Origin of the sequence: Methylocystis sp. SB2, assembly GCF_049817085.1 — a bacterium.
Classification (GTDB): Bacteria; Pseudomonadota; Alphaproteobacteria; order Rhizobiales; family Beijerinckiaceae; genus Methylocystis; species Methylocystis rosea.
Genome location: NZ_CP187401.1, coordinates 2,520,071 through 2,577,057, shown reverse-complemented (window position 1 = coordinate 2,577,057; position 56,987 = coordinate 2,520,071). Strand labels below are relative to the sequence as shown.

The 56,987-nt window shown below is 61.8% G+C and carries 51 protein-coding genes and 3 tRNA genes (2 of these 54 running past the window's edge); 18 read left to right on the top strand and 36 right to left on the bottom strand.

Annotated elements, in window-relative coordinates; translation table 11 throughout:
* Together ACPS74_RS12700 and ACPS74_RS12695 are read right to left on the bottom strand one after the other, a co-directional pair.
* Positions 1 to 212 carry the 5' end (the start) of a L,D-transpeptidase gene (locus ACPS74_RS12700; protein ID WP_029648941.1) on the bottom strand. 499 nt of this gene lie to the left of the window's left edge, so the window shows 212 of its 711 coding nt (coding positions 1–212); the start codon lies at positions 210 to 212; the stop codon falls past the left edge of the window.
* Between the two features lie 385 nt (positions 213 to 597).
* Positions 598 to 2,229 carry a restriction endonuclease gene (locus ACPS74_RS12695; protein ID WP_083481310.1) on the bottom strand — a complete coding sequence of 544 codons (1,632 nt, stop codon included), beginning with the start codon at positions 2,227 to 2,229 and terminating at the stop codon, positions 598 to 600.
* Between the two features lie 208 nt (positions 2,230 to 2,437).
* On the opposite strand from ACPS74_RS12695, the gene ACPS74_RS12690 reads away from it, so the two are divergent.
* Positions 2,438 to 2,941, top strand: coding sequence for a TerB family tellurite resistance protein (locus tag ACPS74_RS12690; protein ID WP_029648939.1), 504 nt, complete (start codon positions 2,438 to 2,440; stop codon positions 2,939 to 2,941).
* Entirely contained in the window at positions 2,938 to 3,723 is a 786-nt protein-coding gene (locus ACPS74_RS12685; protein WP_029648938.1) for an SDR family NAD(P)-dependent oxidoreductase, read from the top strand. Before ACPS74_RS12690 ends, ACPS74_RS12685 begins: the two co-directional genes overlap by 4 nt.
* 439 nt (positions 3,724 to 4,162) lie before the next feature.
* Here ACPS74_RS12685 and rpmF read toward each other — a convergent pair whose 3' ends face one another.
* From rpmF to mgtE, 3 genes are all read right to left on the bottom strand, one after another.
* Positions 4,163 to 4,351, bottom strand: coding sequence for a 50S ribosomal protein L32 (gene rpmF, locus ACPS74_RS12680; protein WP_014891260.1), 189 nt, complete (start codon positions 4,349 to 4,351; stop codon positions 4,163 to 4,165).
* Positions 4,352 to 4,490: 139 nt separating this feature from the next.
* Entirely contained in the window at positions 4,491 to 5,498 is a 1,008-nt protein-coding gene (locus ACPS74_RS12675) for a glycoside hydrolase family 25 protein (RefSeq protein WP_029648937.1), read from the bottom strand.
* Positions 5,499 to 5,549: 51 nt separating this feature from the next.
* Complete coding sequence (gene mgtE, locus ACPS74_RS12670; RefSeq protein ID WP_029648936.1) at positions 5,550 to 6,962, bottom strand: magnesium transporter; 1,413 nt, start codon at positions 6,960 to 6,962, stop codon at positions 5,550 to 5,552.
* A gap of 71 nt (positions 6,963 to 7,033) precedes the next feature.
* Here mgtE and ACPS74_RS12665 point away from each other — a divergent pair, with 71 nt between their 5' ends.
* Positions 7,034 to 7,993, top strand: a complete 960-nt coding sequence (locus tag ACPS74_RS12665) for a polysaccharide deacetylase family protein (RefSeq protein WP_239755120.1) — start codon at positions 7,034 to 7,036, stop codon at positions 7,991 to 7,993.
* Between the two features lie 46 nt (positions 7,994 to 8,039).
* Here the strand turns inward: ACPS74_RS12665 and ACPS74_RS12660 are convergent, their stop codons facing one another.
* The 5 genes from ACPS74_RS12660 to ACPS74_RS12640 form a co-directional block, all read right to left on the bottom strand.
* Positions 8,040 to 8,912, bottom strand: coding sequence for a hypothetical protein (locus tag ACPS74_RS12660; protein WP_029648933.1), 873 nt, complete (start codon positions 8,910 to 8,912; stop codon positions 8,040 to 8,042).
* A 266-nt stretch (positions 8,913 to 9,178) separates the two neighbouring features.
* Positions 9,179 to 9,556 carry a hypothetical protein gene (locus tag ACPS74_RS12655; protein WP_029648930.1) on the bottom strand — a complete coding sequence of 126 codons (378 nt, stop codon included), beginning with the start codon at positions 9,554 to 9,556 and terminating at the stop codon, positions 9,179 to 9,181.
* Positions 9,557 to 9,710: 154 nt separating this feature from the next.
* The gene (locus ACPS74_RS12650) at positions 9,711 to 10,073 is read right to left on the bottom strand and encodes a hypothetical protein (RefSeq protein WP_425622379.1); all 363 of its coding nucleotides are present in this window, start codon (positions 10,071 to 10,073) and stop codon (positions 9,711 to 9,713) included.
* A gap of 568 nt (positions 10,074 to 10,641) precedes the next feature.
* A tRNA-Leu gene (locus ACPS74_RS12645) sits at positions 10,642 to 10,726 on the bottom strand.
* Positions 10,727 to 10,883: 157 nt separating this feature from the next.
* Positions 10,884 to 11,096: a hypothetical protein gene (locus tag ACPS74_RS12640; RefSeq protein WP_036241476.1), complete on the bottom strand. Its 213-nt coding sequence runs from the start codon at positions 11,094 to 11,096 to the stop codon at positions 10,884 to 10,886.
* Positions 11,097 to 11,345: 249 nt separating this feature from the next.
* Here ACPS74_RS12640 and lipB point away from each other — a divergent pair, with 249 nt between their 5' ends.
* Positions 11,346 to 12,083: a lipoyl(octanoyl) transferase LipB gene (lipB, locus tag ACPS74_RS12635; protein ID WP_370646326.1), complete on the top strand. Its 738-nt coding sequence runs from the start codon at positions 11,346 to 11,348 to the stop codon at positions 12,081 to 12,083.
* On the opposite strand, the gene bioB is transcribed toward lipB, so the two are convergent.
* Both bioB and ACPS74_RS12625 read right to left on the bottom strand, forming a co-directional pair.
* Positions 12,080 to 13,063, bottom strand: coding sequence for a biotin synthase BioB (gene bioB, locus ACPS74_RS12630; RefSeq protein ID WP_124737223.1), 984 nt, complete (start codon positions 13,061 to 13,063; stop codon positions 12,080 to 12,082). The genes lipB and bioB overlap by 4 nt on opposite strands.
* Positions 13,060 to 13,596 (bottom strand): hypothetical protein, encoded by a 537-nt coding sequence (locus tag ACPS74_RS12625; protein ID WP_029651563.1) that lies wholly within the window; start codon positions 13,594 to 13,596, stop codon positions 13,060 to 13,062. Before ACPS74_RS12625 ends, bioB begins: the two co-directional genes overlap by 4 nt.
* Before the next feature lie 185 nt (positions 13,597 to 13,781).
* Here ACPS74_RS12625 and ACPS74_RS12620 point away from each other — a divergent pair, with 185 nt between their 5' ends.
* The 7 genes from ACPS74_RS12620 (at position 13,782) to ACPS74_RS12590 (ending at position 21,335) form a co-directional block, all read left to right on the top strand.
* A complete protein-coding gene (locus ACPS74_RS12620) occupies positions 13,782 to 14,069 on the top strand; it encodes a hypothetical protein (RefSeq protein ID WP_029651562.1) in 288 nt (95 codons plus the stop codon).
* 120 nt (positions 14,070 to 14,189) lie between these two features.
* Positions 14,190 to 17,000, top strand: coding sequence for a phosphoenolpyruvate carboxylase (gene ppc / locus ACPS74_RS12615; protein WP_425622378.1), 2,811 nt, complete (start codon positions 14,190 to 14,192; stop codon positions 16,998 to 17,000).
* A 56-nt stretch (positions 17,001 to 17,056) separates the two neighbouring features.
* The gene (locus ACPS74_RS12610) at positions 17,057 to 17,395 is read left to right on the top strand and encodes a rhodanese-like domain-containing protein (protein WP_029648367.1); all 339 of its coding nucleotides are present in this window, start codon (positions 17,057 to 17,059) and stop codon (positions 17,393 to 17,395) included.
* Between the two features lie 588 nt (positions 17,396 to 17,983).
* Entirely contained in the window at positions 17,984 to 18,529 is a 546-nt protein-coding gene (locus ACPS74_RS12605) for a class I SAM-dependent methyltransferase (protein ID WP_425622377.1), read from the top strand.
* A 32-nt stretch (positions 18,530 to 18,561) separates the two neighbouring features.
* Entirely contained in the window at positions 18,562 to 19,239 is a 678-nt protein-coding gene (locus tag ACPS74_RS12600; protein ID WP_029648365.1) for a transaldolase family protein, read from the top strand.
* A gap of 36 nt (positions 19,240 to 19,275) precedes the next feature.
* Positions 19,276 to 19,713: a hypothetical protein gene (locus ACPS74_RS12595; RefSeq protein WP_029648364.1), complete on the top strand. Its 438-nt coding sequence runs from the start codon at positions 19,276 to 19,278 to the stop codon at positions 19,711 to 19,713.
* Positions 19,714 to 19,721: 8 nt separating this feature from the next.
* Positions 19,722 to 21,335: a GMC family oxidoreductase gene (locus tag ACPS74_RS12590; RefSeq protein WP_029648363.1), complete on the top strand. Its 1,614-nt coding sequence runs from the start codon at positions 19,722 to 19,724 to the stop codon at positions 21,333 to 21,335.
* A gap of 21 nt (positions 21,336 to 21,356) precedes the next feature.
* Here the strand turns inward: ACPS74_RS12590 and ACPS74_RS12585 are convergent, their stop codons facing one another.
* On the bottom strand, positions 21,357 to 22,466 hold the full coding sequence (locus ACPS74_RS12585) for a glycerol dehydrogenase (protein WP_029648362.1): 1,110 nt from the start codon (positions 22,464 to 22,466) through the stop codon (positions 21,357 to 21,359).
* 445 nt (positions 22,467 to 22,911) lie between these two features.
* Here ACPS74_RS12585 and ACPS74_RS12580 point away from each other — a divergent pair, with 445 nt between their 5' ends.
* The 3 genes from ACPS74_RS12580 (at position 22,912) to ACPS74_RS12570 (ending at position 25,943) form a co-directional block, all read left to right on the top strand.
* A complete protein-coding gene (locus tag ACPS74_RS12580; protein WP_029648361.1) occupies positions 22,912 to 23,562 on the top strand; it encodes an FABP family protein in 651 nt (216 codons plus the stop codon).
* Between the two features lie 427 nt (positions 23,563 to 23,989).
* The gene (locus ACPS74_RS12575; RefSeq protein ID WP_083481290.1) at positions 23,990 to 24,724 is read left to right on the top strand and encodes a 2Fe-2S iron-sulfur cluster-binding protein; all 735 of its coding nucleotides are present in this window, start codon (positions 23,990 to 23,992) and stop codon (positions 24,722 to 24,724) included.
* A complete protein-coding gene (locus tag ACPS74_RS12570) occupies positions 24,702 to 25,943 on the top strand; it encodes a DUF2252 family protein (protein ID WP_083481289.1) in 1,242 nt (413 codons plus the stop codon). Before ACPS74_RS12575 ends, ACPS74_RS12570 begins: the two co-directional genes overlap by 23 nt.
* Positions 25,944 to 26,112: 169 nt before the next feature.
* Here ACPS74_RS12570 and ACPS74_RS12565 read toward each other — a convergent pair whose 3' ends face one another.
* The 8 genes from ACPS74_RS12565 to ACPS74_RS12530 form a co-directional block, all read right to left on the bottom strand.
* Complete coding sequence (locus tag ACPS74_RS12565) at positions 26,113 to 26,508, bottom strand: cupin domain-containing protein (protein ID WP_029648358.1); 396 nt, start codon at positions 26,506 to 26,508, stop codon at positions 26,113 to 26,115.
* A 150-nt stretch (positions 26,509 to 26,658) separates the two neighbouring features.
* The gene (locus ACPS74_RS12560; protein WP_036241234.1) at positions 26,659 to 26,877 is read right to left on the bottom strand and encodes a hypothetical protein; all 219 of its coding nucleotides are present in this window, start codon (positions 26,875 to 26,877) and stop codon (positions 26,659 to 26,661) included.
* Between the two features lie 705 nt (positions 26,878 to 27,582).
* Entirely contained in the window at positions 27,583 to 27,834 is a 252-nt protein-coding gene (locus ACPS74_RS12555) for a hypothetical protein (RefSeq protein WP_083481291.1), read from the bottom strand.
* A gap of 657 nt (positions 27,835 to 28,491) precedes the next feature.
* A tRNA-Gln gene (locus ACPS74_RS12550) sits at positions 28,492 to 28,566 on the bottom strand.
* Positions 28,567 to 28,797: 231 nt separating this feature from the next.
* Positions 28,798 to 29,478, bottom strand: a complete 681-nt coding sequence (rpe, locus tag ACPS74_RS12545) for a ribulose-phosphate 3-epimerase (RefSeq protein WP_029648379.1) — start codon at positions 29,476 to 29,478, stop codon at positions 28,798 to 28,800.
* Between the two features lie 4 nt (positions 29,479 to 29,482).
* Entirely contained in the window at positions 29,483 to 30,565 is a 1,083-nt protein-coding gene (fba, locus tag ACPS74_RS12540) for a class II fructose-bisphosphate aldolase (protein ID WP_029648380.1), read from the bottom strand.
* A gap of 18 nt (positions 30,566 to 30,583) precedes the next feature.
* A complete protein-coding gene (tkt, locus tag ACPS74_RS12535) occupies positions 30,584 to 32,602 on the bottom strand; it encodes a transketolase (RefSeq protein WP_029648382.1) in 2,019 nt (672 codons plus the stop codon).
* The gene (locus tag ACPS74_RS12530; protein ID WP_029648383.1) at positions 32,599 to 33,474 is read right to left on the bottom strand and encodes a phosphoribulokinase; all 876 of its coding nucleotides are present in this window, start codon (positions 33,472 to 33,474) and stop codon (positions 32,599 to 32,601) included. The genes tkt and ACPS74_RS12530 overlap by 4 nt, the downstream gene beginning before the upstream one ends.
* Before the next feature lie 262 nt (positions 33,475 to 33,736).
* Here ACPS74_RS12530 and ACPS74_RS12525 point away from each other — a divergent pair.
* Both ACPS74_RS12525 and ACPS74_RS12520 read left to right on the top strand, forming a co-directional pair.
* Positions 33,737 to 33,813 (top strand) — tRNA-Met (locus ACPS74_RS12525).
* Positions 33,814 to 34,047: 234 nt separating this feature from the next.
* The gene (locus tag ACPS74_RS12520) at positions 34,048 to 34,785 is read left to right on the top strand and encodes a YkgJ family cysteine cluster protein (RefSeq protein WP_029648384.1); all 738 of its coding nucleotides are present in this window, start codon (positions 34,048 to 34,050) and stop codon (positions 34,783 to 34,785) included.
* A 67-nt stretch (positions 34,786 to 34,852) separates the two neighbouring features.
* Here ACPS74_RS12520 and ACPS74_RS12515 read toward each other — a convergent pair whose 3' ends face one another.
* The 5 genes from ACPS74_RS12515 to ACPS74_RS12495 all read right to left on the bottom strand — a co-directional run bounded on the left by ACPS74_RS12515 (position 34,853) and on the right by ACPS74_RS12495 (position 41,688).
* On the bottom strand, positions 34,853 to 36,253 hold the full coding sequence (locus ACPS74_RS12515; protein ID WP_029648385.1) for an ABC transporter ATP-binding protein: 1,401 nt from the start codon (positions 36,251 to 36,253) through the stop codon (positions 34,853 to 34,855).
* On the bottom strand, positions 36,250 to 37,557 hold the full coding sequence (locus ACPS74_RS12510) for an ABC transporter permease (RefSeq protein WP_029648386.1): 1,308 nt from the start codon (positions 37,555 to 37,557) through the stop codon (positions 36,250 to 36,252). The genes ACPS74_RS12515 and ACPS74_RS12510 overlap by 4 nt, the downstream gene beginning before the upstream one ends.
* Positions 37,558 to 37,689: 132 nt before the next feature.
* A complete protein-coding gene (locus ACPS74_RS12505; RefSeq protein WP_029648387.1) occupies positions 37,690 to 39,342 on the bottom strand; it encodes a hypothetical protein in 1,653 nt (550 codons plus the stop codon).
* 154 nt (positions 39,343 to 39,496) lie between these two features.
* On the bottom strand, positions 39,497 to 40,660 hold the full coding sequence (nagA, locus tag ACPS74_RS12500; RefSeq protein ID WP_029648388.1) for an N-acetylglucosamine-6-phosphate deacetylase: 1,164 nt from the start codon (positions 40,658 to 40,660) through the stop codon (positions 39,497 to 39,499).
* Positions 40,657 to 41,688 (bottom strand): SIS domain-containing protein, encoded by a 1,032-nt coding sequence (locus ACPS74_RS12495; RefSeq protein ID WP_029648390.1) that lies wholly within the window; start codon positions 41,686 to 41,688, stop codon positions 40,657 to 40,659. The genes nagA and ACPS74_RS12495 overlap by 4 nt, the downstream gene beginning before the upstream one ends.
* Positions 41,689 to 41,864: 176 nt before the next feature.
* Between ACPS74_RS12495 and ACPS74_RS12490 the strand changes: the two genes are divergently transcribed.
* Positions 41,865 to 42,821, top strand: a complete 957-nt coding sequence (locus ACPS74_RS12490; RefSeq protein ID WP_036241263.1) for an N-acetylmuramic acid 6-phosphate etherase — start codon at positions 41,865 to 41,867, stop codon at positions 42,819 to 42,821.
* A gap of 42 nt (positions 42,822 to 42,863) precedes the next feature.
* Here ACPS74_RS12490 and ACPS74_RS12485 read toward each other — a convergent pair whose 3' ends face one another.
* Positions 42,864 to 43,859 carry a glycoside hydrolase family 3 N-terminal domain-containing protein gene (locus ACPS74_RS12485; protein ID WP_029648392.1) on the bottom strand — a complete coding sequence of 332 codons (996 nt, stop codon included), beginning with the start codon at positions 43,857 to 43,859 and terminating at the stop codon, positions 42,864 to 42,866.
* 128 nt (positions 43,860 to 43,987) lie between these two features.
* Between ACPS74_RS12485 and ACPS74_RS12480 the strand changes: the two genes are divergently transcribed.
* Complete coding sequence (locus ACPS74_RS12480; RefSeq protein WP_239755148.1) at positions 43,988 to 44,590, top strand: ParB-like protein; 603 nt, start codon at positions 43,988 to 43,990, stop codon at positions 44,588 to 44,590.
* A 93-nt stretch (positions 44,591 to 44,683) separates the two neighbouring features.
* On the opposite strand, the gene ACPS74_RS12475 is transcribed toward ACPS74_RS12480, so the two are convergent.
* From ACPS74_RS12475 to ACPS74_RS12435, 9 genes are all read right to left on the bottom strand, one after another.
* A complete protein-coding gene (locus ACPS74_RS12475) occupies positions 44,684 to 45,142 on the bottom strand; it encodes a MucR family transcriptional regulator (protein WP_029648394.1) in 459 nt (152 codons plus the stop codon).
* A 411-nt stretch (positions 45,143 to 45,553) separates the two neighbouring features.
* Positions 45,554 to 45,691 carry a GCG_CRPN prefix-to-repeats domain-containing protein gene (locus ACPS74_RS12470; RefSeq protein ID WP_425338973.1) on the bottom strand — a complete coding sequence of 46 codons (138 nt, stop codon included), beginning with the start codon at positions 45,689 to 45,691 and terminating at the stop codon, positions 45,554 to 45,556.
* A gap of 148 nt (positions 45,692 to 45,839) precedes the next feature.
* On the bottom strand, positions 45,840 to 46,952 hold the full coding sequence (locus ACPS74_RS12465) for a transporter substrate-binding domain-containing protein (protein ID WP_029648395.1): 1,113 nt from the start codon (positions 46,950 to 46,952) through the stop codon (positions 45,840 to 45,842).
* Between the two features lie 208 nt (positions 46,953 to 47,160).
* Entirely contained in the window at positions 47,161 to 47,907 is a 747-nt protein-coding gene (dhbA, locus tag ACPS74_RS12460; RefSeq protein ID WP_029648396.1) for a 2,3-dihydro-2,3-dihydroxybenzoate dehydrogenase, read from the bottom strand.
* A 17-nt stretch (positions 47,908 to 47,924) separates the two neighbouring features.
* Positions 47,925 to 48,812 carry an isochorismatase family protein gene (locus ACPS74_RS12455; protein WP_029648397.1) on the bottom strand — a complete coding sequence of 296 codons (888 nt, stop codon included), beginning with the start codon at positions 48,810 to 48,812 and terminating at the stop codon, positions 47,925 to 47,927.
* Between the two features lie 19 nt (positions 48,813 to 48,831).
* Complete coding sequence (locus ACPS74_RS12450; RefSeq protein WP_029648398.1) at positions 48,832 to 50,454, bottom strand: (2,3-dihydroxybenzoyl)adenylate synthase; 1,623 nt, start codon at positions 50,452 to 50,454, stop codon at positions 48,832 to 48,834.
* Complete coding sequence (locus tag ACPS74_RS12445; RefSeq protein ID WP_029648399.1) at positions 50,445 to 51,635, bottom strand: isochorismate synthase; 1,191 nt, start codon at positions 51,633 to 51,635, stop codon at positions 50,445 to 50,447. Before ACPS74_RS12445 ends, ACPS74_RS12450 begins: the two co-directional genes overlap by 10 nt.
* 68 nt (positions 51,636 to 51,703) lie before the next feature.
* Positions 51,704 to 53,107 carry an enterobactin transporter EntS gene (entS, locus tag ACPS74_RS12440; protein WP_029648400.1) on the bottom strand — a complete coding sequence of 468 codons (1,404 nt, stop codon included), beginning with the start codon at positions 53,105 to 53,107 and terminating at the stop codon, positions 51,704 to 51,706.
* A gap of 1 nt (position 53,108) precedes the next feature.
* Positions 53,109 to 56,987, bottom strand: the 3' portion of a protein-coding gene (locus tag ACPS74_RS12435) for a non-ribosomal peptide synthetase (protein ID WP_029648401.1). The gene runs 3,324 nt beyond the window's last position; only the last 3,879 of its 7,203 coding nucleotides appear in the window; its start codon lies beyond the right edge, outside the window — the gene reads right to left on this strand; the stop codon is at positions 53,109 to 53,111.

Sequence of the window (56,987 nt, the reverse complement as noted above, 5' to 3'; positions counted from 1 at the left end):
GCGAATTTGTCGTTGGGAACCGGCCCGTAAAGCTTCGCCGCTTCGGCGCGCATCATGTCGTCGGAAGACACGCAACCGGCGAGTCCCGCCGCGCCGAGACCGGCGGCGGAGCCGACCAGAAACGACCGGCGGTTGAGACGCCCCGACCGAAGCCCAAGCGGAGCTTCCTCGTTTCTTTCGCCGGCGTCGGCGATCCCATCGTCCATGATCATAATTTTGGAGTTCCCATGTCCCGTTGCCGACCAGAGAATGCTCCGGCCTAAACCCGCCGAACGTCTTTGCTGAGCCGAGACCTTGCCATCACTTGCTTTTCGGAATGTAAAGAATGTCGCCTTTGCCCGGCAATTTCGGTCATTTCGTGGCGCCGATCGCCAATGGCGACAGGCGGTCCTGTGAGCGCTCAGCAATACAGTTGCATTGTCACTGGGTTAGTCTGTTCAGGCTGATCGAGCGACGGCGCTCGCCCTTTTCGAGCAATCCGACTTGTGATCGAAGGCGGGCGGCATTGTGCTGTCGCCGGCGCTCCCGCGCCGTGAATCGACACAAGCCTGCGACGAGCCGCTCCATGTCGAAACTCCTCAACAATCAGTTCTGCTCTTAATGACCACGACGAGGGGGGGTGGGCCAGGCGCGCAATTCTTCGCACACTGCAGTCATTTCCATGACCCTGCCCACGTTGGCGTCGATCAGCTCTTCTTTGTAAATGCGAGTTCCATTTGGACTTCGATGGCTCAAGCTAGCGACCATCTTTAAATCGCGATTCCGACGATGCACGCCTTGCCAAGAGAGTTCGCGCTCTCTGCTTGTATCCAAGATGTCATATTGTGCGCGGCGCTCAATGGCGGCGCCCTTTTTTTGGCGGTGTCGCACCGTCCATTTGTCACCTGTGATCGAAATATCAATCGATGTCGTATCTCCGGCGGGCGCCGGCAAACAACGCAGGGCTAGAGCGGAATTAGATAGAGGATTGTCTGCCGCGCTTGTCTGAGTACGACTCACCTTGTGCCCGTCTTCAACGGCAGTCTCGACATTACCCCGAGGCGTTGCAGATGGCGCCGCCTTTGGATCTTGGCTAGACCTTGAAAGCGTTTGGGCGGTTACTTCGGAAGGCGACGACGGATCCTTTGCGGTCACGTCGGAGATCGATGACGTCCCGCGACTTGATGCGCTCGGCGTCGACGTTCCGGATGATGCTTGAGTTTTTTGCGCCGTATGTTTTGGGTCCTGGACGGACCGGGAACTCATCTTATTCTGAGGAGCGCGGGTAAGAAAGATTGAAATGATCATGACAGATACCAGCGCCGCCATCGTATAAAATAGAATAGTAAGGCTCTGCAGCGGACGAGTGGCTTCTAAGGCCGCTTCCCGAGGAACCTCCTCGGACGAGCTTTCCGGATGCACAAAAACCCGTTCAGAGGCTTTTTTGGGAAAGCTTAGTATTTTATCGATTTTTGCGAGGTCACGATGGTGTAGCAAAATAACATTGTTCGTTCGTGCGAGTTCCTGGGCAGAGGGAGTATAACTGTTATTGCTTACGACAATTCCATAAGCGGCCGCTTCATGAGCTCGGGCTGCAACGACCTCTTGTACTGCTTTGTTTCCGACGGGAGATCGGTAAAGTTTGCATTGAACCGCAAGCCGAATTCCCGATTTTTGAGCGATCACGTCGACGCCTTGATCGCGGCTGGCCGTCGTCACCCGCGCATCCCAACCACTGCGCTTAAGTTCTTCGGCACAGTAATGCTCGTATTCTATGGGCGTCATCTCATCTCGAAACGCCTGATGACGTGGTTCGAGCTCTGTTTTCGCAGCAACCGTGCTCTCAACATAATCAGTTAGCTCGGGCGCTCGCCCAGCCGCAACAAAGCGGTCGTAATCGCTGTTCAGAGCCGAGAACAGGTTCTTCGAAATAAAGTAGCCTATCTCCTTTAACCATTTTTCCGGCTTCAAATTGCCGTATGGATCGAGCTGCAATAATTGAGACCTCCTTCGCGCTAGCGCCTCAATGTTGCTTTCAACAACTTCTTCGAGCTTACTATCCACACGCCTTACGGCGCGCGAATACTTCACGTGCTCCGTAATCCAAACAGCGATAATCCCCAGTCCGGCTATCGCTAGAAGACCCGCTATGATTTTACTGAGGTCGCTCGGCCAACCCGCCCAAGCCAGAAGTCCTGCGAATGGTAGGAGAACCAAACCAGAGCCATCGTTTTTCTTTTTTTTCGCCATCGCCGATAAATTTGTTCGTAGGCGGACGTAACCGCAGCATCGCGAGATATCTTAATCGTCTCCGCGCAAAAATACATGGCGAAGCCTCAGCGTGACGTTTGGATCCTAGTTCTAGAAGGCGACGGCGTGTGCCGCTTCAAGCTACCTTTCCCGTCCCCGCTCTCGACGGATTTGCAACCCAGCTCCCGTCCCGCTAGCTTCGCCGCCCATGTTCTCAGCGCTCAAAAACTTCATCAATGAACTCACCGGCGAGGCCGAGCGTCCGAAGGCTTTTGAGGCCGCGGACTATCAGCTCGCCGCCGCCGCGCTTCTCGTCCATATCGCCTCGGTCGACGGGCAATTCGACGACAAGGAGAAGGCCCGCATCCGGCAGCTCGTCGAGGCGCGCTTCAACCTCCAGGGGGAAGAGGCGGCCGAATTGATCGACGCCGCGCAGGCGAGCGAGCGCGACGCCGTCGACCTCTATCGCTTTACCAGCGTTCTGAAGCGCCGGCTCGATGAGGACGGGCGCCGCCAGATCATCGGCATGCTTTGGGACATGGCGCATGCCGATGGCGCGGTGCATGAATTCGAGGAGAACGTCGTCTGGCGCGTCGCCGAATTGCTCGGCGTCTCGACCCGCGAACGCGTCGAGCTGCGCCGTGAGTTCCGCGACGCCGCCACGCCGGCGCTGAGCGGCCCCTGGTCGTTGGGCAAGGATGGCGGCCAGTGACGCGCCCCGTCGCAGTCATCACCGGCGCGTCCGACGGCATTGGCGCGGCGCTTGCCCGCATCTTCGCAGCCAACGGCCATGAACTTGCGCTCGTCGCCCGTCGCGGCGACCGGCTGGAAGCTCTGGCCGACGAAATCGCCGCCAATGGAGCCGTCCGGCCGCTCCCCATCGAACTCGATCTCACGACTGAGGGCGCAATAGATTTGCTCTCGGAACGTTTGGGCGCTGCGGGCCTCACGCCGCGCTTCCTGGTCAACAACGCCGGATTTGGCCTCATGGGGCGCGCCATCGAGCTCGACGCCGCCGAGCAGCTCGCGATCGTCGATCTCAACATGCGCGCGCTCACCGCGCTGACCTTGCGCTTTCTGCCGGCGATCGTCGCGGCGAAGGGCGGCGTGCTCAACGTCGCCTCGGTGGCGGCCTTCATGCCGGGACCGGGCTTTGCGGTCTATTACGCCACCAAGGCCTATGTGCGCTCCTTCAGCGAAGCGCTGTCGCAGGAATTGAAGCCGCTGGGGGTGAAGGTCGCGTGCCTGTGTCCCGGCCCGGTGCAGACCGGATTCCAGGCGCGCGCCGGGATGGATCTCTCCGGCTTCATGACGGCGATCAAGCCGGCGATGCTGCCGGCGGCGGAAGTCGCGCGCCAGGGCTATGAGGGCCTCATGGCCGGCAAGCGCGTCATCGTGCCGGGCCTCGTCAATCGGCTGTTCGTCTGGGGGTCGGCGGTGACGCCGCGGGCGCTCCTGCTGCCGCTGCTCGCGTCCGCTCAGCAGCGGCGCTGATTAACGCTGGCGAAATCTGTCAGACAAAGATAAAAGAAAATATTTATATGTATTACCTACCCAATCTTAATGATATCGACTGCCGACTTCAGCGGGTCTGAGGGAACGGTGAAATATCCCTGGAATGGCCGATCAAGCTCTACCCGTAGAAAGATCGCCCCCGAGACGCATAGGGACGCAGCGACAAGCCCGAGCGCCGCGTAACAGAAAATCCAAATATACCCGCAAGCAACGTTGCAAAAAAAGTGACTATAGCTATATCGACGCTATTCACGAGCATTTCCTCCGCAGGATCCTACCCGGCAAGGACGCCCTTGCAAACCTTCGCGTAGCCTGAGCGTTCCCCGCCCGCCTGGAATGAATAAGGCCCGCATGACTGTTCGAAAACAAAAAAAGCGAGCCTCACGGCCCGCTTTCACTTCCTCACCCGTTGGCGCGACTATTCCTCGACGGATTTCGGCTTCAGCACCTGACGGCCACGATACATGCCGGACTTGAGGTCGACGTGATGCGGCCGGCGGAGCTCCCCGGAATCCTTGTCTTCGATATAGGTCGGCGCTTTGAGGGCGTCGGCGGAGCGACGGAATCCCCGCTTCATGGGCGAGGTTTTTCTCTTCGGAACGGCCATTTATTCTCTCTCTAAATGGAAGGCCGCGGACGGGAGCGCCGCGCGGCGGAAACTGGCGTTGGGCCTATACGCGAAATCTCGCCCGATGGCTACCCCGGCGAGGGCTTTTACCAGGGCGATCAGGCGCTGCGGCTTTCTCCTATTGGACGGCGGCCGGCGGGACGGGGCCGCTCGCCGCCTTGTCATAGGCGTTCTTTTCGCCGCCCGACAGCATCGCCGGATCTTCCTCGATGAGCTGCTTGCCGCCGCGATCGTCGGCGGGCCGCGCGGCGACCGGCGCCGCCGCCAGGCCGGTCTCATGCGCGAGCCAGCTTCGCCAGTGATCGGCAGAGCCGTTGAAGGTGTTCTGATCCACCGCGCCGGTGATGCCCGGCACGCGCCCGTCCGAGCGATACTGCCAAAAAGTCCATTTGCGGTCGCCGTAACGCACCTGTGGGTGATATTTCGTCGAGCGGACCCAGATCGGATATTCGGACAGCGCGTCGGAGTGCAGGATCGCCTGATAGAAGTCGACCGAGGAATAGATGATCGGCTTCTTGCCGTAATGGCGCTCCATCTGCGTGAGCATGTCCTTCATGTCGCGCAGCACTTCCTCGCGATAGAGCGTGCGTTTGCAGGTTCCCGACGTCGGCGTCGCCTCGACATCGAGCACCGGCGGCAGCGCGTCAGGCTCATTCGGCACGACGCTGGCGAAATTGCCAATCTCTTCATGCGGCCGGCGACACCAGTAAACGAAGTGATAGGCGCCGCGCGGCACGCCGGCGGCCTTCGCCGCCGCCCAATTGTAGGCGAATTTCGAGTCGACCCGGTCGCCGCCCTCCGTGGCCTTGATGAAGGCGAAGGAGACGCCCGAGTCCTTGACCTGCTCCCAGTCGATATTGCCCTGATATTTCGACACGTCGATGCCGTGGACGGCGAATTCGGCGCTGCGCGTCGCCGGGAATTTATGGAGATCGTTCTCCGGCACGGCGTAGGCGAGAAAGCTTGGGTCGCGCTTGGGATTGATAAGCGGCGCGCTGGTCTGGAACCGCGGCCGGCGCGAAAAGCTCGGATCATAGGAGCTGCCGCAGCCGGCGAGGGTCGCCGCGGCCGATACGGCGCACACGAGGGCGGAGGAAAGCAGGGGAAAATATTTGAACGGGCGCATTTCTCCAAATTATCTCCGCAGGCGGTAACGGAGCGTAAACGCCCCAGCGCCTCAGCCCAAATGGAACCACATACTGGCGATTGTAAGGAACGCCCCGTAGCCGACCACGTCGGTGATGGTCGTCACGAAAGGCCCCGAAGCGACGGCAGGATCGAACTTGAGCTTGTCGAAAGCGAGCGGCACGACGATGCCCCCCAAGGCGCCCGCGACGAGATTCGTGAACATCGCCATGGCGATAACAGGCCCAAGCCCAACATTATTGAACCAGTTGGCGGCGACGATGCCGGTCACCAGGCCAAAGGCCGCGCCATTGACCGCGCCAATGGCGAGCTCCCGGAAAATAATCCGCATGGCGTTGGCGCGGGTCAGCTCGCGGGTAGCGAGCGCCCGAACGGCGACGGTCATGGTCTGGGTCGCGGAATTGCCGCCCTGGCCCGCGACGATCGGTCCCAGCACCGCCAGCGCCACCATTTGCTCCAGCTGCAACTGAAAATGCTTGAGCACGCTGGAGGTGATGAAGGCGGTCAACATATTGACCGAGAGCCAGGTGAAGCGGCTCCGCGCGATCCACCAGAAATTGTCGGTCAGCTCTTCTTCGGGGTTCACGCCGCCCAGCGCCAGGATTTCGTCCGAGGCCTGCTCCTGGATGACGTCGACGATGTCGTCGATGGTGAGAACGCCCACGAGCCGTTCGGATTCATCGACAACCGGCACGGAGACAAGATTGTAGCGCTCGAAGAGCCGCGCCGCCTCGGCGCCGTCCTCGGTCGCATTCACCCGCCGCCGATCCTCCTGCATGATTTCGTCAAGCCGCGCGCTCGGCTTGGCCCGCACCAGAGCGTCGAGGAAAACGGTCCCGAGCAAACGGTAGCCGGGATCGACGACGAAAACTTCGAAGAAGCTCTCCGGCAGATTCTCTTCACCGCATTCTCGAAAAAAATCGAGCACGCGCCCCGCCGTCCAGAAGGGGGGCGCCGCGACAAACGTCGTCTGCATCAGGCGCCCGGCGGAATCCTCCGGATAGTCCAGCGAGCGACGCAGGACGATCCGCTCTTGCGCCGGGAGCGCGTCGAGGACCTCCGCCTGTTCTTTCGGCTCCAGACCTTCGAGAATGGCGACGGCGTCGTCGCTTTCGAGGTCGCGCACGCCTTCGACGAGGGTCTCGACCGGGAGTTCGTCGAGGATTTCCTCGCGGGTCGCTTCGCCGACCTCCATCAGGGCCGTAAAGTCGAAGTCCGCGCCCATCAGTTCGACAAGTCGCGGTCGCGCTTCGTGGCTTAAGCGCTCAAGCAGGGCGCCAAGGTCCGCCTCATGGAGGTCGCCGACGAGTTCGTGAACGCGCTCCGAGTCGCCCAGCGCAATCGCGCCTTCGACATCGAGAACGAATTCCCGGCTGAGAGACGCCTCTCCGCCGTCGCGGAAGTCCTCGGCGGCGGTCGCCGTATCTTCATGATCGAGCGGCATTGGCGGTCCCGCGCTATATTATGGTCGCGCTCTTAACCCGGGGGCGCGAGAAATCAAACCGGGAAGCCGTCATGACCGCCATTTTTCCATTGCTGAAAAGAGCTAAAGCGACAGTCGACGCTCCCCTCCCGCGGTTCGCGCTCTTGCTGCTGGTGGGTTTATCCGCCGCCAGCGTTTCTAGCGCCCCACGCGACGCCGCCGCCGTGGAACGGACCTGCGGACCCGACGCGCTTGGCGTGTCGCGAATCATCGAAGTCGACCGCTCCAAGGGAACGGCGGTCGGCCTGCAAAGCTATCCGCGCACGCTCGATTTGCGCGACCATGAGGTTGTGCTGACGTTCGATGACGGACCGGCGTCGCCCACGCCGCAAGTGCTCGACGCGCTCGCCAAGGAATGCGCGCGCGTGACCTTCTTTCTGATCGGCCGGAATGCGGAAAGCCTGCCCGCTCTGGTGAAGCGCGCCGCCGCGGACGGCCACACCATCGCTCACCATTCCTACAGCCACCCCGACAAGACCCTGAGGCTGATGAGCGAGGACGCCGCCAAGGCCGACATCGACAAGGGCATCGCCGCCGTGAACAAGGCGCTCGGCGCGACGGCCGCGCCCTTCTTCCGCTTTCCCGGCTTCGCCGATACGCCCGCGCTCGTCGCCGACCTCACGGCGCGCGGCTACACAATCTTCGGCTCCGACCTGTGGGCCTCGGACTGGTCGCATATGACGCCCAAGGCCGAACTCGATCTCGTGCTGTCGCGGCTTGAAAAGAACCGCAAAGGCATCGTGCTCTTCCACGATTCGCAGGGGATCACTGCGCAGATGCTGCCGGAATTTCTGCGCGAACTGAAAAAGCGCGGCTATTCGCTTGTCCACATGGTTCCGGGCGACGCGCCGACCCCGATCGTCGCCGCCGGTCCGGATTGGACCTCGACGACAGAGCCGATCATCGCCAAAACGCTTGGGCCAAAGGCCAGGCAGGCGCCGCAGGCGCATGAGCATGGTGCGCAAGAGCCGCCGAAATCCGGCGAGCCTTAGCGCAATGTGATCGGGAAGCGCGTTCTAAAGCTGCGCGAGGCGCCGCTTAGCCGCGATCGCAGATATACGTGCTCTTGGAACCCCAGCAGGATCCGCTCTTGTAAACATTTCCGAGATTTTTGCCGCCGAGCGCCGCAGACCAGCTTTTTCCCCTGGCCGGAGAAAGCGTCAGCGTCTGACCGGAATATTGGAAGATCACCGCGCCGCCTTTTCGCGAGATCTGACAGACGCCGCTGTTGAGCACGCGTCCCGAAATTCTGACGTAGCATTTGCCGGTTCGCGCTTCGGACGCGGGCGGCTCCTGTTCACCCGCGACGTTCGCCGCCGCTGACGCCTCATCTTCCGCCCCGCGGCGCGCCGCTCTGCGCTTTCCCGCGATGCCGTCGCTGAGAAATTCCGGCTCGAGTTCGAGGTTGGCGATGGATGACGCGAGCGGGTTCGACGCTTGGGCGCCCGGCGCCGATTCCGCCCCGTCCTGCGGGGGCGCCGCGCGTTCTGGCGTCGCTGTCGGCTCCACCGGTCCGGCGATGATCGAGGGCGGCTGTTCATGCGATCGCAAATTGGCGGCCGGCGCCCCCGGATGCGCCTGGCTTTGCGCGCCGCGCGGCGCGGGAGGCGCTATTTTTTGAGGCGTCATCGAATCTGCGGGATCGCCATTTTGCGGAAGCTCGCCCCAGAACGCGGAGCCGACGACGATCGCGGTGCCGACGACGACAAGCGCCGCGGCGCCAATATAGAAGAAGCGCTCGACCCTTTCGAAGTTGCGCTCGGACGCCGTTGCGTAGGACTGGCGCGAACCCGCCGGCCGCGGCGACGCCATGCGCCTGTCGGCTTCAATATCGCGCCAGGCATAGCGGGCGCGCGTCTCGATAGTGTCGGCCTTTGGCGGCGGCCTGCGGTCTCTTAACGACACAGCCATGCTTCCCTCTCCGGGCGCCGTCGAACCAAAAGAGCGGCGTCGAACGCCTCGCGTCTGCGAAAAAGGCGCGCGGCGCGCTCATTTGCGAAGATCGAGCAGGCGGCTTGCACTGACCAAGCGCCAGCGCAACGATATTGCAATGGGGAATGTGGCTGATGTTTGCCCGCTGCGGCGCCGCAATCGGCCGCGCGAACTCGGGGCGCTTTTATGGCGCTAACCTTGGTGCGGCCGAGAACGAAGAAGCGCGCTTGGCTCTCAGGTTGTCGTCAAAAAGGTATCTTGTCATCTAGGTCCGAGAGGATTTCGTTTAAGACTTTGTCTGCGCCCAAGGCAATCCTACGCGCGGATTCATATAGGTCTGACATCAATGAATACCACTTATCCCGCATCTCCTCTGGGCTTTCATTATCTGCTCGAAGATTAGAATCTGTGAAACTCTCGACCAATTGGCCATCGCCATTGATCAGATCTATTTCGACATCCGGTATGTCAAAATCATCATGATTTAGCTTTATCATTATAGTATTGTCGCGAAGGGATAGCTGAAACACATCATTTTTTACGGATTGTTTCCACTCAAGCTCCCCTGCATTGGTCAATTCGACCAACTTGTTGACCAGCTTCATTTGCTTTGCGTATGCCATCTTCACACTCCGGTATCTGCGAACTTTAGCTCTGCGAGCACGCCGGCCAATTCGTCAATGTTCTGAGACAGAAGGGCATTAAATCGAGTGCGTGCGTCATTCGGCACACTTGGAAGAGCTTTCTCAACGGCCCTCTCCATCTCGCTGAGGTTAGCTATCGCGCCCTGTAGCACCGCTGCATGAGTGTCAGAAAGGTCACGTGATTTTTAACGTTGATGAGCGTCTTTCGCAGAGCGGCATAGCGATCTGGCAGCAGTGCCCATTCATTATTTCGGTGAGAGCGCTTTACTTCCTCTAACAACCCAATCACCCTGCTAAGGTCAAATACCGTCTCGAATGTCTGGATGCTGTTTTTTACGCTTTGCGCGGCGTCACGAGCATGTTCTGCAGCTTTTCTCGACCGACGGACGTTGTAAACCGTAAGCACAAAGCCGACGACAGAAATAAGCACACCTGCTATGCTGGCAAGATCACCGACGTGGTTCTCCGCAATCCAATTAAGAAATGCCGCTCCCAAGCTCGTCGCCTTTCCGCTTTCAACAGTGAAAAATCCTTCGCATACGGCGAAAAAAACAAATTGGCTTATCATTGGCCAATACACAAGACGACGAGCAAACTTGTTACACTCTCAGGTATCGAGACCGATCCTGGGCTGAACATCAAATCGACCACATGCTGAAGTTGCCGGGGATGAGCGGACTGTCCTCCTTCCACTCTGTCGGCTGGTATTACATCAATGAGAGCCTGAGCAGCCTTGGTCTCCACGGGAGGCCTCAGGTGAACGTCGCCGCGCATGGCCTTCCACAGTGCGTCATCCTGTGCGGCCATCTTGGAATCTTCGCGAGCGGCTACTTCCTTGTCGGAGGCGCGAAGGGAAACACGCCGCGTGACTTGCCGCCAAGTCGAGGGCGAAGCTCCTCAGGAACCTCACGGACGTAATAATACGTTCGACCACGAAGGAAGATGTAGCTGGCCATCAGGAAGACCGGGAGCGACTTAGCGGATGAGCACCAATGGACTTACCCAAGAAGCAAGGGCAGGCTTGGGCTAACTTGCTGAATGCCTATGGAAAAGCCGATGGCTTTTGGTGCGGCCGAGAGGACTCGAACCTCCACTGGTTGCCCAACTAGCACCTCAAGCTAGCGCGTCTACCAATTCCGCCACGGCCGCAAGGACGCTCCGCTTAACGCGAAGCGCCGGCGCGCTGCGTCTAACAAATCGGCTCCCAGATGACAAGCGGGCGCGGCCGCGTCATCCGCCGGCTCTTCGCCCTATTAAAATTTGCGCCGCGCCGATCGTCGGAGAACGAACTTCCCTTTTGAGACTTTTAGGCGTCCGCAAGCACTTCACGAAGCGTATGCCCGACTTGATCCTTAATGACGCAGATGGTGGCCTTTTGGTCGTCATAGAAGACATCGCGCATCATCGTTTGCCCATAGGCGTCCGCGAGAGCCGCCGTCTTTACACGACGTTTCGTCGCATTTAGAGAAAGGCGGTGGCCGGCGGCGTCGATTGCGAAAAACTCGAACAAGTAAACCATTGCGTTCTCCTGCTTTGCGCTAATCATTACACGCTGTTGCGACCGGCGCGTGAATGAACAAGGAGATAGAATTGAAGCTGAGCCGCGACCAGGCATCCAATTCAACGCGCTTGTTACGGTCGCTATTCGAGAAATTCTTGTCCTTATACAGAGGCTGCTGGCGAAAAGCTCTAGGCGTGAAGCAATCGCCGAGATTCAGTTTCGCCGGAATGCGCGTCTCGGCGCGCTTGATGGGCTTAGTTCGGCCGAATGACTGAAACGCCTTGTCCGCCTTCTCGCCGCTCCCTAGACGCCGTCATGCGTCTGCGCCCTGGCGCGCCGCCGGTCGAATGGCGCGTCAGCGGCGATCTCGTGCCCTATGAAGAGGCGGTAGCCTTTATGGAGGCGCGCGCCGCGGCGATCGCTTCCGGCGAGGCGCGCGAATGCGTCTGGCTGCTGGAACATCCGCCGATCTACACCGGCGGCTCCTCGGCGAAGGAGCAGGATCTGCTCGAGGCGCGCTTTCCCGTCTATCGCACCGGACGCGGCGGACAATTCACCTATCACGGGCCCAAGCAGCGCGTCGCTTACGTCATGCTCGATCTTTCGCGACGCCAACGCGACGTGCGCGCCTTCGTCTGCGCGCTTGAATCATGGATCATCGCGACGCTCGCCGATTTCGGCGTCACGGGCGAGCGGCGCGCCGGGCGCATCGGCGTCTGGGTCGAGCGGCCGGATAAGGCCAGGGGAACGGGCGGCGAAATGGCGGAAGATAAAATCGCCGCCATCGGCGTGCGCCTGCGGCAATGGGTGAGCTTCCACGGGATCGCGCTCAATGTCGCGCCGGATCTGACGCATTTTTCCGGCATCGCGCCCTGCGGCGTACGCGATGCCCATCTTGGCGTCACGAGCCTCGCGGACCTCGGCGTGGCGGCGGACATGCCTGCCGTCGACGCCGCGCTGCGCAGGAATTTCGAGGCGATCTTCGGCCCAGCCGAGGACTCTTAAGGCGCGGCGGGCGCCCGCCCCTCGCGCGCAGCAAGCGCGGCGAACAGCGCATCGTCTTCATTGACGCCGGCGTTGCCCGTCGTCAGCAGCTTCTCGCCATAGAAGATCGAATTGGCGCCGGCGACGAGGCAGAGAATTTGCGCTTCGCGCGACAGCGACGAGCGGCCGGCCGAGAGCCGCACCCGCGCCTTCGGCATGACGATGCGCGTCGTCGCGATCATGCGCACGAGATCGAGCGGGTCGATCTGCGCACGCCCGGCGAGCGGCGTGCCTTCGACGGCGACCAGCGCGTTGATCGGCACGCTTTCCGGATGCGGATCGAACGACGCCAGCGTCTGCAACATGCCGGCGCGGTCTTTCACGCTTTCGCCCATGCCGATGATGCCGCCGCAGCACATCTCCAGCCCCGCGCCCCGCACGGCCTTGAGCGTGTCGAGACGGTCTTGATAGGTGCGGGTGGTGATGATCTCGTTGTAGAATTCCGGGCCGGTGTCGAGATTATGGTTGTAGGCGGTGAGTCCGGCGTCGACGAGGCGCTTCGCTTGCGACTCGTTGATCATGCCGAGCGTGACGCAGGCCTCCATGCCGAGCGCGCGCACGCCGCGCACCATGTCGAGCACGGCGTCAAAACGCTTGCCCTCGGGCGCCGAGCGCCAGGCGGCGCCCATGCAGAAGCGATCGGCGCCGGCCTCTCGGGCGGTCTTTGCGGCGCCCAGGACCTCCGCCGTCTCCAAGAGATCGACGCGGTCGAGCTTCACTTCGCGGTGATGCGCCGATTGCGGGCAATAGGAGCAGTCTTCCGGACAGCCGCCGGTCTTGATCGACAGCAGCGCCGCCTTCTGCACGTCATTGACGTCGTGAAAGCGGCGATGAACGGCGTTCGCCTGCGCGACGAGATCGAGCAGCGGCTGATCATGGATGGCGACGATCTCTTCGACGCCCCAGTCATAGCGTAAGGAGAAGTCCGCGGAAGCGTTCACGCCGGACCTCCGGCGTCGCGGCTTTGCGAACGATGCTGCGAGCGCGCGGCGAGTCTGCGCTGCGGCGCCTCCTTCTTAGACGTGTCTTCGGCGCGCGTCACGCTCTTGCGCCCGCCGCGCAGAGCGGTATAAGCGACGAAAAGCGCCATCGCGACGTCGAAGGCCGCATTGGCGACGACGAAGGGCGCGGGGGCGAATTGCGAGGCCGCGCCGATATAGTGAAAGTAAATCGCATAGAGCGGATGCAGCGCGAAGCCCGCGACGACCCACCACGGCGAGCCGATGATCGACATGCCGGCGAGCGTGCCGAAAACGGCGACGCCGGTCATTTCGACGCCGACCCAGGGGCCGGACTCTTCAGCGCGAAAGGCGAAGCCGACGTAAAGGAAGCACAGCGCGATCAGCGCATAGGCGGCGATCCGCTGGACGGCCGCGCCCGACCATTTGCAGAATGCCAGGAGGCCCAAGGCAAAGACCAGGCCGACCCCGGCAAAGATAAGAATTTCGGTTGTATCGAGCATGGCTTTGACCATTAGCGCCGCAAATTGCGGAGATTAGGCGGATCGCATCGTCGCCGACGTCTATAAGCGGCAGAGCCGCCTCGAACAAGTGCCGCGGTCTCGGGCGCTACGGCAAGAGCGTCCGCTCTTGTCAAACGGTCCCGCTTGACGCAGTTTCGGCGCTGGAAGTTGCGGTCACCGTTGGCGGCGAGGCTCCCGTGCAAAAAACCATATTAATTGCGCTGCTATGCGCGATCAGCGGCGCTACGCCTGCGCTCGCCGTGAACACCTGGGCAGGTAGCACGGCCGACGATATGGCGGTCGAGCAGGACGCCTGCGCCCCCGACGCTTACCGCTTCTGCGGCGGCAACACCGTCTTCATTTTCGAGATGGAAAATTGTCTCAAGCGGTATATGCCGTACCTGTCTCGATCGTGCCGAAAGCAGCTAACTCCCACCGATTTTCGTAAGTATCACGGCGAAGAGCCGGATTTCTTCGGCTTTTAGAAGCCGCGCGCGACGTCGGAAAACGCGCCGGACGCCAGACGCGTCGAAAAGACGTGCGAAGCCTGCTATAGCTGCCCTGGACGCGCCCCGAGGCGTGGAGAGTTCAAAGGTCGCGATAGTATGCAGCTTGAAGCGCAGGCGCAGGAAAAGCTCGTTACGACCGCTCCGCCGGCGGGCGCCGATCCGGAAGCCTTGAAGGGCGACGAATCCCTCATTGACGACATTCGCCTTCTCGGGCGGCTGCTCGGCGACGCGGTTCGCGAACATGAGGGCGCCACGGCGTTCGAGCGCATCGAGACGATCCGGCGGCTCTCCGTCGCCGCCAGCCGCAACGGGGACGCCGAAGCCGACAGGAATCTCGACGCGTTGCTGCGCGCGCTGACGGCGGAAGAGGCGCGCACCGTGATCCGCGCCTTCAGCTATTTCTCGCATCTTGCGAATATCGCCGAAGATCTGCATCCGCTGCAGCAGCGCGCGCGCGCCCAGGCGAGCGGCGCCTTCACCGGCGCGCCGAGCCTCGCCACGACCTTCGCGCGGCTGCGCAAGGCCGCCGTCGGCGCCGGCAAGATCGCCCAGGCGCTGGCGCGCGGCTGGATTTCGCCGGTGCTGACCGCGCATCCGACGGAAGTGCGCCGCAAGAGCCTGCTCGACGCCGAACACGCGATCTTCAAGCTGCTCGCCGCGCGCGAACATATGCGCGGCAAGGCCGAGCGCGCGCAAAACGAGATGCAGCTTCGCGCCCGCGTCTCGCAGCTCTGGCAGACCGAGCTGTTGCGTCATTCGCGTTTGACCGTGCGCGACGAAATCGAGAATACGCTGAGCTATTATCGCAGCACCTTTTTGCGCGAGATCCCGCGCCTTTACGCCGACATCGAACAGCGTCTCGAAGGACTGCGGGTGCCGCCCTTCCTGCGCATGGGCGCCTGGGTCGGCGGCGACCGCGACGGCAATCCGAACGTCACGGCGGACTCGCTCTCTACCGCCATGCGCATGCAGTGCGAAACGGCGCTGCGCTTCTATCTCGTCGAAGTGCATGAGCTTGGCGCCGAGCTGTCAATTTCGCGGCGTTACGCCGGCTGCAGCAAGGCGCTCGAAGCGCTGGCGGCCCGCTCTGGCGACGACAATCCGCATCGTGACGACGAGCCCTATCGCCGCGCCCTCATCGGCGTCTATTCGCGCCTCGCCGGCACGCTGGAGAAGCTGACCGGCGGCCAGGCGGCGCGCCACGCCGTGGCGCCGGGCGAGCCCTACGCCAATTCATGGGCGCTGCTCGCCGATCTCGTCACCATCGATGAATCGCTGCGCGTGCATCACAGCGAGGTCATCGCCACGCAGCGGCTCGAGCCGCTGATCCGCGCCGTCGAAGTCTTCGGCTTTCACCTTGCGACGCTCGATTTGCGGCAAAGCTCCGACCGGCACGAAGAGACCATCGCCGAACTTCTCGGCGTCGCCCGCGTCGTCGATGATTACGCCACGCTCCCGGAAGCCGAAAAGCAGCAGTTGCTGCTGAAGCTGCTCAACGATCCGCGGCCGGTGCGCCTGCCCGGCGCGACATACAGCGACCGCGCCACGAGCGAATTGACGATCATGGAACGCGCGCGGGAGATGCGCCGGCTCTACGGCGACGAGGCGATCCGCCATTACATCATCAGCCACACCGAAACAGTCAGCGACCTCCTTGAAGTTCTGCTGCTGCAAAAAGAATGCGGCCTGATGCGGGGCACGCTCGATCCGCGCGACACACAGGCCGTCGTCGCCGATCTCATCATCGTGCCGCTCTTCGAAACCATTGAGGATCTGCGCAACGCCGCGCCGATCATGCAGGATTTTTACGCTCTGCCCGGCATCCTCAAGCTCGTCGTCAATTCCGGCGGGCAGCAGGACGTCATGCTCGGCTACTCCGACTCCAACAAGGACGGCGGCATCCTAACGAGCATCTGGGAGCTGTACCGCGCCTCGACCGCGCTAGCGGAATTTTTCGGCCCACTGCCGAACGTCGCCCTTCGGCTTTTCCACGGACGCGGCGGAACCGTCGGACGCGGCGGCGGGCCGAGCTACGACGCCATTCTGGCGCAGCCGCCCGGCACGGTGAACGGGCAGATCCGCCTCACCGAGCAGGGCGAAGTCATCGCGGCGAAATACGCCAATCCGCAGATCGGCCACGTCAATCTCGAACTGCTCGTCGCGGCGACGCTGGAAGCGACGCTGCTCTCCGCGCACAAGACTCCGGCGCCGGAGTTCCTGGAAGCCGCCGAAGAATTGTCGCAGGCCGGCATGGCCGCCTATCGCGGCCTTGTCTACGGGACCGAAGGCTTCGTCGATTTCTTCTTTTCCTCGACGCCGATTTCGGAAATCGCCTCGCTCAACATCGGCTCGCGTCCGGCCTCGCGCAAACCTTCGCGCCGCATCGAGGATCTGCGCGCGATTCCGTGGAGCTTTTCCTGGGCGCAGGCGCGCGTCGCGCTGCCGGGCTGGTACGGCTTCGGTTCGGCGATCGCGCATTTCATCGAAGAGGACGAGAAAGCGCGGCTCGCGCTCTTGCGCCGGATGAGCGAAGAATGGCCGTTCTTTCGCGCGCTGCTCTCGAACATCGACATGATCCTCTCCAAGACCGACATGTCGATCGCGCATCATTACGCTGGACTTGTCGAGGACAAGGCGCTTGCCGCGCGCATTTTCGGCATGATCGAGGCCGAGCATGCGCGCGCGAATGACGCGCTCGAAAAACTTCTCGGCTCCAAGGAGCGGCTCGCCGACAATCCGACGCTCGCGCGCTCGCTGAGGCACCGCTTCCCCTATATCGCGCCGCTGAACTATCTGCAGGTCGAATTGATCCGCCGCCATCGCGCAGGCGAGCGCGGCGACGACATTCGCGAAGGGATCTTGATGTCGATCAACGGCATTGCGGCGGGCTTGCGGAACACGGGTTAGGCGACGCCTTGACAGCGAAGCCATCATGCGAAGGATCGATCGGAGGAATAAGCGTCATGAACGCAGGCAATCAGTTTAATGACATCAGCCTCGAAGAGCTTAAAGCAGGCCTCGCGACGGGCGCGGTCTTGCTTGTCGACGTGCGAGAGGCTGACGAATATGCGGCGGGCCACATCGCCGGCGCGATCTTCAATCCGCTGTCGAAATTCGATCCGAGCCAACTGCCGGTGGCAGGCGAGGGCCAGAAAGTGATCATCTATTGCCGCTCCGGCAAGCGCTCGGTGTCGGCGATGGAGCAGGCGCGGCTCCTGGGCCGTCGCGACGCCAACACGCATTTTGGCGGCGGCATCCTCGCCTGGCTCAGCGCCGGCGAACCTGTCGTCCAGGGCATGTAAAGCGCTCAGATGGCGACGCAGCTTCAACGCAGGCTCGCGAGATAGCGCGACAAGGCAAGCAGTTCGCTTTCGCTGAAAATGCCAAAAGGCGGATCTCATCTTGCTTTGCGAGCTGCTGCGCAGGCGGAAATTTCCGTCAACGCCATTCGTCATACTCATGACGCGGCATCGCCGCGACGCTGAGCGCCATCAGCGCATGGCGCCGCCGCGACATGGCGTGGCCGAATGGCGCGGGGTAACCAGCAAGTGTGTATCGCCACGGAACCTGCATAGAAAAAATCCAGCCTTTGAGGCCACGCCGCTTTTCATCGAAGCCGCGGATCGCCACTTTTTGGGGCGGAGAGAATAGTTTCCGCCAGACTTAATATGTCATCGTAATTTCCGGAGTACGCTTATGCGGAACCAGTATCAAACAATCAGCAGGCAATATTCGGCAGCGCGGAAGGATGACCATACGAATTTCCTTGAAACGCCAACCGTCCAATCGGTTCTCGGCGATGTTTCAGGCGTGAACGCCATCGACTACGCATGCGGGACTGCCATTATTCCCGGCTTCTCAAAAGACTTGGCGCAAAGAATGTGCTCGGCGTGGATCTGTCGCCCGCGATGATTGAAGCCGCGCGGCATGAAGAAAGCCAAAACGCGCTGGGGATCGTTTACGAAGTCGGCGACGCCGCGACGATGGCCGTTTTTGGTTCATTCGACGTCGCGACCGCCGCCTTTCTGTTCAACTACGCCGAGGACGAGCAGACGCTTGCGCAAATGTTCAGGTCTGTAGCGGCGAATGTGATTCCCGACGGCAGATTGGTCGCCGTCGTGCCCAATCCGGACTTCATCAACGGCCGCGGGGACACGCTTCCTTATGGGTTTTTTCTCGAGAAAATCGGCGAAGGCCCCATGCGCCTGCGCGTGCGGATGACGTTTGTCGGCGAAGAAAAATTTCGGATCGAATTCACCCAGTGGAGCCGTCACGCTTACGAGGACGCGCTGGCGCAGGCGGGGTTTGCTGACGCGCAATGGACGCCCTTCGCCGTGTCTAAGGAAGGAATTGAGCGTTACGGGCAAAACTTCTGGGACGCAATTCTCGCCAATCCGAAAAGCGTCGTGTTGAGCGCAAGGAAAAAGCCTGCGTGACCACGGCCTCGACCAGAATAAAGTAAGACGCGATGCTTCTCGTCGATACGGCGGATCACAACGCTATCCTGAACGCGCTGAAATTTCCAGGCGTGCAGGGTTTCACGACCAATCCGGCGCTGATGGCCCGCGCCGCCGGCGCGGAAGCTTTGTCGTTGGATGAATACGTCGCCGCCGCGCGCAAGCTCTGCGCAATGTCCGCCGACATTGGCGCGATTCGGCAGCTGATGATTCAGGCGGTTGGAAGCGCAGACGACGCGCTGAGGCAAGCGGCATGCTATGTCGACGACCTGAAAGCCGCGCGCGAGAAAAAGCTCTGGATCAAACTTGCGCCGACGGCGCCGAGCCTCGCGTGCTGCCGGGCGCTGAATGACATAGGCTGCGCATCTCTGGCGACGGCGGTGTTCACGGCGGCGCAGGCCTATGTCGCAATGGAGGCTGGCGCGGATGGCGTCGCGGTATATCTCGGCAGGCTCATGCGGCTTGAAAGAGATTGGGAGAAGCAGATCGAAGGCGTCGCCGCGATCGTCAACAGCGCCGAACGGACCTTGCTGCTTGCGAGTTTCCCTGATCGACAGACCGTCGAAATTGGACTTCGATATAGTCGCGACATCACGGCGCCACCGTCCGTGCTCGAAGACTTGCTGACGTCTTCTCTGTCGCAGGATGCAATCAAGGCGTTCGACGAGACGGTCGCATCGAAGCGCTGAAGAGCGGGCCAGGCCCGGTTTTTTTAGGAAGCAAGAATGCAAATGCGCGCAAAGGATCGTGACGTCTCGCGCCGGAAGCTTCTGATCGGCTGCGCACTCGGCGCGCTCACGCCCTGCATTGCGGATCGGAGGGGACTTGCGGAGACTTCCGATCTCGCCGATTTTCTTCGCCTCAGCGCCGAGCTCACTGGACGCACGCGTCTTCCAGTCGATTCGGCTCGGATTTATCTGCAGAGTCTTGGACTCGATCGCGGCGCATTGCGCAGTATGGACCCTCTGCAAGATAAAGACTCGGATGGCCTTGCGCGAAGAATCGTGGCGGACTGGTATTCCGGTCAAACCGTCGACTCGGGACGCATGATTTGCGTCGATTACACAGGCGCACTCATGTGGGATGCGATTGGCTTTGCCGGGCCAAGAGGCATTCCCAGAGGTGACGGCGCCGGCTGGGCGCTCGCGCCAGTCGTGAAGTGACCCCGCACATGGATGTTCATGCCGACGTAGTGGTCATAGGCTCCGGCGTCGCCGGGGCGTTGGTCGCCTCCCGGGTCGCGCGCAAAGGCGCGACAGTCATTATTATGGAGGCCGGCCCTCGCGTCGACCGCGCCGCCTCGGTGAGACGATTCCAGAACGCTTCTGCAAAGACGCCCGAGTCGGCCTATGAGCAGGCCGCGTTCACGCCGCACCCCGAGTCAGACAAGCCCTATGCGTTCTACGCGCAGAAAGGGCCTCGCCCGTTCAACTCGACCTATTTACGCCAGGTCGGCGGCACGACATGGCACTGGCTGGGCACCGCCGTTCGACTGGTTCCCGACGATTTCGAGATGAAATCGCGCTTCGGCCTCGCCGTTGACTGGCCGATCTCATACGCCGATCTCGAACCATGGTATTGCGCGGCGGAACAGCAGCTCGAAGTCGCCGGAGACGATGACGACGATCTTGGCTCGCCACGCTCCGCCCCCTACCCCTTTCCGCCGATCGCCCAGAGCTTCCTCGATCGCGCATGGCGCAACGCTTTGCAGGAGTCCGACTATAAGGTCCGCCCAACGCCGCAGGCGCGCCTCTCGAAGCCGTCCGGCGACCGACCGGCCTGTCACGGCAGCGCCAGCTGCATTCCCATCTGTCCGATCCAAGCAAAATATGACGCGACCATTCACGTCGCGCGCGCAGAGTCTTTCGGCGCACGGCTGCTGACGGAGACCTGCGCCAATTTCGTCGAATGCCGCCCGGACGGGCGCGTCGAAGCGGTCAGGTTCATACGATCCGATGGCTCGACCGGACGCGTGTTCGCGCGCGTCGTCTGCGTCGCCGGCAACGGCGTCGAGACGCCGCGACTCCTGCTGGCCTCGGCCTCCGAATCCTTGCCTGGCGGCGTCGCCAATCGCTCGGATCAGCTCGGCCGAAATCTGATGGATCATCCGATCCAGCTCAGCTGGGCCCTCACGCGCCAGCCCGTCTGGCCCTATCGCGGACCTGGGGCGACATCGGGGATCGAGAATTTTCGAGATCTGAAAGACCGCGGCGCAAATTCGGCTTTGCGATTCGAATTCGGCAATGAAGGGTGGAGCTGGCCGACCGGAGCGCCTGAATCGACCGCGCGCGAACTGGCGCTCAGCGGCCTGCGCGGAAAGGCGCTCGACACGGCGCTCAGGGAGCAGACGTCGCGGCACATTCGCGTGGCCGCATTGACGGAGCAGCTCCCTCTGGCGAGCAACAGGGTGACGCTGGATCGGTCACAAATTGAAAAGACCGGTCTGCCGCGCCCAGCGATCTACTTTCAACTCGACCGCTACACCGACCGCGCGCTCGCCAACGCCAAACATCTGCATGAAGACATGTTTGCGAAGATCGGCGTGGAAGCTTTTTGGCACAAGGACGACGCCCAAGGCGCCGGCCATATCATGGGCACGGCGCGCATGGGCGAAGACGCGGCGACGTCGGTCGTCGACAAGGACCTGCGCGCCCATGCGCACCGCAATCTTTTTCTGGTTGGCGCCGCTGTGTTCCCGACGGGCGGAACCGCCAACCCGACGCTCACCATCGCCGCGCTCGCCCTGCGCGCCGCCGACGCCGTTCTTTCTTCCTTGAAGGAATAGTCGCGCGCGGGAGCCTGCCTCCTATGAAGCGCGCGCCTTGAAGGCGGCGCCCATGGCGTCGGCGGCATAAATCGCGTCCATGAGAGTCGCGGCGGTCACCTCGAAAGGTTCATTATGCGCGCTCTCGCCGACGGCGACGGCGCGCTCGGCGATCGCCCGCGCCGTCTCGCGCGAAAGATTTTCGAGCCCAAGTTCGGCAAGCGTCACAGGCAAGCCGACAGAGAGGCAAAATCCCATCGCTTCATCGACCGTCGAACGCGGCCGTCCTTCCAGAGCGAGCTGCACCAGCGTGCCGAAGGCGACCTTTTCGCCATGCAGCCGATCATGCGTTTCCGGCGCGGCCGTCAGCCCATTGTGGACCGAATGCGCCACCGCAAGGCCGCCGGACTCGAACCCGAGCCCGGAGAGAAGCGTGTTGGCTTCGATGATGCGTTCCAGCGCCGGCGTGATCGCCCCTGCCCGCGCCGCAGCGACGGCGGCTATCCCGTCATTGAGGAGCGTTTTGTAACAGAGCTCGGCGATGGCCGCCGCGGCGATCGTGCTCAGACCCCCGGCGACGTTGTTGCGATGCGCGCGGATCGTGGCGTCCGCTTCGAAAAAAGTGGCGAGCGCATCGCCCATGCCCGAGATCAGCAGGCGCACCGGCGCGCGCGCGATGACCGTGCTGTCGACAAGAACAAGATCGGGGTTGCGGCGGTAAAAGAGGCATTGCTCGAACACCCCGTCTTCGGTGTAGACGACCGAAAGCGCGCTGCAGGGCGCGTCGCTCGACGCCGTCGTTGGACAACAGGCGACGGGAAGCTCCAGTTCCGCGGCGACGGCGCGGGCGGCGTCCAACGCCTTGCCGCCGCCGGCGCCGACGATTGACGAGGCCGAGACCCGGCGCGCCTCTTCGCTCCCGCGGGAAATCTCCGCAAAGGAGCATTCCCCGCCGAAATCGAGAATCGCATAGTCGAGTCCGGCGGCTGGGAACGTCTCGCGCCAAACCGGCTCTAGCGCCTTGCGGGCGGTCGGACTCGCGATGATCAGCGCCTTTCCCGCAATGCCGAGCCGCGAAAGCTCCGACGCGAGCGACATGGTCGCATCGCGACCCTGAACATATCTCGCGGGAGCGCAGAAAACCTTCAACATACGGGAGATCCGATCTGATGCGTGAGGGTGGCGATTTGAGAGCAAATACGACCGCAACGCAACGCATCGGCTTGAGATCAGCCATCTTCGGGTGATCGCGGCAGCTTACCCGAGCGCTGCACTCAAGAGGCCGAGCAGGCGGCGCAAAAAAGGGCCGGCCCCACCGGCCGGCCCCGATCACTTCGAAAAGCTAAGCGTTTTTTGCAACATTCGGATCATTGCGCGTCTCACTGAAACGCGCAGTGCGCCGGCGCACGGTGCGTGCGGCGCGATTCATGTCCGAAGCGTTCGCCAAGCCGGCGTCTCGTCGCCTCGATGGTCGCTGTCGCGGTCAAAAGCCGCTGCGACGAATGTCGGCAGCAGATTGAGTAAATTTGCCGCTTGAAATCAGGCCGCACACGTTCCTCAATCACAAGCGCTCAGATGAGCAAGAAGGGACATAAACGTGTGCAGCATTCCGGAAGATATTTTTACCGAGCCTGAGTTCTCCCCTGATACGCTGGCTAATCTGGGTCCGTTGCGCCGCTTGGCGGGCGTGTGGCAGTCCGATCAAGGCGTGGACGTCAATCCCAAGGCCGAAGGGCCGGAAAGACGCGCGTATCGCGAGCATATAAGGATGGATCCGATCGATCCGCAGACGAACGGGCCGCAGCTCCTCTATGGATTGCGCTATCACATCCATATCAACACCCCGGAGGAGGCGATCACCTTTCACGACCAGGTCGGGTACTGGCTCTGGGAGCCGGCCACGGGCCTGATCATGCAGACCATCGCGATCCCGCGCGGACAAGTCGTGCTGGCGGGTGGAACGGCGAAGCCCGACGACGCGCGCATTTCCGTCGAGGCGCGGCGCGGCGATACCCGCTTCGGCATTTGCTCGACGACCTTCCTGGAAGAGGCGTTTCGCACCGACTATTACCGCATCGACATCGCCTTCAACGACGATGGCAGTTGGACCTATGTGACGCGAACGGATCTCGCCCTGCGCGGCAAGACGCCAGCGTTCAACCACCACGACACAAATACGCTGCGGCGGGTCGCGCGCCCGGCGCCAAATCCGCTCGTCGGCCTGCTGAAGGACAGCAAAGTGAGTTAGCTCTGAATTCTCGAAACGTCATGTCGCCCCCGATGTTAGTCCACCCCGAGTCGCCAGAACTTTCGGTGCAATCGGGAGGTCGCTGGCGTTTTGCCATAAAAGAACGAACTATTCGATAAATTGAAATTGAGAGATAATCGCATTCGATTGAATATAGTGCCGTTGGCATATTGTGGAAGTTGCAGTCTTGTCTTCCCGACCCCGGTCGCGACGTCGAACGGCCCCGGACCATAACGCCATGCTCCTGGCGCCGCTGGAAGCGCAAAACAGCCTGCGCTCCGAGACCATGCCATTTATTGAGCCATGTTGCGACGTTGAGGTCGTCGCAGATCGAGCAACTGTGGGAGGGAATGAAAGCCACTCTTGAAGTGGGTTGTGACCTCTTGAAGGAACAAGAAAAGGCAGCTTTGGATTGGCGAGGCAGCGAATGTGGTCTGAACTGCGCGAACTGAAAGACGAGATCGATTTTGGCACCCCGCCACGAGATGGATCGCCCGTAACGCTTGATATTGACGACGTGACCGTCACGGTTCCGGCCGGCAGTTCAATCATGCTTGCCGCCGCGAAAGCGGGCCGCGCAATCCCGAAACTCTGCGCCACCGATATGCTCGAGCCCTTTGGCAGCTGTCGCGTCTGTCTCGTAGAGATCGAAGGCCGCGGCGGGTTCCCGGCTAGCTGCACCACGCCGGTGGTCGAGGGCATGAAGGTCAAGACCCAGACCGAAACGCTGCAGCGCCTGCGCAAGGGCGTTCTGGAGCTTTACCTTTCCGACTTCCCCGAAAGCGAGATGGTGGAGGGGTGGAGCGAACTCCACGAAACGCTGAAGGTCGAAGGGGTCGCATCCCATCCGTACGGCAAGGGCGGCGCCAATCACTTCGACGCGCCCGTCGACGCCTCCAACCCCTACTTCCTGTTCGATCCCGCCAAGTGCATCGTCTGCAGCCGATGCGTGCGCGCCTGCGCCGAGGTGCAGGGGACCTTCGCGATCACGATCGCCGGCAGAAGCTTCGAATCCAAAGTCGTCGCAAGCCAGGATCAGCCGTTCTTCGAATCGGAATGCGTGAGTTGCGGCGCCTGCGTGCAGGCCTGCCCGAGCCATGCGCTGGTCGAGAAGAGCCTCTTCGAGGGAGAGTACAAACATGCCGAACCCGCTGAAGCCTGAGAAATCGGTCGTCACGACCTGCGCCTATTGCGGCGTTGGCTGCGGCTTCAAGGCCGAGACGCGCGCGGGCAAGATCGTGCGCATGACGCCATGGAAAGAAGGCAAGGCGAACCATGGCCACAGCTGCATCAAGGGCCGATTCGCCTACGACTATTACATTGCGCCGGACCGCGTCCGCACGCCGCTGATCCGCGCCTCGATCGACGACCCGTGGAAGCCCGCGAGCTGGCAGGAGGCGTTCGACTACGCCGCCAGCGAGTTCAAGCGCATCCAGGCCAAATATGGCGTGAAGTCGGTCGGCGCCGTTTCCAGCTCGGGCCGCTCGAACTTCGGGACGTGGCGCGACGCCGAAGGTCGTTTGGTGTGGGGCGTGAATGATTTCGATGAGGCGGCGGTCGTTCCATATCCACTTGACCTTGTCCGACTTGCGACAAGCGTGCGGCTCGCTCCGGGCGTGGCGTTCAGCAACCACGACGCCGCCAGCGCGATTGCCGCTGGGTACCGGAAAGGTCTGAACCAACCGAGGCCAACGCTGCTCGATGAGAATGCAGCCTGGATGCTGCCGTTCGTGGCCTGCACCGACGAAGAGCGGGAGAAATTCTGGGGCGAGGTTAGGAAGTATCCGGCGGCTATCCCGCCGGATGAGGTCAAGAGCGCTCTTCGTTCGAGTCTCCCCACGGATGCCGTCGTCGAGAGGTTCGCGTCTCGTAGAAAGGGCAGTGGAGGATTGGGGCGACAACGCTTCGTGGCGGTCTCGGACTGGCGCGGCGGGAGCGTCATACGGGAGGCGAAGGCGCTGGCGCCGTCAGCATGGGAATGGGCCCATGGCGCAGGCGGGCGACCGTCTTCTTTTCTCGATATTGCTACAGGCAAATATCGATCGCCTGATCCCTTCCTTCGCGTCCATGACGGTTTCATCTTACGGCGGATTGCGGCTGATTCCCGAAAGATTGACCTCGGCGATAACGCAGGCGCCAAGTTGAACCTCCAATTGCTTGAGGCCATGGGCTTCGACCTCGGCGCAATCCACGCCGCCAGCGAAGAGCAAACGCCAGCCATTCGCAATGATCTCGACGCGCGTCCGGTCGATTGGCTGCACCGCGCTGCTAAAGTTGCAACCGAAAGTGTGAAAGAGGATTATGCCGCATGGGCAAAGCTGATCCCGTCAATGATTGCCGCTTTTCGCGACTTCCTTAATGTGGACCATAACGCCAAGTAGAGCGATGAAGGACGAACACGTCCGCGCGCGACATCAAAATCCTTGACCTGATTTTTTGCGCTCGTGTCTGCCGAGCGTTTGCGGTGGCCGCAGTCAGGTTCGTGCCGGCGGCCGATGCTCGACGCAGGCAAAAAGGGAAGATCGGTTTGCCGCGCACAACCTAGAGCGGCTACTCCGTCGTCTTGCCATCGAAGTGCTCGTCACCAGCTTCGGCCTCCGCCTTAGTAGCGCGGACGACGCCGTCCCGGTGATCCGGCGGGCCATAGATCGTATAGAGCTTCAAGGACTTTTCACCCGTGTTTATGACGTTGTGGCGCGCGCCTGCGGGCACGATGATCGCATCGTCGCTCTTAATCTTCGTACGGACTCCGTCAATCAGCACTTCGCCCTTGCCTTTTTCGACCCGAAAAAACTGGTCGTGGTCCGAGTGGACTTCCTCTCCGATTTCCTCCCCGGGTTTTAGAGCCATCAGCACCAATTGAAGGTGCTTGCCCGTATAGAGAACGCGCCGAAAGTCCTTGTTCTCCTCGGTTAGTTCCTCAATGTCTTCGACAAAGCCCTTCATGGCGATATCCTCACTGGTGATCGGCAGCTAAGCAGCATCAAGATTAGCCGTTGAATATGACAGAGCCAGCGTCACGCGCATTGCGAAAAAACAATTTGCTGCTGCTCAATCCAAGGATGGGTGTCGAGGTCGTCCGTCATCAAACACGAATCAAGTCGATTGCTTTTGCACGTCATGGATCAGATGACTGAGAGACGGCTCGTCGAGGTCGTGCAGAACATCTGCCAGTCTCTCATCGTCAGACCGCCCCGGAGCGAATCCGGCCCCATAGGTCTGACGCAATGTGGATATAAGCGTATTGCCATGTTTCTTGCTGATTCTGCCGTTCTTGTCTCGATGGCGGCCGTCGAGTCCCGGTTGCTTTGTCATGACCGTTTCGTCGGGTGGATGGGAAAATGCGTCATCACGATTCATCGGGGAATTGATTTTTTCAAAAACGGCCGCGGGCTCTTCGACAGGCGCGGCGCCCCCCGCGGCTTCGGCCTCCGCTTCCGCCTTTGCCTCGGCGTAGAGATCCTCGGCGGCTTCGGCGATTTCGCCGCCCTGTATCCGCGCCTCGTGCATTGCCGCCAGCGCGGCTTTCAGCGCGGCTTTCGCGGCCGGACGTGCGCGTCGCGCTATGTGCGGGCCCAATAGCGCGACGCCCGCCGCGCCTACTACAGCTCCGAGCGCCATGCGCGCCAACGGTGACGACATGATCGTTTCTCCTCTCGAACCCTCGCGGACAATGAAGGTTTAGTGGATTTTGGCGCAACCGCACTAAAGTTTAACCCATCTTGGCTCGCTTGCGCGCGCGGGAAATGTTAGCGGCGACGTGAAGTTCTTTCCGCTGGAAAGCGATTCATCGACGCGATCCGCGTCCATGCTCAAGATGACGAAGCAAAGCGTTGATGACGAGGCGATCTCGGAAGTGCGGCGCCCGGAAGAATTTCCTTGATGCGTATCAGATAGTCGATTCCTCGCACGCCTTCCGGAGGCGCGCGCCCTTACTCCCAACGACCTGGGTTAGGAGACATGTGAACCAGCACTCGAGCGATTGCAGCTGGGCGAGCACATGTCGTACGAACAGATCGCTTAGGTAGGAATGATCAAGTGTATTGATTTCGCTTCGCCAATCTTGGGCCATGGCACTTTGATGCCGGCGGCCGTCAGGAACATCTGCGCCACATAAAGAACAATGAACGCCCCGACCAAAACGACGAGCACGTTAACAACTGTTCGAAATGGCTCCGCGAGAGGAATGATGCGGAGCAAGGTTGTCGCGGCCCACCAAAAAACCCCGATGATGATGACGAGAAAGATGAGTCCTATCAATGTTTCGATCATTGTGGCGTCCACCAAGCCGACACTGCCCAAATGGCGGCCGACCTTGCGAAAAATATGGGCCTATCAGACGTTTCGGACAAGGCCGAGCTTTTCAATGATCCGTTGGCGGCGACTTGGCGTGTCATCGCCACCTCTGGACCGCTCTGCTCGATTAGGAGCGCTGTGAGATGCTCCCCCGCCAATTTTCTGCTACCGCCTCGCCGATCATATTGAAGGCGAGGTCGCGGGCTTGGCCGCCTGCGCTGCGCGTTTGCTTGACCAAAGCCTCGGCAGGACGGATCTGGATTAAAACTTCAGGCCATTCGGTGCGGATTCGGACGGCTATTTTATTTTTGATTGTATTGGTTGCGACGCCGCGCCGGCGCCGTCGGACATTTCCGATCCGTCAGATCACGACGAAGCGATCTACTTTGTCATGACGATCCGGCCCAACGCGAGCGAACCAGTCTGCGCGCAAAGCGAACCCGTCTCAGGTGGCGTCCGTCGAAAAAACCCGGACACTGAAAAATCGCCGACTGAGGCTGCGCCTGGAATCACGCCGTCGAGAACGGGATTTCCGACGCAAGAAAGTCTCTGAGCCGTCGCTCCTCGCGCAAATGCCCCGGAATCCCGGCCTTTTCCCGAAGCACGCGTCCGGTCTCAACTTCCGGGAATGCTTGGCTGGGGCGGGAGGATTCGAACCTCCGCATGGCGGAATCAAAATCCGCTGCCTTACCACTTGGCGACGCCCCAATGCGCAGGTGAGGCGATAGCGCGCCCCGCCGCGACAATCAACTGCCGGGCGGCGCGGCGAAGCCGCTCACACGCGTTCCAGTCGACCCGTTCGCTGTGCCCTGTCATTCCCGGCAGGCCTAAAGCCTGACCGGGGATCCAGAGCCGATTCATGAGCGCTGGTTTTGTTCTGGATTCCCGATCACGCTTCGCGCGTCGGGAATGACGGGCGTGGTTCAGACGGAAATTCGATCACACCGAGATCGCGCCGGCGCTCGCCGCGGCGCGCCGCAGCTCCGCGATATTGTCGGCATAACAGAGCTGCCCGCCGCGGAAGGCGGCCGAGCCCGCGACGAGAACGTCGCCGCCGGCTTCGACGATCTGCGGCGCCGTCAGCGGCGTCACGCCGCCGTCGACTTCCAGCCGGATCGCGCGCCGTCCGATCATCTCGCGTATGGCGCGAATCTTATCGAGCTGCGAGGGGATGAAGCTCTGGCCGCCAAAACCCGGATTGACGCTCATCACCAGGATGAGATCGATATCGTCGAGCACATATTGCAGCGCGCTCTCATGCGTCGCCGGATTGAGCGACACGCCGGCTTTCTTGCCGAGCGCGCGGATCGCCTGCAGCGAGCGATGCAGATGCGGGCCGTTCTCGGCGTGGACGGTGATGACGTCGGCGCCACTTTCCGCGAAAGCGGCGATATAAGGGTCGACCGGCGAAATCATCAGATGCACGTCGAGCGTCAGGGTCGTCACTGGCCGCAGCGCGGCGATGACGCCGGGCCCGAAGGTGATGTTGGGCACGAAATGCCCGTCCATGACGTCGAGGTGGATCCAGTCGGCGCCGGCGTCGGCCATCGCGCGCGTCTCCTCTCCCAGCCGCGCGAAGTCGGCCGAGAGAATCGAAGGCGCGATGACGACGCCGGTCATGGCGCTACTCCGCCGCCTTCTTGCTCGCGAACTGCGGATCGAGCGCGCCGCTGGCGTAGCGCTTGGCCATTTCGGAGAGCGGGATCGGCTTGATCTTCGAGGCCTGGCCCGCCGTGCCGAACTCCTCGTAGCGCTGCTTGCAGACGGCGCGCATCGCCTCCATCGCGGGCTTCAAATATTTGCGCGGATCGAATTCGCCCTTGTTCTTGCCGAGAACGTCACGGATCGCGGCCGTCATGGCGATGCGGTTGTCGGTGTCGATGTTGATCTTGCGCACGCCATATTTGATCCCGCGCTGAATCTCGGCGACCGGCACGCCCCAGGTCTGCGGCATCTCGCCGCCCGCGGCGTTGAAGGCGTCCTGCAAATCCTGCGGCACCGACGACGAGCCATGCATCACGAGATGCGTGCTGGGCAGGCGGCGATGGATTTCCTCGACGACCTTCATCGCCAGAATGGCGCCGTCGGGCTTGCGCGAGAATTTGTAGGCGCCATGCGACGTGCCCATCGCGATCGCCAGCGCGTCGACCTTGGTGCGGGCGACAAAATCCTCGGCCTGCGCCGGATCGGTGAGAAGCTGGTCGTGCGAAAGCTTGCCTTCGGCGCCGTGCCCGTCTTCCTTTTCGCCCATGCCGCTCTCGAGCGAACCGAGCACGCCGAGTTCGCCTTCGACGGAGGCGCCGACCCAATGCGCCATGTCGACGACGCTGCGGGTGACGCGCACATTGTAATCGTAATCGGCGGGGGTCTTGCCGTCGGCCTTGAGCGAACCGTCCATCATCACCGAGGTGAAGCCGAAGCGGATGGCGCTGGCGCAGGTCGCCTCGGCGTTGCCATGGTCGAGATGCATGACGAGCGGGATGTCCGGCCAGATCGCGGCGAGCGCCTCGATCATCTTGGCGAGCATGATGTCGTTCGCGTAGCTGCGCGCGCCGCGCGAGGCCTGGATGATGACCGGCGCTTCAACGGACGCCGCCGCCTCCATGACGGCGAGGCCCTGCTCCATATTATTGATATTGAACGCCGGAACGCCGTAGTCGTGCTCGGCGGCGTGATCGAGCAGTTGCCGCAGGGTGATGAGAGCCATTGTCGCCTCCGCTGTCTCTTACGTCTTAACTAGCGTACGGGCCGCATCAGCCACAGCCTCGGCCGTGACGCCGAAATGCTTATACAGCTCGCCGGCCGGCGCGCTTGCGCCAAAGCCGCTCATGCCGATGAAGGCGCCGCGCTCGCCGATCCAGCGGTCCCAGCCAAGCCGAACCGCCGCCTCGACCGCTACGCGCGGGGCGCCGCCCAGCACCCCGGCGCGATAGGCCTCGGGCTGAGCCTCGAAAAGCTCCCAGCAGGGCATAGAGACCACGGCGGCCTTCAATCCTTGCGTGTCCAGAATGTCGGCGGCCGCGAGGGCGATTTCAACCTCGGATCCCGTGGCGAGCAGCGTGACGTCGCGCTTTCCGCCAGCTTCACGCAGCACATAGGCGCCCTTGGCGGAAAGGTTTTCAGCGATGGGTCGCTCAAGCGTCGGCAAATTCTGCCGCGACAGGCTCAAGACCGACGGCGTGTGGAGGCTGGCCAGCGCCAGCTCCCAGCATTCGGCGGTCTCGATCGCGTCCGCGGGGCGGAAGACATTGAGGTTTGGCATGGCGCGCAGCGCCGCCAGATGTTCGACCGGCTGATGCGTCGGCCCGTCCTCGCCAAGGCCGATCGAATCATGGGTGAGCACATAGATGACGCGCAGGCCCATGAGCGCCGAAAGGCGGATCGCGCCGCGGGCGTAATCGGAGAACACCAGGAAGGTGCCGCCGTAGGGCGCGAAGCCGCCATGCAGCGCGATGCCGTTCATCGCCGCCGCCATGCCGAATTCGCGCACGCCGTAGTGGATGTAGCGGCCGGAAAAATTGTCCGGCGCGACCTCGCCCATGCCCTTGGTGATGGTGAAGTTCGAATGCGTCAGGTCGGCCGAGCCGCCGATCGTCGCCTGCGTCGCGGCGTTGATGACGCCGAGCGCCATTTCCGAGGATTTGCGCGTGGCGATTTTCGGCTTTTCGGCGGCGAGCGTGGCGCGGAACTCGGCGAGCGGCGTGGCGATTTCCGCCGCGAGGTCGGCTTTCATAAACGCGTCGAAGGCGGCGCCTTTGGGCGACGCGGCGCGTCGCGCCTCCCATGCTTCGCGCGCCTTTGCGCCGCGCCGTCCCGCCGCGCGCCAGGACTCCAGCACGTCGTCGGGCAGTTCGAAGGGCGCATGCGGCCAGGAGAGCGCCTCTCGCGTCCCGTCGATCTCCGCCGCGCCGAGCGGCGCGCCGTGGCAGCTTTCCTTGCCCTGCTTGGTCGGCGCGCCATAGCCGATCAGCGTGCGGCAGCCGATGAGCGAAGGCCGCGGATCGGCCTGCGCCGCGGCGATCGCCTGCGCGACCGCCTCGGGATCGTGGCCGTCGACATGGGCGACATGCCAGCCGGCGGCGGCGAAACGCGCGATCTGATCGGTTGAGGTCGCAAGGCTCGTCGGGCCGTCGATGGAGATCGAGTTGTCGTCCCAGAAGAGGATGAGCTTTGAGAGCTTCAAATGTCCGGCGAGGTCGATCGCCTCATGGCTGACGCCTTCCATCAGGCAGCCGTCGCCCGCGATCACATAGGTGAAATGATCGACGAGATCATCGCCGAAGCGCGCCGCCGAGAGGCGCTCGGCGATCGCCATGCCGACCGCGGTCGCGAGTCCCTGGCCGAGCGGACCGGTGGTGGTCTCGATGCCGGCGGCGTGGCCATATTCGGGATGGCCCGCCGTCGGCGAACCAAGCTGGCGGAAGTTTTCGAGCTCCTTGCGGCCCATGCCCGGATAGCCGAGCAGGTAGAGCAGCGCGTAAAGCAGCATCGACCCGTGGCCGGCGGACAGCACGAAACGGTCGCGGTCCTGCCAGTCCGGCCGAGCGGCGTCAAACGTCATGAAGCGCTGGAAAAGCACGGTCGCGACGTCGGCCATGCCCATGGGCATGCCGGGATGTCCGGATTTCGCCTTTTCGACCGCGTCCATCGCCAAGGCGCGAATGGCGTTGGCGTAGCGCGTCGGATCGGATTTTGCGCCGGCCGCCGAAGTTTCCTTGGCCGCCGTCAATATAGTGTCGTTCACGTCACGCCTTTCCTGCGTCTGACCAGTTCGAGGATCCTTGGAGTAAGGATCAGCTGCATCGCGAGATCAAGCTTATTGCCCGGAATTACGATGGAATTGGCGCGTGACATCCAGCTTCCCGCGATCATCGACACGAGATAGGGGAAGTCCACCCCTCGCGGATCGCGAAATCGGATGACGACGATCGATTCGTCGGGCGTCGGAATCGACCGGGCGACGAAAGGATTCGAAGTGTCGACCGTCGGCGCGCGCTGAAAATTTATGTCCGTTTCCGAGAACTGGGGACAGATATAATGCACGTAATCATGCATGCGCCGCAGAATCGTCTCGGTGACGGCCTCGGTCGTATAACCGCGCGAATGCCGATCGCGATGCAGCTTCTGCGTCCATTCGAGATTGATGACCGGCACGACGCCGATCTTGAGATCCGCGTAGCGCGCGACATTGACGTCGTCGGTGACGACCGCGCCGTGCAGCCCTTCATAAAACAGAACATCGGTATTGGCCGGCAGTTCTTCCCAATCGGTGAACGTGCCAGGCGGCACGCCGAGCCTCGCCCCCTCGTTTTCATCATGCGCGTAATGGCGGTAGCGGCCGGAGCCCGTCTCGCCATATTCGCGAAATAGCGTCTCGAGCTCGGGCAGCAGATTGGCTTGGGGCCCAAAATGGCTGAAATTTTGGTTGCCGACCCCATGCGCCTCGGTGAGCTTGGCCTTCATCTCCCCGCGATCATAGCGATGGAAACTGTCGCCTTCGACATAGGCGACCTCGATGCGCTCGCGGCGGAAAATCTGCTCGAACGTCGCCTTGACGGAGCTCGTGCCGGCGCCGGACGAGCCGGTGATGGAGATGATCGGATGTCTGACCGACATAGGCGCGCGACCCGGACCCTTCGAGCAAGGCGAACTGGGCGGCCTGCGGCGGGCCGGCCGACCGCGGGGGCTCCGCCGGCTTGTCGCACGCCGCGCGGGCAAAGGAAAGGCTTCCGCTCCGCGACCTGCGCGGGTGAGGCCGCCGATGCGGCGCTACAACCATGGTGACGCAAGCCCCCCACGCGCCGGGATTCGCAGCCTTGACTTGCGCGGGGACGCCGACCTATATCGCAAATTCTTCCAGACCGCTTAAGCGGCTCGGGGCGGAGTAGCTCAGTCGGCTAGAGCAGAGGAATCATAATCCTTGTGTCGGGGGTTCGAGTCCCTCCTCCGCTACCATCTTACCCCCATCCGCATGTCGGGGCAGAATCGCGAATGACGCCGGAGGCCGACGATCCTCTCCGGTTTCAGGCTCCTCTTCCGACCCGCCAATCCGCGCAACGTTCTTCACCAGCACGATGCTTCGCAGGTAGGTAATCGCGGTCTAGGAGTTGGAGCTCGCAAACGAAGTCGGCGTGAGCAAAGCCAGCGCTGCGCCGATCGTCTCTACTGGCTTAGCGGTGGGAAAAGCGGATGAGCGGAGATATCAGCCCTTCCGCCTTCTTCAAGGCCGCGTCAAACGCCTTCAGCGAGACGATAGGCTCGCGCGGGGCGCGCCCGGAGCTGGTCGCGCTGCTCTGCGCGCAAGCTTTTGACAGCTTCACGCAAAACGTCGCCCTTCAGGCGACAGGCGCGCCAGCGCTCGCCTGTCAGGGAGAATGCGCGGCCTGTTGCCGCCTTCGCGTCGTCGCGACGGCGCCGGAAATATTCCTGCTCGCGCGATTCATTTCCGTCAACGCCGCCGCCTTTCGGGAGCGCGGCATAATGCTCGGAAAGCGCATCGCCGACGCCGATCAGGCCGTTGGCGGGCTGTCCGAAGAACAGCGACTGGCCGCCCAGCATGCCTGCCCGCTGATCGAAGGCGAATTATGCCTCGCCTATAAAATTCGGCCGCTTGCTTGCCGCGGTCATGCGGCGTTCGACAAGGCGTTATGCCTTGCGGCGGTGAGAGGCGAAGCCGTTGAAGCGCCGATCTCCACGCCGCATCTCGTTGTCCGCAGCCTCGTTCAGAACGCCCTGATGGCGGCGCTGCGGCGCGCCGGACTGGCGTGGGGACTCTACGAAGTCAACAGAGCGCTTAATTGCGCGCTCTCCGCGCCACATGCGCTCGAACAATGGATGTCAGGCGAAGACCCTTTGACGGACGCGCGAATTCCCGACTTCGACCTTATCGAAGCAGCGGCGATTTTGGACGCCGCCGCCACCGCGTAGAGCGAGGATTGCGATTGCGTTCGCCAACCTCACGGAGAGAGTGGAGCGGCGGCGCTAAGGCGCGACTTCAGTGCGGCGGCATCCAGATCCAGAGCGGAGGCGGCCCGGGAAATCGGACATCCTTTGCGATCGTAGCGTCGTCGACATTGTCCGGTTTCAGATAGACATAATAATTATCGACGCGCTGAAATAACTCATGGGTGGGCGTACTCTCGGGACTGACAAGCATGTTGTTGCTGAAGCGCACATGCATGTAGTGGGGCAATAATTCGGTGAATTTCGCGAGGCGGGCCTCCAAGATGAAGCGGTAGAGCTGCCGCCCTGTGACTTTCAGCACGGCGGCGGTCGCGTCGTCGATCGGCGTGAGCGGCGCTTCCTGCCAGCCGGCTCCCACCTGCACGAAACCCTGCACGCTCGGCGACATGACGTAAATCGGTTGTTCGGCTTTTGTGTTCTCGAGATAAATCGACACCTCGTAACGGCCGACGCCGAGCTGCGTAATCGACGCGATGTCGCTCTGCAGGGTGGAGGTCGCAAGTTCTTCGAGCGCGGCGAGTCGCTGCCGACTGGCGTCAAGTCCATACTGTTGGTAGCGCGCCACGCCGTAATTTGCCGCAGACGCAATGACGAACAACAGCGCTGCAGCGGCGAAGATGCGTCCCGCTGTCGCCCACAGCGTCTTGCCGAGTTTTTCGAAATCGCGCGCGCCGTCTGCATCGGCGCCGACCGGCGCGGGCGTTTTTTGCGCGGTCGGTTCGGCGCGCCGGATCGGCGTAGCGACGAAGGCGCGCGGTTCGCCGCTCGGAAGGAGAATTCCTTGCCGCATCTCGAACATGCGATCAGCGCGTTGCGCCAGCGCATGGTTATGCGTGACGAGCGCCATGGCGAAATTTTCTTCTCGTCGCAAATTGTCGAGCAGCGCGAAGATCTCTTCTTCCGTCTCCTCGTCGAGGTCGCCTGTCGGTTCGTCCCCAAGAAGTAATTGCGGCTCATTGATCAAAGCCCGAGCGATGACGACGCGACGCTGCTCGCCGCCGGACATCTGTCCTGGGAAGCTTGTCATCCGATCGCTCAGGCCGACGCGGGCAAGAAGGCCTTGCGCGCGCGCATAGGCGTATTCTGGCGTCACGTTCCTCCCGAGTAGCGCCGGCAAGGCGACATTGTCGATGGCCCGAAGATTGGGAAGGAGGCTCTGGAACTGAAAGACGAAACCGATGCGCTCCCGCCTGACATCGGCAAGCTGCGCCTCGGGGAGATCCCAGATCTCGTCCCCCGCCAGTTGAACCCCGCCCGCGGTCGGCGCCGTCAGCCCGCCGACCATGGCGAGCAGCGTCGATTTACCAGAGCCGGAACGTCCGACGATCGAAACGAACTCGCCTGCGCCAACGATCAAATCGGCAGAGATCACCGCGTCCACGCCAGGATCGCCGCCGTAATGCTTCCGCAAACCCTTGGCGGAAAGGATCATCGTGCGCTTTCCATCTGAATCATCGCATAGGGTTCGAGACGCCGTGTCCGCCAAGCGGCGACGAAAGCCCCTCCCACGCCGATCGCGACGCCGCAGAGCGCGGCGACGCCCGCGGCGATCCATATGACTCCGGCAGGCGGGGCCTCGAAGGGCACGCCGAGAGACGAGAAATAAAAGCCGAGAGAACGGGCAAAAACGAAGATCAGCGAGAAACCCGCGCCGATGCCTAACAGGCCGCCAATGCCTGTGATGAGACCCGCCTCGATCAGGGTGATCGATATGATCTGCGCCGGCCGTGCGCCCATGGCCCGCAGCACGCCGATTTCGCGATAGCGCTCTTGGACGATGGCGGAAAACAACAACGACACGAGAAAGAATATCGCCAGCATCAGCAAGCCAGCAAAAATCGCCACGCCCCAGAAGAGACTGCCCAGCGATTGGCGCGCCGCGGTGAAGATCGGATTGCCCGTGACGATTTTGATTGCCGGGATCTGTCCAATGGCGAAACGCGCTTGCTCCGTCGAGGCGCCGGCCGACAGTTGCAGGAGAAATGCAGAGACACGATCCTGCGCGATTGGCGGAAGGCATTCGGCCCGTCCTGCGGCGTGATCATGATGCGTCGCGTCGGCACCTTCTGAAGGCGAAGACGCGGGCGGATGAACAGGGGCGTTCGCAGGGCGCGCCCGGATCGCGGCGGCGACAAGTTCGTCGAGCGCGGAAAAGGTGATGAAATAAGATTCGTCAAAGGGACCCACGCCCGTTCGACCCAATCGTCCCGTCACGACCAGCGACCGACCGCAAATCGTCAGGGCTTCGCCGGTCTTCAGCGCGACCCGCTCCCCAACAAGCAGGCCTCCTGTGGCGGCCACGGGTTTCTCCCCCGGGGGCAGCCAAGATTCGACGGTGAAATCGGTCGCCTGATCATAGGCGATTAGATTGATCGCGCGCCCCTCGACGCTCGCGCGGATGAGACGCTGCGCGGCGACCTTCGCCACGCCGGGAACGCCTCTGAGCTTCTCGCCCAGAGCGGCGTCCAGATCGAGATCCGTCGGCTGTATCGTGAGCAACGTGCTGGTGATGTTCACCAGGGCGCCATGCGGCACGACAAGGAGATCGGCGCCCATTCGCGAAAAGGTCGTCAGGATTCCTTCCCGCAGCGACCAGCCGGTGACGAAGCCGGAGAACACAACCCCGACGGCGATCGTCACCGCCAAGCCGAGCAACACACTCCGCAGCAGCCGACGTCCGACGTTCTGAGCGCCGAGCCGCACCAGCAGGAAGCGCGAGCGATGGCGTTTCGTCATGAGTGGAACCGTTATCTGCAGGTCGATGCGGCCTGGCGTGTGAGGCGAGGCCGCGTCGTTGAGTAGCCGCAATCGTTTGAGACGCTCGTCGCCGGGCGCAAGCGAACCGTCTTTGCGGGTTCGCCGGTCCCGTCAGACCGTGGTGCAGCGGCTGTGGATCAGTTCTTCGTTGTTCCGCGGAACAATGACGCAGTCGTGGTGACCGCCAAAGTTCGGAATATAACCAACGGGCTCCAGCGTATCCTGCGTGAAGATGAAGGTTCCTCCTTCGAGCCGCTGGAATCCGCTGAAGATCGCGAGCACATATTTGCCGTCATAGGTGACATGCATCGTCTGCAGGTCAACGCCGACATTCTCGAAGCGCTTGATTGTCGTCCACGTATTGGTGTCGACGACGACGATGGCGCTTTTCGCCGGCTTGCGATGCAGCTCGGAGACAAACATCTTTGAGCCGTCCATCGAATAGGTGATGTGGAACGGGCTCGGCGTCGAGCCGACCCAGTGCGAGTCCTTGAACTCGGTGACTCGCTTCCAGTTGCGCGGATCGCGGTCCGCACAATCGAACACGCCCATGCTGTTTTGTCGGGTGTTGTTCGTCATGGTGAACCATTTGCCGTGCGGCCCAAAACCGCATTCGTGTCCCGACGACACGACATTATCCAGCTTGATGTCCCAAATGCCGTCGGCGATTTTCTTGACCGGAATGCTTTCCTTGGTCGTGCCGTCCGGGGAAGAGATGCACGCAACCGGCTCCATTGTCGTGCGGTCGATGACGACGCCGACGGCGAACATGCGAAGCGTCACCAGCGAGAGCGGATGGATGGGATGGTGGACGCAATTATCGGCGCCGGTCAGCGTCTTCACCGAGTCGCCCGGAAGCTGTCCCGAATAGGCGAGATACTCGCCCATGGGCACCATCTCCCAATCGAGCTTGTTTCCCTTGACGCCGCGATAATCATAGAGCCCGGTGTCAGGCGCCTTTAAGAGACGGGAAACGCGAACGGTTCCTCCCTTGAACCAATTGTCCTCGAGCACGCCGTCCGGCTCGTTTCCACGCCAGTCGAAACGGAAGGCGTCGATCACCGTCGTCTTCTGATTTCCGGTCGCGCGATTGAAGAAAGCGACCACATCCTTTTGCCCGTCCGCGACCGTGAAGCCAGACGCATCCGGGAAAATCACGGTGTGCACGCCCAGTCCGATCCCCGTGGTCTCGGCGACGTTCTCGAGCAAATTCATCTGCTGCCCGTCGAAGCCGACGCGATAAATCTGATTGCCTTGACCCCACAAAGGATCGAGCATTCCATGTTCCCGGATCTGCGTGGGGATGCCATAAATCAGAACGTTCTGCCCACCCTGGGTCGAGTTTACGAACTCGAAGCCTTTGCGCGGGTCGGCTGAAGGAAAGGCCGCGAGATGATGGGCGATGGGGCAGCTATCGCCGTAATTCCAATATTCGATCCAGGCCATTGTCTTGCCGGTCGCAAGATCCTGCACCTGAGCGCCGCCGCCGAGCTTCGTCGGCGTGAGCCAGAGGTAGTCGCCGAGCGTCGCAAGACGCGGCGCAGTCGCCTCCGCCGCCGACGCTGAGTCGCCCATCAGGCCTGAGAACAGCCCTGTCGCATTGGCGGATCTGCCGCCGAAAATGGTCCCGATGATTCCGGCGGCCCCAGCGCGCAGCACCTCTCTACGCTCCACCCGGCCACGTTGATTGAGAGGCCGCACACCATGCGGCGCGACGAGTTCCGACGCCACTTTTTCCGACGGGAAGTTTTGATCGGCAGACATCGGTTTCTCCCTAAGAGCGCAGCGAACTCGATCCAATCGAATGGATCGATAAGTCAGACAGGTCTGCGATAGAGTTCTTCGTTCGGCAAGCACTTTTGTGAATGCGCAAGATTCGCTTGAGCGAGGCGGTCGCGCTTATGACTCTCCTCACGAGCTACGCCCCCGGACAATAATCAGATCTTTCGCCGGCGACCCAGGCAGCGGAGACCGAAATATCCTTCGGGTCGAACGCCGCCATGTCGGCGCGATATCCCGGCGCGATACGGCCGAGCGAGCGTTCGAGACCTAGAAACTCGGCAGGGTGGAAAGAGGCGCAGCGCAGCGCGCGCTCCAGAGGCAGTCCCAGAAGCCGCACGCAATTGCGCACCGCGCTCGCCATCTCGATCGACGATCCTGCAAGCGCGCCCTCCTGCGTCCGGCAACTGCCATCGCGCACAGCGATCAGCGCGCCAAAGAGGTCGAACTCTGCTTTTGTCCCGCCGACTGGCGGCATGGCGTCGCTCACCAGCATGGCCCGCCCGAGGCCGCGCATCGCCAATCCCAGCATGGCGGGCGCGACGTGCGCGCCGTCGACGATAAGCCCGTAAGAGGCGTCGGGCGACTCGAGCGCAGCTGCGACAGGCCCGGGCTCGCGGGCGGAAAGCGGACGCATCGCGTTGAACAAATGCGTGAAGCCCGTCAGGCCCTCGGCCATCGCAGCGCGCGTCTGCTCATAAGTCGCCATCGAATGACCGAGCGAGACCTTCGCGCCAGCAGCGACAAGTTCCGCGATGAAGCCGTCGGGCGCCTCCTCGGGCGCGAGCGTCACAAGCAATACGCCGGCGCGAAAGGAGCCGAGCATTTGGCGATGATGGTCTTGTGGGCGGCGGATAAACTCTCGCCGATGAACGCCCGGCTTTTCCGGCGACAAAAAAGGGCCCTCGAGATGAATCCCCAGAATGCCGGGCTCGCGCGGCATGATTGCGCTGACGGCGCCAAGCGCCGCGGCCATCGCCTCATCGCTATCAGTGATGAGCGTCGGCAAAAGCGACGTCACGCCGAATTTGCGATGCGCCTGTGCAATCTTCGCCAAAGCGGCGGGCGTCGGATCGGCGTTGAAGAGGACGTCGCCTCCGCCGTTGACCTGAATGTCGATAAAGCCCGGCGCGAGCCATGCGCCTCGAGGGACGTTGTAAACTTCAATCGAAGATGGAAGATCCGATCGCGGCGTCAGCGCCGCGATTTGCGTGTCTTCGATCACGACGGCGAAGTCGTCATGCTTTTTTTCGCCGTCAAAGACGACGTCCGCGGCCACCGCGCGTCGAGAGCAGCCGTTCATCGCGTGCGCGTGATCTTGCGCAGGTGGCGGGGTTGGTCGGCGTTCTTTCCGCGCATCGCGGCCAAGCGGACGACCATGGCGTAGAAGCTCTGGATCAAACAGATCGCGTCGGTTTCGGGATGTTCAGCGGGCAATGCTGGAAGCCGGTCCGGAGTCTGCTCCTCCGATGAGGTGATGAAGACCGCGGCTCCCTTTGCCCTGAGATCCGCGGCGAGCTGCGTCATGCCCGCGGCGGCGGCGTCGGTCGGCGCAAACATGAGCACGGGATAGTCAGGCGCCACCAGAGCGACCGGGCCGTGCAGGAACTCGGCCGACGAAAAGCATTCCGCGTGGAGATCCGAGGTTTCTTTCAGTTTCAGCGCGGCCTCGCGCGCGATGGCGAGCGTCGGACCGCGTCCGATCGTGACAAGGCTTTCCGCGCCTGCGATCTTCTCCAGAACGCCACTCCAATCGAGATCGCCGGCGGCGGCGAGGCGATCCGGCAATGCCGTCAGCGCGCGCGCGAGCACCTTGTCCTCGGACCAAACGGCGACCAGTCGGGCAAGCGCCGCCACCGATGCGATGAAGGTCTTGGTCGCGGGAATGCTCAATTCCGGGCCCGCCGCCATCGGCAACAAGAATTCGCAGGCCCGAGCGAGCTCGCTCGCCGGGTCATTTGTGATGCAGGCGGTCACGGCGCCGCAAGCGCGCGCCGCAGCCGCCTGTTCGATGATGTCGCTGCTTTCGCCCGACTGTGAAATTGCGAGAAAGAGCTGGTCAGCCAGGCGCAGAGGCTGATGATAGATCGTCGTGATGCTGGGCGCGGCGGGCGCCACCACGACGCCGAGGTATCGCTCGATGAGATGCTTGCCGAAGGTCGCGGCGTGCGCCGAACTGCCGCGCGCGCAGGTGACGACGACTTGAGGCGGCTTGCGCCGTAACCGATCCGCGAGAACTGGGAGAACCTCGGCGAGCCCGTCGCTCTGCCGTCGCACGGCCGCCGGAGCCTCTCGCATATCGGAAGTCATCTGCGCGTCGAGGACGGTCATTATTTTCGGTTTCCGCCAAAGCCATCAGCACAGAGATTGAGCCGGACGCGCGGGAAAGCAAGTTCCAGCGCAGCTCCCGCGCCGGGAGCCCACGTCATGAGCTGGCTCACAGGAAGCTTCGCTTGAACTCTTCCCGCCATTTGGCCATATGCGGCTTATCACCTGGAATTGCGCCGATGTGCCCGACGGAGACTGAACGCCAAAGTCCGCGCTATGCCAAGATCGACGTCTGGGAACCAGCCGATATCCTGGATTCCATGATTGAAGGGCAATTTTCCGCCGTCGCGGCCGTTCGAGCCGCGCGCCCTGCGATTGAGCGGGCGGCGCTTGCGATTGAGCGCCGGCTGCGCGGGCCCGGACGGCTCGTTTACGTCGGCGCGGGGACATCCGGCCGCTTGGCTGCTCAGGACGGGGCGGAGCTCATGCCGACCTTCGGCTGGCCGCAAGATCGACTTCTGCTCCTCATGGCGGGCGGACAGACCGCCCTGCTCCACCCTGTTGAAGGCGCCGAAGACCAGGACCACCAGGCGGTCGACCTCGTTCAACGGCACGAGATTGGGGCGTCCGATGTGACCATCGCGGTGGCCGCAAGCGGCACGACGCCTTTTACGCTCGCCTGTTTGCGCGAGGCGAAAAACAGAGGCTCCTTGACAATCGGCGTCGCGAACAATCGCGGGACGCCGCTTCTCCAGGAGGCCGATCATGCGATTTTCCTCGAAACCGGCGCCGAACCGATCGCCGGCTCGACGCGGATGAAGGCGGGAACAGCCCAGCGAATCACGCTTATTCTGCTCTCGTCTCTCGTCATGATCCTTCTCGGGCGCGTCTACGACGGCCTGATGGTGGATGTGCAGGCTTCGAACAAGAAACTGGTCCGACGCAGCGAAAAGATCCTGTCGCGGCTGACCGGCCGCGGCGACGAGGAGATCCAAGAGGCCTTGCAGCGCGCCGGCGGGAGCGTGAAGCTCGCCTTTCTGTTGCTGCAGGGCTACGGGCTCGCCAAGGCGGCGGCGGCGCTGGATCAGGCAGAGGGTCATTTGCGGCGCGCCATGAGCTTGATGGTCGAGCGGCCAAAGGCGGAGGACCTTCGAGAGACTCAGCCGTATATTCGGGAAGATGCGACGCACGAGTAGGGTTTAATCGCGCGCACTTTATGGGCTCGGCGCGCTCCTGCTTCACCCAAACTTGAGCTTCCGTACTCGTTTGATGGACGCCTCGGCGTGAGCCCGCATGGACGCATCCTGCGCGCAGGCCGAGAGCAGCTGACGGGCGAATTCCGCCGCCTGGTCCTGCTCGTCTTTCATGTTGTTGCCGATAAGGATGAAATCCGCGCCGGCGTGAACCGCCTTCGCGCAGGCCTCGCCCGTCGACATCAGCTTTTGCACGCCCTGCATTTGCAAATCGTCGGTCAGGATGCAGGCGTCCGGCGCCCAAGCGCGCATTTTATTCACCGCGACGGCGGAGAGGCAGACCGGCGTGTCTTTCTCCCACTGGTTGACGATGCCGTGACTGAACAGGACCATCGGCACGCGCGAGATCAGCTCCTTGAACACGCTGACTTGCGCGTCCGTGAGGCAATCGGAAAGGTCCATGACGTGGTCATGGGGGTTCACCTTGGCGCCGCCGGTTCCGGGAAAGTGCTTCAAGCAAAGTTTCAAATTCACCGAAGCGGCGACTTCCACTAGCGCCTCCACGCATGCCGCCACAACCTTCGGGTCGCTCGAGTAGCTGCGCTGGACCGACCCCACATCCGGGCTATCGGGGTTGATGTCGAGGTCGACGACCGGCGACAGGTTCACATCGATTCCGATCTGTCGCATCTGCGCATAGGACGGGCGTAAAGCGTCCCGTCGTTCCGAAGCGGTCGATCGCCCGAACTGGCGGGCGCTGGGCAGCGGAATAAAGCCCCGCTCTTCCTTCAATCGGCGGACCTTGCCGCCTTCCTGATCGATAAAAATGAGGGGGCGCGAGGGGAGAGCATGAAGATTCTCGCAAAGCTCCTGGAGCTGAGCCGGGCCAAAGACGTTCCGCTCGTATTTCTGATCGGTACAGTCATAGTCGAAAAGAATGACCCCGCCCAAGCCGAAGTTACGGGCAAAATCCTGCAGCCAGCCAGGGATGAGCGGGTCACGAAAACCCAAGATGAATAGTTCGCCAATCGGGAGATCCATGAGCGTAAAATGGTCATGGTGAGACGACTGTCAAAGCGGTCGATGACGCCATCCTTCTCAAGGTTGCGCGGATCGGCCGAGGCACGTCAAAGTCGGCGTCAGAATGGTTGCCGAGAATGGATGCGGTCGTGAAAACTGTTTCAGTCAAGCTCGCACAGCTGCGACCGACCCAGATGGCGGTCGGCTATGAGGAGGTCGGCGCCAAGCGCGCGAAGTGGCGAGCCCTGGCGGCTGAAGAAAAACTCGGCTTTCTCGCGTCTCACCCTTTTCCGGCGGCATACGGGCCCGGCGCGCAATATTTCCTTATTGACGGTCACCACATGGCGCTCGCGCTTCTTCAGGAGCGAGTCGACCTGGTTTCAGTGCGTCAGATCGAAGATCTGTCCAATCTCGAAGCAAATCAGTTCTTTTTGGCGCTACGGAAACGCGGCTTAATTTGCTCCAGCGGCGCGCCGCAGACCCTTTCGGCGTTGCCGCGCGCGCTCCAGGACTTGGCGGACGATCCATTCCGGAGCCTCATCGCCCGACTGCGCCGGGACTGCGGATGCCCGAAGGATCATGCGCCTTTCGCCGAGTTTCGCTGGGCCGATTTCCTGCGCGTCCATCTCAAACTCGATTTACATCGAGGTGACCCAGCCCTCGCGATCAAAGCAGCCAAAAAGCTGATTCGCGAGGCGTGGTGCAAAGACCCCTGCGCCGAATGCCGCTGCACGAAAGAAGCGGTCTCATAGGAGTCCTCGGTGGATAAGACCGATCAGGAGCGCTTGGGATGGCAATGACAAGCATGTCGAAACCACGCTCAGATCACCACCCCCTCCCCCAATTCAAGCGCTGGACTTCGGCTTGCGCCCGCGCTTGGCCGGAGCAGCCTTGTCGCGGGATTGACCGAGCCCCATGCTCTTCGCCAGGTCCGAGCGCCGCGCCGCATAGTTCGCCGCGACCATGGGATAGTCGGCGGGCAGGCCCCATTTGGCGCGATACTCCTCCGGAGTCATCCCCAGCGTCGCGAGATGCCGCTTGAGCGATTTGAACCGCTTGCCGTCATCCAGACAAATCAGATGGTCCGCCGTAACCGACTTGCGGATGGAGACGGCGGGCGTGGGTTGCTCGGCTGGCGAAGCCGGCGTCGCCGGCGCGCCCGTCGCGAGGCGGCGCAACGTCGCATCGACGGACAAGATCAGAGCGGGAAGCTCCGACACCGGAAGCGAATTGCGAGAGACGAAGGCCGCCACGATTTCGGCGGCGAGCTCGGTCGTATTCGGCTGATCTGTATTTGATGTCACGGAAAATCCTCGAAGCGGTCGTACCCGCCCTCGATACGCGGACATTGGCTCCGCGTCGATAGGCGCCTTGTTCTACTTGCGCCGCGAATGCCGCGGCTCCGAACTCTGGGCGACGGGTCTATCTGATCGTCGACCTGCTTATCCGATGTCACGCTAGACTATAGGCGGTCGTCAACGGAGTTGAGGCGTCCCAGGGCTGCTGAGTCGCAGCGCAATCTCTTCCCAAAAATGGAGCGCCAGCCAAAGGCCCCCTCCCAAAAAAACTCAAAGCGCTAAAGGGCGCAGCAGCCAGCGCCCCTTAGAATTGATTCTTGAGAGCCCGTCTGACACTCGCCAACCAGGTCTCAAGTTTTTCACCTAGAGGAGTTAAGTCCTCGGGGTGCTTTGCATTGGCTCAAGAAGAGAGATCACTTACCGGCGATAGCGCCCAGTAGCCTGCCCGCCAGCCCGGCAACCGCCATATGGGCCACGGTGTCCGTAAACGCCACATCCCCCATAAGCTTTCTCAATCGGAGCCTGAACCGCAGCATTTACCGAGGCTGCCGGCATGGCGTTCGATGATGTAGGCGCTAAAGCAAAACCAAGACCAAGTGTAGCCGCGGTCACCAAAATCCGAAACTGTGCCATAAGTTCTCCTGTAGTTATCGGCGACACGCTATCTCTTAATTCGCAATTGCGCCACGCGTTTCGCGCGCGCTCAGCCGCCAAGATATTTTTTTCGTAAACGGTCTATCAGGCCGGTCTCCCAGGCGAGCATCACCTGTTTTGACAGCTTCAGACGGATTGGGCTCCCAGCCTTCAGGGCGAACCCATACTTTTCGTGTCTTACGACCTTACCTACGGCGATCACGGGTAAATCGGGATGCTGATGGAGGTGATAAACGAGAGAAGGCTGGTCGCCGACGATCGCATCCACGCGATTTTCCGCTAGCGCATTGACGAGATTGCCGAGGGTGCTGAATCCTCGGCCGGACAGTCCCGCCTTCGCGACATACATGTTCGCGACGCTCCCGCTGAGCGTGCCAACAATCTTGCCTTTAAGATCCGTTAGATCCTCGATCCTGCCTTTGTCTGCGACCCATATGCGCCGTTCCAGAGAATTTACAGTCATGACGCTGGTGATCGACGACGTTATGTACGCCACAACGCCCGCGCCCATGACGAGCCAGATAGCAGCGATCATCGTCCCGTAGCTTCCGAATACCAGCTTGTGATTTGTTTTCCCCGACGTCAGCACCGAGAGGACGTGATAAAAACTCTCGGAAAAGCCCTGTTTCCACTCCGTCGGAAACTCGGGGTCCAGGCGCCTGTCCAGCGCCGTAAGGAGAAAAGAAGCGACGATCACGCCGAGCCCCATCCAAAGATACACTCTAAGATGGCCATTCTCCTCAAGCTGCTCGAAGAAACTCCAGAAACCAGCCGGGGGCGCTTGATGAATCATCATCTGCAAGCCCGCATCGAACCAGGGCTGGGAAAAATCCATTCGCTCCATCCGCTCGGCGTTTATCGTCAACTCGGTGACCGCAACGTCGGATTTTCCCGTGGTTACTGAATCGAGAAGCTCTTGGAGAGTGGATGCTTCCCGATATTCGTAATCCAACCCCATGCGTTTGGCGCTCTCCTCCCACAGGTCGATCGCAAATCCAGTAAATCCCTGGTCAGTCTTCATTACGAACGGTGGACTTTCCAACACCACAACCTGCATCTTTTTCGCCGGAGGGGGGCTGGTTTCCGGGCATGCGGGCGTGGACGCAACGATGGCCAAGCAGGCTAAGGTCGCGGACAGTAATAGTTTGATTTTGATCATCATTCCGCCCGGGGGCTGGCTCTCTGAAGCTTGAGTGTCGCAATCGCGCTTGGTGATTTATAACTTGTCGAAGCGGTCCAGCCAAAAGACCAACGCCCGAGGCGCAGATGTCGGTGCTGCGCCCGCCCTGCCTCGGCCGCGGGACGGGCATGACGGCGGACGGACGTCCGGCAAGCATGTCGGCAGCCCGGCGGCGTGCTTCGATCAGCCGTTAAGCTGCAAGCGTCGCGCCGCCGTCAACGACAAGATCCTGAAGCGTGATGTGGCTGGCGAGATCCGACGCAAGAAACACGACGGCGCTTGCGATCTCCTCCGGAGCGGCGATCTTTCCCAGCGGAATTCCCAGTTTGAACGATTCAAGGTCTCCGGCGATCACTTGCTTCTCTGCGTCTGCCGAACGCCACATGGAACGCTGCATGGCGGTGTCAGTGGAGCCAGGGGAGACGAGATTGCACCTCACGCCGTAAGGCGCGAGCTCCAAGCCGACGCAGTGCGTCAGACTGGTCAGCGCCGCCTTCGAGGCGCAATAGGCGCTCATCAGCATGCGCGGCGTATGCGCGGCGTTGGAGCCGACGCTAACGATCGCCCCCGAGCGCTGCCGTTTGAACTGCGGGATGGTCTGCTGAAACAGGTGGAAGGGGCCGGACGCGTTGACGTTCATACACGCGGCCCAATCATCAAGGCTCAGCTCTTCCGTCAAACCAAGACGCAGCACGCCTGCGGCGCTGACCAGCACATCCAATCTCGGACGCTCTTTCAGCAAGGCTCGGCAGGTCTCTTGTACCTGATCGCGCGCGCTGACGTCGAGGCGCATTGTCGCGAAAGGATAGCTCGAGGCCGCAAACGTCTTGTCCAACCCGACAACGTCGGCGCCGAGCGCGGCGAATTGGGCGGCCGTCTCATAGCCAATTCCCTGGCCGGCGCCCGTAACCCAGATCCGCTTTCCTGAAAAATTCATTCGCAACCGCCGAGATGTCACGCGGAGACGACCGCGGCGAGCCGGCGATCGATGATGTCCCACCAGCCATTCAAGGTCGGCTTTTTCGCCAACTCGTCAAAACCAATATCTATGCCGAGCTTGCGCCATTCGGTGACCAGCATCATGACTCGCACCGAGTCGAGGCCGTAATCGATAAGGTTTTCATCGGGGTCGAATTCTGACTCCTCGACATCGAGCGCCGACAAGAGCTGCTTCTTGAGGTCTTCTCTGGTCAGCGGCGCAGAATGCGTGTTTCGCGCGGCGAGCAATTCGTCGACGCCGACCACCATGCCGCAGCGTCCGGCGACATAATTCAAAGTCATGAGATGATCGTCGAGCGAGAAATCGCCGATAGCGTCGGCGATCATGAAAGGCTTGATGTCATGCATGAAGGCGTCGAGCGCCGTCGTCAGACAACCGATGTGGCCGTAGACGCCGCAGATCGCCAGTTGATCTCTGCCCATGTCCTTCATCATCTCGGCCAGGGACGAGCGCTTGAAGGCGCTGTAGCGCCACTTCGTCAGCACTGTCTCCCCGGCGTCCGGCAATAGAGGCTCAACGATTTTGCGTCTGTGCGGTTGGGCCTTCAGACCAGATCCCCACATGTCATTCAGCAAGCCGCGATCTTCATCGCTCTGTTCAATCGGTTGCGCCGTATAAATCACCGGGGCGCCGTGGGCCCTGAAAAAGGCCCGCAGCCTTCGAATATTTGAGATGAGCTGATCGACGAGTGGACTTTCCTCGCCATAGAAGCCGACGAAATAGTCTTGCATGTCGTGGATCAGCAGCGCCGCGCGCTCGGGCGCAAAACTCCAATTGACTTTGTTTATTCGGAAGGAGTCCGGGCCCGGCATTGCGTAGGATGCAAGGGATTGTATGGCCATGATCAATTCCTGTTTGCTTTTAGACGTTGAGCTTTGCCTGGATGTCGTCGCGCAGCGTTTGCTTGTCGACCTTCCCAAAGGCGGTAAGCGGCAGTTGATCGACGAATTCGAAACGGTCAGGGAGTTTGAATTCAGCGACACCCTGGCTGCGGAGGTGCTTGCGCAAGGCGATCGGTCTTAGCGCCGCGTCGCTCGCGACAATGTAAGCGCAACTTTTCTCCCCCATAACGGCGTCAGGCATGGAAATGAGAGCCGCGTGGACCACAGCTTCGTGCTGAAGCAGCACATTCTCGATCTCTTCCGCAGGAATCTTCTCGCCGCCCCGGTTAATCTGATCCTTCTTGCGGCCCACGACTTTCACATCGCCGTCCGCCGTCATCACGACGAGATCACCCGTGCGATAGAAACCATCTTCATCGAAAGCGCGGGCGTTGTATTCGGGACAGCGATAGTACCCCCGAATCGTGTAGGGACCGCGAGTCAGCAGCTCTCCGACTTCGCCTGCGGCGACCTCTTCGCCATCTGCATCGACGACTCTCAGCTCGTCATCGGGACTCATCGGCCGCCCTTGAGTCGTGAAAATGCGCTCGGGCGCATCATCGAGACGCGTGTAGTTGACGAGCCCCTCCGCCATGCCGAAAGCCTGCTGCAGCCGACAGCCGAAGACGGTGACAATTCGGCGGGCGACCGTCTCGCTGAGTCGCGCGCCGCCGACTTGCATCACTGTAAGATTCGGCGCTTCGCGAGAGTCGTTGGCGGCGGCGTCGAGCCATAGCGAAGCAACCGTCGGCACAATCGCTGTGATATTGACCTTGTGACGGCGAATGAGATCGAAGCAGAGATCCGCGCTCGGATTTCGCGCCATCACCACTGTTCCGCCGACGTGAAAGACGCCGAGCGCGCCGGGCGAACTGAGCGGATAATTATGCGGCGCGGGTAGCGCGCACAGGTAGCGGCTCTCAGCCGTCAGACCGCAGATTTCCGCACTTCTCCAGACGCTGTAGAAATAATCGTCATGGGTGCGTGGAATGAGCTTGGGAACGCCGGTGCTGCCGCCCGACAATTGGAAAAACGCCACCTGATCGGGCGCGGACGGGCGCGGTTCATCCGCCGCGCCGTCTAAATCACATTCCCACAGCAACTGAAGATTTTCGGCATATTCAGTTCGTCCGTGGATGGCCACGACGCTTAATGTCGGCGCGACACTCCGCAAGCCTGTGACATAGACGCCATCCGCGAAGAGACGATGTTCGGCGGACGCGATGAGAAGCCTGGGTTGAAGCTGCCGCGCATAGGCCGTCATCTCCAGCCTGTCGTGACTGAACAGCGCATTGACCGGCGCTACGCCCATTTTGAGCAGCGCAAAAAAAACGATGTAAAACTCGGCGATGTTCGGTAGTTGCACCAGCGCCGTATCGCCTTGCGCGATTCCGCGCCGTGCAAGGCTCGACGCAAGTCGCGAGGACTGGGCGTCCAACTCAGCGTAAGTGAGATGTCGCTCGCCGCAAATGAGCGCGACCGCGCCAGGATGACGATGGCAGGCGCGCTGCAAAATCTCCGTCAGCGGCTCGCCGCGCCAATAACCCTTGTCGCGATATCTACGAGCGAAGGCGTCGGGCCAGGGCGTGAACTCTATCGGCATGCGGGGCGCTCCCCCGTTTCTATTCCGAAGGCGCGCAGCATCGTGCCTAGCTTGGCTTCAGTTTCCGCCCATTCGGATTCCGGATCTGAAGCTTCGACGATGCCGGCGCCGGCAAAGAGACGAATGGCTTTATCGTGAACCGTTCCGCACCTTATCGCCACCGCCCACTCGCCATCACCCTCCGAATCGCACCATCCGACGGCGCCGCTGAAAACGCCGCGGTCGAATGGCTCGAGAGCGCCAATCAACGACCGCGACTCAGCGGTTGGATAACCGCAGACCGCTGGCGTCGGATGCAGACGGCAGGCAAGTTGAAGCGCGGACGTGTGGTGGTTCGTCAGCTCGCCGGTGATCCATGTCGAGAGATGCCACATCGTCGACGTGTTCATGAGCGCCGGCTCAGTGGGCGTCGTTAGAGCTTTGCATACGGGCTCCAGCGCTTCCTGTATTTCATCGACAACAAGCCTGTGCTCGAAATTGTCCTTGTTCGACTGCAACAGCTTGCGGCTCGCCAGCCGATCCTCTTCCGGGTCCGATCTGCGTTTGGCCGATCCGGCCAAGGGATTGGAGCGAATGGCGGCGCCGTCTTTTCGGATCAGGAGCTCAGGACTTGCGCCAAGCAATATCGCCCCATCGCTCAAAGGCGCCTTGAAATGATAGCCGCTGGGATTTTGCTTCACCAAGGCGTTCAAGATCGCTGCGACGTCGACCGGTTGCGCGAGTTCGATTTCGAGGATGCGGGATAGAACCGCTTTCGACATTTTACCGGCGCGAAAGCTTGCGATCGCGCGCGTGACGGCGTCTTTGAATGCGTCCTTGTCGGGGAGGCTACGCATGCCGAGCACGGTGGGCGCCCGCTCCGAGCGTCGCTCCTCGACCATCAGCGACCCTCTTGCGAAATCCGTATAACTCATTGGCACGAACAGTGAGCAGGGCTGCCGTATGTCGAAAGGAATGGCGCCTGCAACGATGGGATTCACCTGTCCGGCCTGCCGCGCCCGATTGATTGCGCCCTGCACGGCCGTCTGCAGGAAACTATCCGAATGCGCCGCGCCGCACGCCGAAAGACAAATTCTCTCGGCGATGCCGAATGCTTTGATGCTTCGGTGCGGCGACGTGAACACAAAGCTGGGAGCGGCTTCAATGGTCGAAACTGAAGGAGCAAGATTAATCGCATTCATGTCGCACCTCTCTTGCTATCGATTTCGTTCTTCATCAAAAAGCGTGGCCTACATGCACGGCGTGCACATCAAGCTTTCTCAGTCTTCGTGAGTTGAGGCTGCGGCCGTTCGCTCGTTTCGGCGCTCGTCGAAGGCAAATCCTCGCTCCTCTTTGACGAGGCGAAACGAAGGGAACGAAATCCGATCGCCATCGCTCCGCTCGAAAGAAGCGCGACAAGGCTGAAAATGAGAATGGCTGACGTCAGCGGAAAAACCCGAGTCAGGCCTCCAAGCGCAAGCGCGCCAAACGCATCGCCGGTGACCGCCTGGGCGGCCCATAGACCATTGACCCGGCCCAACAAGTGTTCCGGCGTGTGACGTTGGACAAGAGTGAACTGCAGAAGCGATGCGATCGAGCTCAAATAGCCAAAGCCCGCGAGCGCCACAAAAGCGACGACAGGTTCGCTGATCAATCCGAGCGACCCGAGCGCGACGAAAGCCGCCGCGCCGCTCGCGAGCAGTAGCGCTCCGGAACGAGCAAAGCCGCCAAGCCAACCGCCCGTTAAGGCGGCTGCCGTCGCGCCAAGCGGCGCAGCGGCATACATCATCCCCACCGCCGACGGCCCGACGCGGTATACGTCCTCGGCAAGCGCCGGCAGAAGAATGCGAACGCCGCCGCCGAGACTAACAAGCGCGCCCACCGCGACGACGGCGCCGACAAGCCTGTTGACGAAAAGATAGCCTGTGCCCGCGCCCAGCGCGCGCAGCGGGTGCTGCGGTTCGCGTCTGGCGGGAGGCATCGGCGGAAGCCGCGTGAGCTGAGCGACGGTCAGCAGCGCGCCGATCGCGGCTGCAAGGTAATTCCACCCCACGCCGAAAGACGCGATCACCATCCCGCCGATTGCCGGAGAGAGGATTCCGCCCATGCGAACCGTCAGCATGTTGAACTGGCCGGCAGCGCCAAGATTGTCGCGGCCGACGAGAAAAGGCGTGGCGGCGAGCAGCGCCGTAACGCCGAGCGCGCTGAAAAATCCGTCCCACAACGCCAACGCATAGATCGCCAGCACTGACGGCGACGCGCTGAAGCCATTGACGGCAAGCGCGGCGAAGCCAATGCCGCACACCGACCGCGCAAAAAGGATGAGCTTGCGTCTATCCCACCGGTCGGCGAGCACCCCGCCCGCCAACAGCCCGGCGAAGGCGCCGCCGCCGCCGAGCGCCATGGATATTCCGACCTGCATAGGCGAGCCGGTCAATTCCTGGATTTGAACTGGGACCGCCACTGTCAGCATGCCCAGCGAAAAAACCGACAGGGTCCGCGCAATGACGACGGTGCGAAATGCGGCGTTGTCGCGCAGCAGGCTGAGGTCCAATAGCAGAGTAGATTTGTTCTTGACGACGGCGCCCGCCGGATCAGGAGATGAACCCGAAGACACGGCATGACCTTCGTTGCGCGTCTCTTGCGATGCTTCTGGAGAGGGCTGAGTGTCCATCCTAGCTCCTCGCCTCTCTGTCGCGCAGCAAGTCGTTGAGGATTGGCCCCAAAGCCTGCAGGGAGCGCGGAGAGACAATGTCCGTGTGGGCGCAGTTCAGGTCGACGACGTTGAGCTGGCCCACATAGGGACGCCAGGTCTCCTGGACGTCCATTCCCGGCGGCAAGGTCCGCCTCGCTACGAATAGCGTCGCCGCTCCGGGATAGCGCGCCGTCCTCGCGGTGGAGAGTAGACGCACTGAATCTTCATAGTTCCGCATGATATTGCCGAACATCTCGGCTTTTTCCTTCGCCAGGGCCGAGTCGAGAGCGTCTTTGGAGGCGTTCATGAACAGCGCGCGCTCCTTCTCGATCTCGTTTTCTTCGTCTTCCGTCGGCGGTCTGCTCCAGTCCTGGATTTCTGGTGGATAGGTGTCGAGCAGTCCGAGAAAGTCGACCACGTCGCCTTCTTCGACGAGTCGCACAGCGATCGCCTGCGCCACCACGCCGCCGAGCGAATAGCCGAGCAGCCGGTAAGGCCCACGTGGCTGTATGTTGCGGATCGTTTCGAGATGTCTCTTGCAGACCTCATCCATCGTATCGCAGACGGCGATGACCCCGTTCGGCCGCGGCGACTGGAGTCCGATCACGGGGGAATCGCTTTGGAGATAGCGGGTGAGGACGCTGAACTGCCACGAAAAACCGGAAGCGGGATGAATGCAGATCAGCGGCGCATCGGCGCCCGAGCGCAGATGCAGCACTTCGCCGAAGCCCGCCTTGCGCTCTTCGCCGGCCTGTTCGTCGAAAAGCGCGCGCGCAAGCCGCTCAACGCTCGAATTGACGATCACTTCGCCGACGGAGACAGGCGTCTTGAATTCCGTCTCCAACGCGGCGGCAAGCTGCATAGCGAGCAAGGAATGTCCGCCGAGTGCAAAGAAGTCATCGTCGGCGTTGACCTCATCGATCTCAAGAACGCGCGCGAATATTTCTGCAAGAGTCGTCTCAATTCCCGGGAGCGGCTTGCGGCCTTGGCGAGGAAGCGCGCTTCCCGGCGCCGGCAACGCCTTCCTGTCTAGTTTGCCGCTGGCGTTCAGCGGAAATTCCGTCAGGCAGACGACGGCTGTCGGAGTCATGTGGCCCGGCAGACGACGTAAAAGCGCGCTGCACAACGCCTCGCCATCGAGTTCCGCATCCTTTGATGGAACGACATAGCCGATCAACTGACGCTCATCGGCGCCGCCGCCGACTCGTTCGCCCGTCGCTCTTGCTATGACCGCGGCCTGCGCGACGCCGGGCTGCTCCAGCAGCAAGCTTTCGATTTCGCCGAGTTCAATCCGCTGACCGCGGATCTTGATCTGGTCGTCGCCTCGACCAAGATATTCGATTGTTCCGTTCGCGAGCCAGCGGACGATATCGCCTGTGCGATACATTCTCTCGCCGTCCGCAAAAGGATCTGCGACGAAACGACTGGCCGTGAGCGACGGGCGGCCGAGGTAACCATCGGCGAGCTGGACGCCAGAAAGATAAAGTTCGCCAGCGACTCCGACCGGCGTCGGCCGCAGCCAACCGTCGAGAACCCGCAAGCCTGTGTTCCACACAGGTCTCCCGATGGGAACGCTGCCCGCCTCAGCAGCGTCGTCTGCGCCGACGCCGCAGGCCTGTTGATAGGTGACGTCGACAGCCGCCTCTGTCGGACCGTAGAGATTATGCAGCGGCGCGCTGAACAGCGTCTCATAGGACCGGGCTAATTCTTTCGACAGCGCTTCGCCGCTGCAGAAGACGAGACGCAGACTGCTGGAGTCCGCCGCATGGCCGGAATCGGATTTGGCCGTCGCGACGAAGGTCGCAAGCATTGACGGAACGAAGTGGATCACGCTGACCGGGTGATCCTGAATGAGCCGAAGCAGCTCGCGTGGATCGCGATGCGCTTCGGGCGGCGCGACGACGAGACGCGCGCCAGTCATCAGCGGCCAAAAGAACTCCCATACCGAAACATCGAAGCTGCTTGGCGTCTTCTGCAAAATGACGTCGTCGGCGCTCAATCGGTACTCGTGCTGCATCCAGCGCAAACGATTGACGATGGCTTTGTGAGAGATCGTCACGCCCTTAGGACGGCCGGTCGAGCCGGAGGTATAGATGACATAGGCCGCGTCTTCGGGGCTTGGGAAACGGGCCTCGGTCTTCACCGCGTCTTCGTTCGAGCCGTCCAGTAGATGGTCATAGACAAGCAATGCGCCTAATCGCTCGAAGCGATCCTGCAGCTCGGACGTGGTGACGATGAGGCGAGGTCGGGCGTCTTGCACCATGTATGCAAGACGTTCTTCCGGATAGCCCGTGTCGAGCGCCAGATAGGCGGCGCCCGCTTCTTGCGCGGCCATCAGCGCGATGACGAGTCGCACAGAACGTGGCAGCGCAATCGCGACAATGTCGCCGGTCGTGACGCCCGTGGCCGCGAAGTTGCGTGCGAGCGCCGCCACTTGCCGCCGAACCTCGCGGTAGGACAGCGCATGATCGCCGTCGACCAGCGCTATAGCGTCCGGCGTGCACTGCGCCTGGTCCGCGAGCAGCTCACATAGAGTGCTCGGATAATTCGCCACCTTCGTCGCGTTGACGCGCGCGAGCAGATCTCGCTCCTCGGGGAGCAAAACGTCCATCGCAGAGAGCGGCGCGTCGGGTCGGTCGACGATCTGTTCCAGCAGTCTCGTGACACGGCGGGCAATGCGCTCCGGCTCCTTGACGCCTTCGCGATATTCGAGCCGCAGCTCCAGGTCGCGGCCCGGCAGAACCATCAGCGTCAAAGGATAATGCGTATAGCCGCGATTGCGGGCGCCGACGCATCGCAGACCGCCGAAGTCGGCCGCGAACAGATTCGCGTCTTCCGGATAATTCTCCACCACGAGCAATGTGTCGAACAGGTTTGAAACGCCGCACAGCCGCTGGATTTCGCCAAGGCCAACGCCGTCATGCTCCAGCAGCCGAATTTGTCGCTGCTGGACATTGGCAAGCTGCTCGAGCAGCGGCTGATCCGGGCGCAGCCGCAAGCGGACCGGCAGCGTGTTGGTGAAAAGTCCGATGTGGGCTTCGACGCCTTCGATCGCCTCGGAACGGCCAGACATTGGCGATCCGAAGACGACATCGTTGCGACCCGTCACTGTCGTAAGAAATGCGCCCCAAACGCCCTGCATCAGCGTGTTGAGCGTCAGGCCGCGGCTGCGGCGCAGCGCCTCAAGTTCTTCCAGGAATCCGGGCCGAAGATTAAGCGGCAGCTCATGAATGGCGCCGAAGCGCTTCGTGTCTTCAAACAGCAATGTCGGCGCAACGCCCTGCAGCGCCTCTCGCCAGGCGAGACGCGCCGGGGCCGGGTCGCGGCTGGCGAGGCGACGCACGACCGTTGGATAATCGGGCGTGAGAGGCGGCAACGCATGACCCGCATAGGCGCCGAGCAGCTCTCGCAGCATAATTGTTGAAGACCAGCCGTCGCCGATCAAATGATGCGAGCAGATGAGCAGAACATGCCTGTCGCCGGCAAGGCGCACCAGCGTCGCCTGCGCCATCATCCGCTCCTGCGCCTCGGCGCCAAGAAAATCCTGATCGAGCTCCGCCCGCTCGAGACGGTCGAGTTCGCCGACTTGCTGCTCTTCATCGCATGCGTCGAGATTGCAACGCTTCCATGGCCAGTGACGTAGACTGGACCCCTCATCGAGCAGCGGAAGGATTTGCAGCGCAGCGCCCTGTTGAACGTCGAAGATGGCGGCCAACTGGGGGTGACGGCGTAGCAGCATCTCCAGCGCATCCTTCAGTCTCTCGACATCAAGCGGACCTTCGAAATCAAAGCGGGAGATAGCGTTGTAGCGGCTGGCTTGCTCGCCGAGCCGGGCATGGAACAGCAGTCCTTCTTGTAA

Bases quoted from the DNA above. Each gene is read 5' to 3' on its own strand.
- ACPS74_RS12585 (WP_029648362.1), bottom strand. From the start codon at position 22,466: ATGTTGAAGGTTTTCTGCGCTCCCGCGAGATATGTTCAGGGTCGCGAT.
- ACPS74_RS12570 (WP_083481289.1), top strand. From the start codon at position 24,702: ATGCCGAACCCGCTGAAGCCTGAGAAATCGGTCGTCACGACCTGCGCC.
- ACPS74_RS12505 (WP_029648387.1), bottom strand. From the start codon at position 39,342: ATGTCTGCCGATCAAAACTTCCCGTCGGAAAAAGTGGCGTCGGAACTC.
- dhbA (WP_029648396.1), bottom strand. From the start codon at position 47,907: ATGAATTTTTCAGGAAAGCGGATCTGGGTTACGGGCGCCGGCCAGGGA.
- ACPS74_RS12575 (WP_083481290.1), top strand. From the start codon at position 23,990: ATGTGGTCTGAACTGCGCGAACTGAAAGACGAGATCGATTTTGGCACC.
- ppc (WP_425622378.1), top strand. From the start codon at position 14,190: ATGCAGCTTGAAGCGCAGGCGCAGGAAAAGCTCGTTACGACCGCTCCG.
- ACPS74_RS12600 (WP_029648365.1), top strand. From the start codon at position 18,562: ATGCTTCTCGTCGATACGGCGGATCACAACGCTATCCTGAACGCGCTG.
- nagA (WP_029648388.1), bottom strand. From the start codon at position 40,660: ATGAACGGCTGCTCTCGACGCGCGGTGGCCGCGGACGTCGTCTTTGAC.
- lipB (WP_370646326.1), top strand. From the start codon at position 11,346: ATGACTGAAACGCCTTGTCCGCCTTCTCGCCGCTCCCTAGACGCCGTC.
- ACPS74_RS12690 (WP_029648939.1), top strand. From the start codon at position 2,438: ATGTTCTCAGCGCTCAAAAACTTCATCAATGAACTCACCGGCGAGGCC.
- ACPS74_RS12485 (WP_029648392.1), bottom strand. From the start codon at position 43,859: ATGGATCTCCCGATTGGCGAACTATTCATCTTGGGTTTTCGTGACCCG.
- ACPS74_RS12470 (WP_425338973.1), bottom strand. From the start codon at position 45,691: ATGCCGGCAGCCTCGGTAAATGCTGCGGTTCAGGCTCCGATTGAGAAA.
- ACPS74_RS12455 (WP_029648397.1), bottom strand. From the start codon at position 48,812: ATGGCCATACAATCCCTTGCATCCTACGCAATGCCGGGCCCGGACTCC.
- ACPS74_RS12560 (WP_036241234.1), bottom strand. From the start codon at position 26,877: ATGACAAAGCAACCGGGACTCGACGGCCGCCATCGAGACAAGAACGGC.
- ACPS74_RS12555 (WP_083481291.1), bottom strand. From the start codon at position 27,834: ATGATCGAAACATTGATAGGACTCATCTTTCTCGTCATCATCATCGGG.
- ACPS74_RS12530 (WP_029648383.1), bottom strand. From the start codon at position 33,474: ATGTCGGTCAGACATCCGATCATCTCCATCACCGGCTCGTCCGGCGCC.
- ACPS74_RS12510 (WP_029648386.1), bottom strand. From the start codon at position 37,557: ATGACGAAACGCCATCGCTCGCGCTTCCTGCTGGTGCGGCTCGGCGCT.
- ACPS74_RS12655 (WP_029648930.1), bottom strand. From the start codon at position 9,556: ATGGCATACGCAAAGCAAATGAAGCTGGTCAACAAGTTGGTCGAATTG.
- rpmF (WP_014891260.1), bottom strand. From the start codon at position 4,351: ATGGCCGTTCCGAAGAGAAAAACCTCGCCCATGAAGCGGGGATTCCGT.
- ACPS74_RS12495 (WP_029648390.1), bottom strand. From the start codon at position 41,688: ATGACCGTCCTCGACGCGCAGATGACTTCCGATATGCGAGAGGCTCCG.
- entS (WP_029648400.1), bottom strand. From the start codon at position 53,107: ATGGACACTCAGCCCTCTCCAGAAGCATCGCAAGAGACGCGCAACGAA.
- ACPS74_RS12450 (WP_029648398.1), bottom strand. From the start codon at position 50,454: ATGCCGATAGAGTTCACGCCCTGGCCCGACGCCTTCGCTCGTAGATAT.
- ACPS74_RS12520 (WP_029648384.1), top strand. From the start codon at position 34,048: ATGAGCGGAGATATCAGCCCTTCCGCCTTCTTCAAGGCCGCGTCAAAC.
- ACPS74_RS12515 (WP_029648385.1), bottom strand. From the start codon at position 36,253: ATGATCCTTTCCGCCAAGGGTTTGCGGAAGCATTACGGCGGCGATCCT.
- fba (WP_029648380.1), bottom strand. From the start codon at position 30,565: ATGGCTCTCATCACCCTGCGGCAACTGCTCGATCACGCCGCCGAGCAC.
- mgtE (WP_029648936.1), bottom strand. From the start codon at position 6,962: ATGCCGCTCGATCATGAAGATACGGCGACCGCCGCCGAGGACTTCCGC.
- ACPS74_RS12665 (WP_239755120.1), top strand. From the start codon at position 7,034: ATGACCGCCATTTTTCCATTGCTGAAAAGAGCTAAAGCGACAGTCGAC.
- ACPS74_RS12590 (WP_029648363.1), top strand. From the start codon at position 19,722: ATGGATGTTCATGCCGACGTAGTGGTCATAGGCTCCGGCGTCGCCGGG.
- ACPS74_RS12565 (WP_029648358.1), bottom strand. From the start codon at position 26,508: ATGAAGGGCTTTGTCGAAGACATTGAGGAACTAACCGAGGAGAACAAG.
- ACPS74_RS12695 (WP_083481310.1), bottom strand. From the start codon at position 2,229: ATGGCGAAAAAAAAGAAAAACGATGGCTCTGGTTTGGTTCTCCTACCA.
- ACPS74_RS12465 (WP_029648395.1), bottom strand. From the start codon at position 46,952: ATGATGATCAAAATCAAACTATTACTGTCCGCGACCTTAGCCTGCTTG.
- ACPS74_RS12675 (WP_029648937.1), bottom strand. From the start codon at position 5,498: ATGCGCCCGTTCAAATATTTTCCCCTGCTTTCCTCCGCCCTCGTGTGC.
- ACPS74_RS12610 (WP_029648367.1), top strand. From the start codon at position 17,057: ATGAACGCAGGCAATCAGTTTAATGACATCAGCCTCGAAGAGCTTAAA.
- ACPS74_RS12625 (WP_029651563.1), bottom strand. From the start codon at position 13,596: ATGGTCAAAGCCATGCTCGATACAACCGAAATTCTTATCTTTGCCGGG.
- ACPS74_RS12595 (WP_029648364.1), top strand. From the start codon at position 19,276: ATGCAAATGCGCGCAAAGGATCGTGACGTCTCGCGCCGGAAGCTTCTG.
- ACPS74_RS12490 (WP_036241263.1), top strand. From the start codon at position 41,865: ATGTGCCCGACGGAGACTGAACGCCAAAGTCCGCGCTATGCCAAGATC.
- ACPS74_RS12660 (WP_029648933.1), bottom strand. From the start codon at position 8,912: ATGGCTGTGTCGTTAAGAGACCGCAGGCCGCCGCCAAAGGCCGACACT.
- rpe (WP_029648379.1), bottom strand. From the start codon at position 29,478: ATGACCGGCGTCGTCATCGCGCCTTCGATTCTCTCGGCCGACTTCGCG.
- ACPS74_RS12640 (WP_036241476.1), bottom strand. From the start codon at position 11,096: ATGGTTTACTTGTTCGAGTTTTTCGCAATCGACGCCGCCGGCCACCGC.
- ACPS74_RS12445 (WP_029648399.1), bottom strand. From the start codon at position 51,635: ATGAATGCGATTAATCTTGCTCCTTCAGTTTCGACCATTGAAGCCGCT.